The sequence below is a fragment of the Methanococcus maripaludis genome, from assembly GCF_013760955.1.
Taxonomy (GTDB): domain Archaea; phylum AGJL01; class Methanococci; order Methanococcales; family Methanococcaceae; genus Methanococcus; species Methanococcus maripaludis_A.
Genome location: NZ_JACDUL010000001.1, coordinates 139,824 through 197,494, shown reverse-complemented (window position 1 = coordinate 197,494; position 57,671 = coordinate 139,824). Strand labels below are relative to the sequence as shown.

Below are 57,671 nucleotides of genomic sequence, written 5' to 3'. Positions count from 1 at the left end.
GCCAGTAATGGTTAAATTCCCTGGAGCAAGGGGTGGCAGAGGATACTTCCCATGCTCAACTGTGGAAGAATTCTGGAGAAAAATAGACGAATTCAAAGCTAAAGGTATTCTTACAGAAGACGATGTTGCAAAAGCACACATCGAAGAATATGTTGTTGGTGCAAACTACTGTATTCACTACTTCTATTCACCATTAAAAGACCAGGTTGAATTAATGGGTATTGATAGAAGATATGAAAGCAGTATTGATGGACTTGTTAGGGTTCCTGCAAAAGACCAGCTTGAATTAAGCATTGACCCATCATACGTTATCACAGGAAACTTCCCTGTTGTAATCAGAGAAAGTCTCTTGCCTCAAGTATTTGACATGGGTGACAAATTAGCAACAAAAGCAAAAGAACTCGTAAAACCGGGAATGCTTGGACCGTTCTGTTTACAGTCATTATGTAACGAAAACCTAGAACTCGTTGTATTCGAAATGAGTGCAAGGGTAGATGGTGGAACAAACACGTTCATGAACGGAAGCCCGTATTCATGCCTTTACACAGGAGAACCATTAAGCATGGGCCAGAGAATTGCAAGAGAAATAAAATTAGCACTCGAACTCAAAATGATTGATAAAGTTATATCTTAATTAATCTTCAATTTTTTTTATTTTTTTAAAAAAGTAGTTTTAGGAAATTTTCAATTTTATTTAAAATTTAAGAATTTATTATATCTTTTATCTCTTTTAATTTATCATTCATTGTTTTTTCGTTCTCTGCTTCTAAATTTAACCTTAAAAGTGGTTCAGTATTTGATGATCTTACATTAAACCAGAAATCATCACAGTACAGTGAAATTCCATCTAATTTTTCGATTTTACAGATGTTTTCATATTTTTTTTCAATTGATTCAATCGATTTGTTTTGATCGACTACTTTAAAGTTTATCTCGCCACTGTGGAAATATTTTTTGTACATTTTTGAAATTTCTGAAAGTGGTTTTCCTTCTCTTTCAAGTGCTTTCAGGATATAATTCAATGCTAATAGCGGGCTTTCAAAGTACCCTACTGATTTAAAGTAGAAGTGATTGCTAAACTCCCCTGCAAATTCAGCATCTATTTCATGCATCAACTTTTTTATGAAATAGTGGCCAACTCTTGTTTTTACTGGGGTTCCACCATTTTTTGAAATTATCTCTGGAACGATTTTACTGCACCTTAAGTCGTATACAATTTTTCCCTTAACGTCATTTAAAATTTCATTTGAAATTATCGCAGTTAGTATATCTCCTGCTAAAATTTCTCCTTCTTCATCGACCATTCCGATTCTGTCGCCATCTCCATCAAAAATAAGGCCAAATTCACAGGAATTTTCTTTCACTGTATTTATGATATCGATTAAACATTCTTTTTTGAGAGTATCTGGTTCGTGTGCCGGGAAATTTCCATCCGGAAAATCATTAATAAATATTTTATTTTCTAAAATTTTTTCTAAGATTTCCTTTTCTGCATGGGTAGTCGCACCGTTTGCAAAATCCACTGCAATTTTTCTATTCGTTTTTTCGATATTTTCTGTTAAAAATTTCGAATATTCGCTTGAAATATCAACTTTTAAACTTTCTAAATCCAAGTTTTCAATTTCTTCTTTTTGGGTATCTGAAAGTTTAAACATTTCAAAATCTGGTTTTATTTCATCTACCGGAGATAGTGGAATTGCATTGATATCACACATTTTAAATCCAGTATATTCTTTTGGATTGTGTGACGCAGTTAGAATAACTCCAAGGTCAAATTTTTTGAGAGTTCCAAAGTACATCAAAGGAGTTGAAATTTCTCCAGCATAGTATACTTTAGAATTTTCAATTATTCCGTAAATAAATGGTTTTAAAAGTTTTTTTGAACCAATCCTGATATCATTTCCAACCATTATTCGTTCATATTTTTTTCCAACGAGTTTTCCTAAAGAGTAAGCAAAATTGTCGTCTAAATCTTTTTCATAAATTCCCCTGATATCATATGCTTTAAATACCAACCTAAACCACCATCAAAAGTTGAATAAAAAAATATATACGTTGTTTATGTAAATTGGGGTTAAATAACTTTTCAAAAAAATAAAAAATAGTATACCATAATTACTCTGAACAATGGTCGAAAATAAAAATACTCCTCACACACTCTGGAATGAGGTGTTATTTTCTATATCTATATTTTTATAAAAATGTTTTGATTTAATAATGCGAAAAAAAGAAGTTTTATTGCAATCCTCAACTCTCAGATTGCAATACGTCTGGCTTTTGCGATTTAAACGAATTAAAATTAGTTTCTCAATTCAATTTCAATTTGAACTGTGTCAGGAATTCTAACTTTCATGATGTGTTTCATGGTTCTTTCGTCAGCTTCAATGTCGATAACTCTTTTGTGAACTCTCATTGTCCATCTGTCGAATGATGAGGAACCTTCACCATCTGTTGATTTCCTTGTTGTAACTTTTAACGCTTTTGTTGGTAATGGAATTGGACCTGCCATGTCTACACCAGTTTTTTCAGCAATAGCTTTAATCTGGTCGCATACACCGTCTAATTCTGTGTGTTGTGTACTTGATAATTTAATTCTTGCTTTTTGCATAATATTCCTCTTTTTCCGTGTTTTAATAAGAAAAAAAAGTTAAGCTAATTATTTGTTTTTAGCTGTAACTTGGATTGCCATACCTGCAGCAACTGTCATACCCATATCTCTGATTGCAAATCTACCGAGTTGTGGGATTTCTTTAACGCTTTCTATAACTAATGGTTTTGTAGGCATTAATTTAACGATTGCAGCGTCACCAGCTTTTAAGAAGTCTGGGTTTTCTTCTAAAACTTCACCAGTTGCAGGGTTTAATTTTTTCTGTAATTCCATGAATGTACATGCAATTTGTGCTGTGTGTGCGTGGAATACAGGTGTGTAACCTACAGTCATAACTGATGGGTGTTGTAAAACAACGATTTGTGCTGTGAAATCTGCAGCAACTGTTGGAGGGTTTGTAGTGTGTCCTAAAACGTCTCCTCTTTTGATGTCTTTTTTACCAACACCTCTTACGTTGAAACCAATGTTATCTCCTGGTTCAGCGCTTGGTAATTGTTCGTGGTGCATTTCCACAGTTTTAATTTCTCCTACTGCTCCTGCAGGTTCGAAGATAACTTTGTCTCCTGGTCTGATGATACCTGTTTCAACTCTTCCTACTGGAACTGTACCTACACCAGTGATTGAGTAAACATCTTGGATAGGTAATCTCAGTGGTAAGGTTGTTGGTTTTTCAGGTGGTTGGAAAGCATCGATAACTTCTGCGAGTGTAGGTCCGTTGTACCATGGTGTTTTGTCGGATTTTTTGAATACGTTGTCACCGTGGAGTGAAGCAACTGGTACGAATGTGATGTTGTCTGGGTTGAATCCAACCATTTTTAACAATTGGTCGCCTAACATCTTTTTCATTTCGTTGTAGTCAGCTTCTGAGAAGTTTACTGTATCCATTTTGTTGATTGCAACAGCTAATTGTGAGATACCGAGTGTTCTTGATAAGAATACGTGTTCTCTTGTTTGGGGTTGAATACCGGATTTAGCATCGTCAACGTTTACAACTAAGATAGCTGCATCAGCTTGTGAAGCACCAGTGATCATGTTTTTAATGAAGTCTCTGTGGCCTGGGCAGTCTACGATTGTAACTTCGTATTTTGCGGTAGGGAATTTTTTGTGAGCTACGTCAATTGTAACCCCTCTTTCTCTCTCTTCCTTTAAACCGTCCATAACATAAGCAAATTCGAATCCAGCTTTACCTTTTTCTTCAGCTTCTTTTCTTAATCTTACGATTAACTGTGGGTCGATAGCTCCACCGTCTAATAATAATCTTCCTACTGTTGTTGATTTACCAGCATCTACGTGTCCGATAAATGCAACGTTAAGAATTGGTTTTTCTTTTGCCATAATCATTCCTCCATAAGAGCATGTTTTTAGTCGATTTTTGTAATATCATAGTGAAAAAGGGTATATATATTTTATGGTAATTGTTTATTCTGATTTTAACCCTTTTCTGTCCCTAATCTGTTTAGCAATCTTAGGTTGAAGCTCTGCTGGAACTCTTTCAAATCCTGAGAATTCAACGCTCCACAAACATCTACCTTGGGTAGCTCCCCTAATTGCACCAGCGAATCCGAACATTTCAGCAACAGGTACTGAGGATTTGATGATTGACATGTCTCCTTCTTGTTCCATGTCGAGGATCTGTCCTCTTCTGTTGTTGATTTCTTTCATACCATCTCCCATATAGTCTTGCGGGGTGTTGATGTAAACACTTTGCATAGGTTCGAGGAGAACTGGTTTTGCTTGAGCAACTGCATCTCTTACCCCGAATCTTACAGCAGGGATAATTTGAGCAGGACCTCTGTGGATTGCATCTTCGTGGAATGTTGCATCCACTAATCTGATTTTTACACCCTGAACTTTTTCAGCTGCGAGTGGACCGTTTCTTACACCTTCTTTGAAACCTTCGATAATTAATTCTCTAGCTTCATCGAGTTGTACGATACCTCTTGTCATGTTTACAATCATGTTTCCGTTGTAAATTGACATTACTTTTTTAGCTTGGTCTTTGTCAAGACCTGCTTCAACTAACCTTGCTTCACCATCAGCAGTGGTTTTCTTTTTGTAGTCTTCATCGTGGATTTTGCCTTCTACGTATGCAGCGTATACGGATTCATCCATAGGTTCTGCAATCATGTAGAGTTTGTTGTGTTTGTTTGGTGATTTTCCTTCGATTTCAGGTGAAGTTCCTGTGATTGTTTCTCTGTAAACAACGATTGGTTCACCGACATCTACTTCAATTCCACCATCTCTTCCGATTTTGGTGTTTGTGATAACTTCGATGTGGAGCTCACCCATGCCGCTGATTAAGTGTTCACCGGTTTCTTCGTTGATTTCTACTCTTACTGTGTTGTCTTCTCTTGCAATCTGTCTTAAGATTTCAATTAATTTTGGCAAATCTTTAGTGTTTTTAGCTTCGATTGCAACAGTGATAACTGGTTCAGAGGTGTGAGTTAATGATTCAAATCCAGGTTCTAAGATTTCTGAAGGGCTGCATACTGTTTCACCAGCGGTAGCTTCTCTTAATCCTGTTAAAGCACAGATGTTACCTGCTGAAATGCTTGGTACCTGAACTCTTTCAGCACCCATGAAAATTGAAACTTGCTGAGCTCTTGCTTTTTGTTTGGAACCAACGAGGTAGAGGTCGTCTCCTTGTTTGATTCTTCCTGAAAACAATCTGCATGCGGAAATTGCACCAGCGTGTTTATCAACGATAATTTTTGTAACAACACCTGCGAGTGGTCCGTTAGGGTCACAAGCAACCATTGATTTACCGATTTCTGATTCCGCATCTCCTTTCCAGATGTTTGGAATTCTGTATTTTTGAGCTTGGAGCGGGTTTGGTAAGTGTTTGATTGCCATGTCGAGAATAACTTCGTGGAGTGGAGCTTTGTCAGCTAATTCTCCTTGTTTTTCTTGTTCACAGTAGTCAATAATGTCTTTGAATGAAATGCCTGATCTTTGCATGTATGGAACTGAAATAGCCCAGTTGTTGTATGCTGAACCGAAAGCAACTTTTCCAGTTACAACATCACATAACCATTCTTTTTTGAATTCTTCAGGAGCCATTTTTTCGATTAACTTGTTAACTTCTGCAATGATTTTCATGAATCTTCCCTGTAATTCTTCAGGGGTTAATTTCAATTCATTGATTAATCTGTCAACTTTGTTAATGAATAAAACAGGTTTAACTTTTTCTTTTAATGCCTGTCTTAAAACAGTTTCCGTTTGTGGCATAACACCTTCAACTGCACAACATACAACAACAGCACCATCGATTGCTCTCATTGCTCTTGTAACGTCACCACCAAAGTCAACGTGACCTGGGGTATCGATTAAGTTGATTAAGTATTCTTTTCCGCCGTATTCGTGTACCATTGAAACGTTTGCAGCGTAGATGGTAATACCTCTTGCAGCTTCTTCTTCATCGAAGTCGAGTGCAAGCTGGTCTCCAGCTAATTCTTTTGAGATCATACCTGCTCCTGCAAGCAAGTTGTCTGATAATGTGGTTTTACCGTGGTCGATGTGAGCACAAATACCCATATTTCTAATTTGGTCGTGCTTTTCCATTAAGGTTTTAACCTTTTCAACCATTTTTGCTCTTCTTCCCATAATCTCACTCTTTTAGTTTTTGAGCAGTTCATAATATGTAAACAATAGTTACCAAATTATGATACTTGGTTAATTATAAAGAAATATAAAAAGTATTTAGAATTATCTTGCAGATTGTGCAACTCTTTCTTTTTCTTCTTTTTTCCTAACAGCAAAGCTTTTTTGCATGTCAGCTTTTGAAGCAAAGATGATTTCGTCTGCTAAGCATTGAGCAACGGTTTTTTTGTTTTTGTGTGCGCTTTGTGAAGCACCGAGAGCGATGTTTCTGAAAGCTGTATCTAATCTTCTTGAAGGTGAAACGTCAACGGATTGTAAGAATGCGATTCCCCCGTAAGAGATTCTTGTTGTTTCTTCTCTAGGTCCTGAGTTTTCTAAAGCATCAACTAAAACTTGAACAGGGTTTTCTTTTGTCCTGTTTTCGATTATTGTTAAAGCTTCTTCAACAATTGCTAAAGTTTCGTGTTTTTTACCCGTATTTTCTTGGTTAGCCATTAATTTGTTAGCTAATCTTTCTACAATGTTCATTTTTGATTTATCAAAACTTTTCTTTGAGTTTCTTCCTGCAGTATGTGGAACTAAAACTGGAGCTACACTAACGTAGGATTTTAAACTTGGGTCTTTAACTGTGACAGTTTCGCTGTCCCATTTACCAAATAATTTGATTTCCAATTTTTCACCCTTTTTTCTTTTTTAGATCTTAATTTATCTTTTAACTTTTTCCTGTCTTCCTCTGACAAGCTCTCTGATTGAGTTTTTACCAACCATAACAACTTTGTACCTAACTCCAGGGATATCCCCTTTAGCCTGTCCTGATGGACCACCGATACCTTCGATAACAACTTCGTCGTGTTCATCAATGAAGTTGATAGCGTGGTTTCCAGGTGCAAATGCGGTAACTTGTCTACCGTTTTTGATTAACTGAACTCTAACACATTTTCTGATAGCAGAGTTTGGTTGTTTTGCTTCGAGACCTACTTTCTCAACAACAATTCCTCTTCCCATTGGAGCACCTTCTAATGGGTCAGCTTTTAATTTTAAGCTTAATGCTTTGTTCACGTATTTGTAGTGGTGCCATCTGCTTGCTCTTCTTTTCAAAAGTAATTTTCTTCCTGCGAATTCTCCTTTTGGAGATTTACTTCCTGCCATAAAATCACCTTATTGGTTTTCTTCAGCTTCAACATTTGTAGATGATTCTGCTGCTTTTTCAGGTATTTCGTCCTGTTTTGGTTTTTTATCGTTATCTTTTCTTAAACCAGCAACGACTTTGATATTTTTAACACCAGCAAGTCTTCCTGCAATGTCAACTGCCCTATCAATGTTTTTTCCTTTGTCTCCGATAACAGCTCTCCTTAATCTTGGGTGAACTCTAACGTAAACTACTAAATCGTCACTAAATTTTTTAGTCCAGACATCTTCCAACTCAACTGGTGCAAAAATGTTTTTAATGAACTGTTTTACATCTTCTGAGTATTCGATTAAGTCTATTTTTTTACCGAATTTTTCGGTTGCACTTTTCACATTTTCGCCGCCTTTTCCTATTGCAGCTCCAATGTCGCCTTCCTTAACAACGAAAACAATTTTTTCGTCATCAGAAGTACTATCAATCACGTTTGCACCAGTCATCTTTTCGAAGAGGCTGATTCTCATGATATCTTCTGTATTAAGTTTAATTTTCATCAACCATCACCCACGGTTATTCTTCATTGTTAACGTTTAAAATAGCCGAGTTACCAGGTTCTAAAACCAACAATGCTGAAACAGGGAATGGTTTTCCACAAATAGCTCCAAGTTCGATTGAAGTTGCCTGGTGTGTGTAAACCGGGGTTTCTGAAAGTTGTGTGTAGTAAAAAATGTCTTCTCTAACGTCTTTAGCGCAGTTGTCTGCAATAATAACTAACTGGCCTTCGCCGTGTTTTATGTTCTTAATAGCCTGTTTTGTACCTAAGACTACGTTTCCAGTGTCCACTGCTACTCTTATAGCTCTGTTTATGTCCATACTAGACCTCCTTCTCATTATATTCTCCAGAGGGTTTTCCTATGCAATTTGGAAATTAATGTCCCTATGAATATACGAACTAGTTAATAGTTACATGTTATTTTTATACCTTTGCATCATCCAAGAACTCTCTAATTATAATTAAAGAATCTAAGTGAGTATTAAAAACGATATAAAAAACGATTATCTTAAAAATAATTAAAAAAGTATTAAGTATTAAATTATAATTCTTTTCCTTCTTCGTATTTCTTGTCGATACATACGTCGATACAGCCGGTACCCATGGCAATTGGTTTTCCAACAATAATGTTTTCAACAACTCCACCGAGTTCATCAACATATCCTCTCATGGATGCAGAGTAGAGGTGTTTTACAGTTTCTTCGAATGCTGCTCTTGCAAGAACTGATGCTTTTTCACCACCAATACCGTGTCTACCGATTGGTTTTACAACTCCATCAGTACACATAAGGTCTGCTACCATCATCAAGTGTCTTTTGTCTACTGTAAGACCCTGGTTTCCAAGGGTTGCATCCATTTCATAAATGATTGCATTTCTTGCAGCTTCGATACCTAAAACATCTTGAATTTCAACAATGTTGTTTGTTGTGGTTTTTGTTGTATCCACACCTTCGATATCAAAGACTTCTTTGATGTTTGAACCTTCACTGTAAAGGATGTATTCATCAACTTCTTTTCTGATGATAACCCTTTTGATGTTTTGCACACCTTTCAAGTGGATTGCTCTAACTTTTGGAAGTCTTTTTCTTAATGCTTTTAATGAAGGTGTTTTAATTTTTAAATTGAGAACATTTTCATGGTCTTCAATTTTAAGTTTCATTTTGGATTTGATAGATTCAATTACGTCAGCAACAGTCAAACCTCTGCTTTCAAGCTGGTGCATATTTAATACGATTGTTATACATTCGTTTATCAAATCTACACTGATGTCTTCTGAAACAGATTCAACATCGGTACTTTCAATGTTTTTTGCAACCATTGACGCTTTTTCTCTATCGCCCTTAAATTCATCATTTAAGTAAATCGTCATTGTTGGGGTAGATGGCTCTTTCCTAGCATCTACAATTTCAATCATTCTTGGAAGACCAAGGGTAACGTTTAACTCCGCTACCCCCGCATAGTGGAACGTTCTCATTGTCATCTGCGTACCAGGTTCACCAATTGATTGTGCTGCAACAACACCAACTGCTTCTCCAGGTTCTACAAGGGTTCTTTCGTAAGCTCTTATAGTTTCGCTTATGATTTCATCAACGAGGTATTCTTCACTTATTTCTTCCTTTAAGATTTTTTCTGAAAGTTCTCTTTTTAACAATGGTGGCAGGACAGAATTTTCCAATTTCTTTTCTAAATCAGCCATTTGCATGTGTTTCACCTAGAAATAGTTTTAATTTAAGAAATTGAAAATAATTAATTTTCATATTTTGAATTAACTTTTGTGAATATTTTATCTAAATCTACACCTTTTCCGTGGTCTGCTTTTGCAGGGTCTACCAAGTCTTCCCCGTATTCAAACTGAACAACAAGTCCTCTTGAATCTCTTACGGTTCCATCGTATTCCGCCCTAATGTCCTGTAAAGCGTTTACGAGTCTTCTCTGCATGTAACCAGATTGTGCAGTCCTGACCGCCTGGTCCACAAGACCTTCTCTACCACCCATCGCGTGGAAGAAGTATTCTGTTGGTGCTAATCCTTTTTTATAACAGCTTCTAACAAATCCGTGTGATTTTGCATCTAAACTTCCTTTTCCAAAGTGAGGAAGGGTTCTTTCTCTGTAACCTCTAAAGACCCTACCACCCCTAACGGATTGCTGACCAACACTTGCAGCCATCATCGTAATGTTAAGGAGTGAACCTCTTGCACCGGTTCTTGCCATCAGAGCAGCGTGGTTTTCTTTACTTAAGTATTTTTCAGCAACGTTACCAGCTTGGTCCCTCGCTTTACCTAAAATCTGCATGATGTATGCTTCTCTGGATTCTTCAACACCCCTTCCTGGGAGGGATTCTAAAGTTCCGTTTTCATATTTTTCAACGATATCTTCAACATCCTGTTCAGCTTTGTTTAACAAATCCTGAATTTCTTGAATTGCTTCTTCAGGGATATCTTCGTCGTCAATACCTGTTGTAAATCCTTTCAAAACCATTGCTTTTATTGACATTTTGGTTGCAGAGTCGAGGAATACTCTCGCATCTTCTGAACCGAAGTCTTTTACAAGGGTGTTTAATATGATTCCTGCTTCTGAACCAAATCCGTTTTTATCGATTACTCCTTGTAAGAGTTTACCGTTTCTAATTACAACGTAAGCGTCGTGTTCACATTCTTCTTTGGTACAGGTGTCACATTTTTTACAGATTTTTGCCCTATACTGTAAGCTTAATCCTTCTGGAAGAGTTTTACTGAATAATGATTTTCCGCTGTAGTATTCAACTTTATTTTCAACAACATCTGCTTCTCCAAGTTCATTATCTAGTCCGGAGCTTTTCAATAATGTTAAAGCTTCGTCTTTTGTAAATAATGAACTTGTAAGGACGTATGCTCCTGAAATAAAGTCGTGAATTGCACCGATGATTGGACCACCAAATCTTGGGGAAACAATGTGTTTTTCAACGAGCATTAATGTTTCAGCTTCAGCTCTAGCTTCTTCGGATTGTGGGACGTGAACGTTCATTTCGTCACCATCGAAATCCGCGTTGTAAGGTGGACATACACACAGGTTGTGTCTGAATGTTCTGTATGGAAGAACTTTTACTTTGTGTGCCATAATTGACATTCTGTGCAAGGATGGCTGCCTGTTGTACAACACGACGTCCCCATCTGAAAGGTGTCTTTCAATAACCATTCCATCGGTTATATTTTCTACCCACATGTCTTTGTTGGCATCTGTAATTTTTATCTTGTATTCTTCTTCTTTTCCATCTTTAGTTTTAACTTTCTTAATAACGTAGTTTACACCTGGGTGGGTGTCAGCTCCGTTTCTTAAAAGTGCCCTTACTCTTTCAATGTTGTAGGGGGTAACTTTTTCAGGAACAGTCAATTCTTTTGCGATTAATTTAGGAATACCAACTTCGTTAATACTGAGTCTTGGATCAGGTGAGATAACAGTCCTTGCAGAGAAGTTTACCCTTTTACCTGCTAAGTTGTGTCTGAACCTTCCTTCTTTACCTTTTAACCTTTGAGCAAGTGTTCTAAGTGGTCTTCCACTTCTGTGTCTTGCTGGAGGAATCCCTGGCGCTTCGTTATCGAAGTACGTGTTTATGTGGTACTGTAATAAGTCCCATAAATCTTCAATAATCAAGTTTGGAGCTCCACCGTTGATATTTTCTTCTAACCTCTGGTTAATTCTGATAATATCAACTAATTTGTGTGTCAAGTCATCTTCACTTCTTTCTCCACTTTCAAGTGTGATTGAAGGTCTAACGGTTACTGGAGGAACTGGTAAAACTGTTAAAACCATGTATTCGGGTCTTGCAACTTTTGCATTAATTCCAAGAAGTTTACAGTCTTCACCAGGGATTTTTTCTAAAATTTCTCTAACTTCTGATGAAGTTAACTGTTTTTGAGCTTTTCCATCTAACTGGTGGTATGCAGTAGGTTTATCGTATTTTACATCCGCTTTTACTTCACCACATGAAGGGCAGACGCTACCTTTTGCAGCTTCTTTTAATAAGTCGTCACAGAGTGTCCAAGGGTCTCCACCATCCTCTTCGAGTTTGGCCATTTTTTCTAAGTATTCGTCCCTTTTTATCTCTGTAATCGTAACTTTTCCACAGTGTGGGCACACTGCTTTTAAAATTTTGTAAATATCTTTCGCAAATCCGATATGAATTACTGGTTTTGAAAGTTCAATATGTCCGAAGTGTCCGGGACAAGTTCCAACTCTTCCGCTGCAGCTTTTACATACTAATCCCGGGTCGATAACACCGAGTCTAGTATCCATCAATCCACCATCAATTGGGTATCCATCGTCATCGTAAGTGTCTGCAGTAACGATTTTAGCAACTGACATGGTTCTTATCTGTTCAGGGGAGAGCAATCCAAATGTAATATCTCCGATTTCCTTTGGAACATCAAATCTATCCATATGTTTCACCGTGGTTTAGACCTTTTTAATAAAAAATAAAATAATTTAAATTATGCTCTGTCTTTTAATTCTAATTTAGGATCAATTCCCATACTCTTAAGCTCATCCAACAATAATTTGAATGCATAAGCAATTTTTACAGGTGGGATTTTTCTGTTATCCTGAATGTCTTCTGATTCACCACAAACTGGACAGAATTTCATGCCTCTTTTGTAATCGAAGATTGCAATTTCACCACATTTTGCACAAACGTAGTCTTCGTGAGGGTCTGATTCATCGAGAAGTCTTTCTTTAAGGAGCATTGCAGCACCGTGAGCTACAAGAACATCTCTTTCCATTTCCCCGAACCTAAGACCTCCTTCTCTTGCCCTACCTTCTGTAGGCTGTCTTGTAAGAACTTGGATTGGTCCTCTGCTTCTTGCGTGGATTTTTCCAGCAACTAGGTGGTGTAATTTCTGGTAGTATGCAACTCCAACGAAAATGTCGCACTCTAATTTTCTACCGGATTTTCCATCGTACATAGCTTCTTTTGCGTGGTGCTTAAAGCCGTATTTTTCAAGGCCTTCTCTTAATTTCCATTCGCTTTCGCCGCTGAAAATTGTTCCGTCGATTCTTCTGCATTCTAATGAACCAACTTTACCACCAATCATTTCAAGAACCTGTCCGATAGTCATCCTTGAAGGGATTGCGTGCGGGTTGATGATTAAATCTGGAATTACTCCATCTTCGGTGTAAGGTAGGTCTTCTTGTGGAACAATAAGTCCAATAACCCCTTTCTGACCGTGTCTGGATGCAAATTTGTCACCAAACTCAGGAATTCTTAAGTCTCTAACTCTAACTTTTCCAAGTCTGTTTCCTTCTTTTGTTTCACTCAAAATTACGAGGTCAACGATTCCTTCTTCACCGTGTCTGATTGTAACGGATGTATCTCTTCTCTGGGATTTTGTTTGAAGGGTAATTTCCTGTTCTTCTAAAAATCTTGGAGGTGACGTTTTTCCTAAAATTACATCTCCTGATCTTACTTCGGATTCAAGGTCGATTAAACCATCGTCTCCTAAATTTCTGTAAGCTTCTTCAGCCCGGTATCCTCTAACTCCTTTTTCAGGAACTTCGAATTTATCGAGCTGTCCTCCAGGGTATCTTTTTTCAAAGCTTTCGTAGCTTCTAAAAAAAGTACTTCTACCAAGACCTCTTTCAAGGGACGCTTTATTGATAATGAATGCATCCTCCATGTTGTAGCCTTCGTAACTCATAACTGCTACAACGAAGTTCTGTCCAGCAGGTCTTTTATCAAATCCTAAGATTTCCTGGTGTTTCGTTCTTACAAGTGGAACTTGCGGATAGTGGAGTAAGTGTCCTCTTGTATCCATTCTCCATTTTATGTTTGCCATAGGAATTCCAAGTGACTGTTTACTCATCGCAGCAGCCATCGTAATCCTTGGAGCTGAGTTATGTTCTGGATATGGGGCAACACCTGCACCGATTCCCAAAATAACAAGCGGGTCGATTTCAACGTGGGTGTTTTCCTCAGTTACTTCATCTGCATACATCGCAATTCTTGCGTTTTCTTCTTCTTCAGCATCTAAGTATTCAATAACACCAGATTCCACTAATTCATGAAAAGTTAATTCCTGAGCATCTACTTTTTCAAGTAATTCCTCGGTTAATTTTGAAGCACCGTTTTCAGCTACAACTAATGGCCTTACAGCCCTTCCACCATCAGTTGAAATGTGAACATCGTTACTTTCTTCATTGAATGAAATTGAAGTGCTTGGCGATAATTTTCCACTTCTTCTATTGTCCCTTAAGTTTTTAACAAGTGTTTCAGGGTCTTCTGTGGTATCGATCAATTTCCCGTTAACATATACATTTGTCTGCTTTTCCAAGGTATCCACCTTCTTAATTGACTAAATTCGATCAATATTAAATTTAGTTTTCCTTTGTGAGCCCGAGTTCTTTTAATAATTCTATTACGTTATCGTCGCTTTCGTCAGTAGTTACTTTGCACATTACAGCAAGGTTTTTTACCAGACCACAGTTTGGACCTTCTGGTGTTTCGGACGGACATATTTTACCCCATTGGGTTGCGTGCAAGTCCCTAGCTTCGAAGTGAGGTTGTGATCTTGAAAGTGGGGATACAACTCTTCTTAATTGGGATACTGTTGCAAGGTAACTGGTCCTATCGAGAAGTTGGGATACCCCAGTTCTTCCACCTACCCAGTTTCCAGTAGCCATCGCATGTCTCATTCTTTCAGTTAAAACATCACTTCTAACTGCAGCTTGAATTGAAGGTTCTTTGTTTCTTATTGCTTGTCTTTCGAGCTGATATTTGATATCTTTAATCAACTGGTTGAATGAATGTCTAAATAAATCTTCCATCAAGTCTCCAGCTAATTTTAACCTTTTGTTTGAATAGTGGTCCTTATCATCTTCAACCCTTAATCCTAAGTAGAGTTCGATTGAATTTTTAGCCATTCTTCCAAGGTATTTACATTTAGCACCTAATTTTGCAGATTCTACGCCCATGTGTGGCAATAAATAGTTGCAAAGAATAGTTTCTGCTCTTTTTAACTTGTACTCTTTAGGCTGTCCTGGAGCTACTCTTTTTCCGATATGTTCGAGTGCATCTTCAGTCGTGTTTATTGCATGCTCTTCTCTTGCTTCCTGTAAGTTTGCAATTAACTGCATGACAACTGTTGGTTCGTCTGAAATTAATTCGATAATCTCCCTATCTGATTCTGCACCAAGTGCTCTCATCAATATAACTAGTGGAATTGTGCTAGGCATTCCCGGGAATGAAACATTTAATAACCCATCTGGGTTTCTCTCAACAGTACATAATGCCCTAAATCCATGTCTGGTTGAAAATACTTTTGCGATATCTACGATTTTATTGTTTTTTTCTACCTTTTCACATATAATTCTGTTAGGAATAAGGTCTTCCTGAGCAACAACTGCTTTTTCAGAACCGTTAACAATAAAATAACCTAAAGGATCTTTTGTGTCTTCGCCGTATTTTATTAATTCTTCTTCTGATTTTCCGCACAAGTGGCAGATTTCTGAACCAAGCATTACCGGAAGTTCTCCAATGTAAACTTCAACAGGAGATAACACTTTTTCTTCTTCATCTTCGCCAACTGTCGGTATCATTTCAAGGTAAAGCGGTGCAGAGTATGCAAGGTTTCTAATTCTCGCTTCCATAGGTGTTATTTCTTTTACAGAACCGTCAGCTTCTTTATTTATTGGTTTTGTAACTCTCACTTTATCAAAGGATACTTTGTATCCTCCTTTAATTTCTGTTTCGACACCAGTTACCTCATCGATGATCTTTTGAATTTTATTTTTCACAAAATCATCGTAGGAATCGATGTGGTGTTTTACTAAACTGTTTTCTTTAAAAAATGCATCAACAACGACACGGGACTCCATGATTTTCCCCCATAGATTTTAGATAAAGGAATAATAGCTTATTTTAAATTTTAAAAAATATTTAGCAGGTATTAACCAGCAATTTAGAGTGAAGTTGCTATTACTAATCTGTAATAGGTGCTTTCGCCTGCAGTAGGACTCATTCTTGTTATTTTTAAAACGTCTCCAGGAGCTGCTTCAACTTCGAGCACAAGTGGATCGGTATCGAGCAATTTAGGCAATTGCTGCAATTTTATATTGTATTTTTCGAGTAAAAGGGGTATTTCTTCTCTTGGAATAATCTCATGTGTCGGAACCATTGCATGTGATGATACTTTCACAGTTTGGCCTCCATTTGTTTAAAATAGTTATAAAAATAAATTTATGCGTATAATATTAATATCATGAAAAATAGTGGTAACTCATATATATTATTTTCTATCTTTATATATATTTCTAAAATTATTTCAAGTTAGCAAAATAGTGATACGGTTATATATTATAGTGTATATATACTCTAGAGCTAACCCGATGGATTATTGTCCAGATATTATACATTCACTGCTTTAAATATATAAAATTAAGGTTGATATTTTGAAAACCGTTCACGAAATTAATGAGAAGATACGAAATGGCGATGCAGTTGTGGTTACTGCAGAAGAGATGATCGATATAGTCGACGAACTGGGTGCGGAAAAAGCGGCAGTTGAAATAGATGTAGTTACGACAGGTACATTTGGAGCGATGTGTTCAAGCGGAGCATTTTTAAATTTTGGACACTCCGATCCACCAATAAAAATGTACAAGACATATTTGAATGGTGTTGAGGCATATTCTGGACTTGCAGCAGTTGATGCGTATTTAGGGGCTGCTCAAACTAATAGCGATGATGATATCGATATTTCATACGGCGGTTCTCACGTACTTGAAGACCTTGTAGCAGGAAAAGAAATCGAGCTTGTTGCTGAAGGTTATACAACGGACTGTTACCCTAGAAAAAAAGTTTCAACAACAATAACCCTAGATGATTTAAATCAGGCAATTTTGGTAAATCCAAGAAATTGCTACCAGTCATACAACGGAGCTACGAACAGTACTGAAGAAAAAATATACACTTACATGGGGGCACTGCTTCCAGAATTTGGAAACTTAAATTATTCTGGTGCAGGCCAATTAAACCCACTACAAAATGATTTTAACACGGAAACAAAAACTTACAATACTATAGGAATGGGTACAAAAATATTTTTAGGCGGTGCACAAGGGTATATTACCGGTGCTGGAACCCAACACAGTCCAAATGGTGGATTTGGAACTTTAATGGTTCAAGGTGACTTAAAAGAAATGAGTACTAAATATTTAAGGGGCGCAACAATTCCTAAATATGGAAGCACGCTTTACATGGGAATTGGAATCCCGATTCCAGTATTAAACGCGGAAATTGCAAAAACATGTGCAATAAAAGACGAAGATATCTCAGTTCCGATTTTAGATTACGGAATTCCTAGAAGGGATAGGCCTGAACTGGGCGTTACTAATTACAAACAGGCAAGATCTGGAAAAGTAACGATTGAAGTTGAAGTTGAAGGTAAAAAAGTCGATAAATGCATGAAAACAGCTTCAGTTTCAAGCTATAAAGTTTCAAGAGAAATTTCAAAAGAACTTAAAAATTGGATTTCAAATAGCGAATTTACGTTAACTGAAAGATTGGAACCTTTAAAAAGTGCAGCTCCAAAACCGATGAAAGCAAAAATGAAACTTGTAAAGGATATATTAAGTAAACCTGCAGTTGTTGGAAGTTTAAAAATGTCAATTACAGAAGCTTCAAGAATTTTAATTGAAAATAATATCAACCATCTTCCAATTATCGATGAAAACGGCAAACTTTCCGGAATAATTACTTCGTGGGATATTGCAAAAGCAATGGCTCAAGATAAACATTCAATTTCTGAAATTATGACCACATATATAGTATCTGCAACACCAGATGAGACTATCGATATGGCAGCAAGAAAAATGAGCAGAAATAATATTTCGGGACTTCCTGTTGTGGATTCAAACAACAAGGTTTTAGGAGTAGTTTCGGCTGAAGATATCTCAAAACTTATCGGGAGAACAGGACTTCATAAAATTTAATCTGGTGATTTAAGTGAAAAAAAGAGTATTTTACTGGATATCTGGAAGCAACGTAAGGGAACCGGTAGTTTCAAACGTGGTTTTGGGAACTGGTGTAATGGTTAACATTTTAAAAGCAAAAATGGAACCAAGAGAAGGATTCTTAATTCTCGAATTAACTGGTGATGAAGGACAGATCGAAAAAGCACTCGAAATTTTGAGGAAATTTGGTGAAGCAGAAGATATACCAAAAATGATTCAAAAAGACGATGAAAAATGTATCGATTGTGGTGCATGCGTAGTTCACTGCCCAGTTGGTGCACTTTCCGTTGATAATGAGTTTAAAATATTGCTCGACGAAGAAGAATGTATTGGTTGTAAAAACTGTGCAAAAATATGCCCTGTAAACGCAATTAAAATATTTGAAATTTAATTTCAAGTGAATTTAATTTTTTACTGTTTTTTAAGGTGGTTTAATGGATTTAACAATAAAATTCTTTGCAAAATGCAGGGAAGATTTTGGCGAAGGTTTAAAAATATCAATAGATCTAGATGAAGTAACCGTTTTGGAATTGATTGAAATTTTGGAAAAAGACTACAATTTAAACTTAAAAGAAGATTTTGAAAACGGAAAAATAATTGTTTCAAAAGACTTTGAAATCGTTTCTTCAAACGATTTAATTAATAAAAGTGGTGAAATTGGAATATATCCTCCAGTTTCAGGCGGATAACCTAAAGTGATTACTATGAAATGCAAAAAATGTGGTGGCCCTTCAATATACTACCAAAAACACTCTGGAAATAATTATTGTAGGACATGTTTCATAAAAGAAACTAAAAGAAAAGTTAGAAAAACCCTTGGAAGGGATGTTCTTAAAAACAATATTAAAGTTGCAATGGGCCTAAGCGGTGGAAAAGACAGTCTTGTAATGGCCCATATATTAAATGAATTTTACAAACAGATTCCAAAGTCTAAAATCCTTGCAATAATTGTTAATGAAGGAATCGAAGGATATAGGACTGATGGAATAGATGCAGCAGTAAAATTCTGCGAAGAACATGGTATCGAATACAGAATTGTTCATTTTAAGGATTATCTTGGAACAAATCTTGACGAAATTGTAAAACTTGCAAAAGAAAAAAATTTAACAATGAATCCATGCTCATTTTGTGGAGTAATACGGAGAAAAATCTTAAACCGGGTATCTATTGAAGAAAAATGCGATTATCTTGCAATTGGCCACAACTTAGATGATGTTGCACAGGCAGTTATGATGAATTACATCGAAGGAGACGTTAAAAAACTGGCTTTTTTAGGAAAAAGTTTGAAAAATCCTAAATTTGTTAAACGAATAAAACCTTTAGAAAAAATTCCAGAAGAAGAAGTGCTTTTAATTGCAGATTTACTTGAATTAAAATACCACAAGTCACCATGCCCGTATTCATGTCTTTCTTTTAGATCAGAAGTCTGTGAAATTACAGATACGTTGGAAAAAAACCACCCTGGTGCAAAATATTCAATTGTAAGGGGTTATGAAAGACTTCTCGAACATATCGAACTTCCGGGTTACACTGGAGAGTGTAAAATCTGCGGGGATTTATCTGCAACCGAAGTCTGTAAGGTGTGCAGTTATTTAAAAAATCTTGGAATTTTGGAAAAATCGAAATTTGAAAAGATTTAATCAATCAAAATAAAAAATTATTCTTCACAAATCTTTTTTAATTCTTCAAAGTCATCGCTCATTAAAATCTTGATATTTGATTTAATTTTTTCAATTGGCCAGTCCCACCATTTTATTTTTAAAAGAAGTTCTATTTTTTCTTCAGAAAATCTTTTTTTAATTATTTTTGCAGGATTTCCGCCAACTATTGTATAGGGGGGAACTTCTTTTGTAACGACGCTTCCTGTTGCAATTACTGCACCGCTGCCAATTTTTACGCCCGGCATAATTGTTACATTTGCACCAATCCAGACGTCGTTTTCAATTACTGTATCTCCTTTTTTCAAATATCCTTTTCCATTTTCTGATTTTAAATCTTCTGGAGTTTCAGAAATCAAAGTTAATGGATAGGTTGAAATCCAGTCGTATCTATGGCCCTGATTTCCACCCATTACAAATTTAACGCCTGACGCAATGCTACAAAATTTACCAATAATCAATTTATCGACATCTTTTCTGTTGTCGATTTCGTCAAGGTACATTATACAGTCTTTAAACTCTTTTCTTTCGTAGTATCCCGAATAATAAGTGTATTCTCCGATTTCGACGTTTTCACTTTTTATTTTTTCCCGAACTATTCCGTCCCCTTTTACAAGGTATTTCGGGTTTTCGTTCATTATTCTAATATCTCTATAAGTTTCAAATGGATTTGAATTCAAGATTTTCCCCTAATTTAACAATTATTACATTCATCACAGTTTCTTAAATTTGAAAGCTGTTCTTCAATTTTTTCAATTTCTTCAGGTGTAGCATTTGTTATCGGATGTTTTGGAACTGCAAAACAGCTCACTTCTTTACTCGTCGAAATTTCAAAAGTTCCGATTTTCCTTGCAATATCCATAATTTCGACTTTATCAAGTCCAATCAAAGGTCTTAAAATCGGGTAATCAATTCCTTCACTAATTACACGCAAATTTTTAAGGGTTTGGGATGCAACCTGGCCCATATTATCTCCATTTATAATAGCATCACATTTATGCCATTTAGCATGTTTTTCAGCTAATTTTAACATGTATTTTTTACAGTAAATGCACGTGTATTTATCCCTATTAATTTCCGTAAGTTCGGCTTTAATTTTTGCAAGCTCTTCTTTAAAGTCAACGTATACAAATTTAGCTTCCGGGTCGAAGTCGCTTAAAACTTCAGCGAGTTTTTGGGTCTTTTCAAGCCCTTCATCTGAAGTTTTCATGTGTAAAAGTAAGAGTTTACATCCCCGTTTTGCCATCATGTATGCAGAAACCGGGCTATCGATTCCATCAGAAATTAGTACTAAAACGCGCCCTTGAGTTCCAACAGGAATTCCACCAATTCCTTCGATTCTTTCTGCAAATACGTAAGCGTATTCGTTGAAAACTTCTATATCCAGAGAAATTGTAGGATTCGTTAAATCTACTTTTATTCCGTATTTTTCAGAGATTGGCCCACCAACTGCCATATTTACTTCAAGTGACGTTAACGGGAATTTTTTCTGCGGTCTTTGAGTTTTTACTCTAAATGTAATATTTTCTTTGTTTTTGTAACGTTCAAGTTCTTTTTCAAAAAGTTCGGATGAAATTTCCTTTATTTGTTCAATATCTGGGTCGATGTAGTAGCATGGGCTAAAAGATACAATTCCCGGTACTTTTTTTAGGAGTTCCTTCATTTTTTCAAAATTTTCTTCAGCAACATCTACAATTAATCTTGTATGGATTATTTCAACTTCTGCCGAAATTCCGTGTTTTTTTGCAAGTTTTGAGATGTTTTTTGCAAGTAATTTTTCAAACCTGTGCATGGTCTGTCGTGATTTCGTTCCAATTTCTCCGTATCTCACAATGAATTTTTTCAATATCTCAACCTAAAACCGTTTTTAAACCAATAATAAATGAATTTAAATAAAATAGCTACATCCTAAATAAATACTTTCAAACATTATGCTTATATATTATGTTATATTTACGTGATGATTTCTGGTGACTTCATGATAGACTTGAAAGAGTTAAAAAAGTATTGTAATCCTTCCTATTTAACGATAAGGAATGATAAAATTATTGTGGGAAACAAGGGTTTGGCGAGACTTTCAAAGGAAAAAATGAGAAAAATTGAAGCCGATTTTGGAATTCCTATTGTTTATTCTCGAGTTTTTGAAGAAATTTCCGAGAGGATGGGAAGGTATGTTTCAAAAAATAGTATTATTTCTCCAAAAGATAAAATACTGGTGGGATTAAGTGGTGGAAAGGACAGCCTTGCACTTTTGCACCTTTTAGAGCCATACCGTCGAAAATATGGCGTTCAAATCTATGCGGTAACCGTTGATTTGAATATAAATGGAATACACCCATGGACAAAAAATAATGAAAACGTGAAGAAAATTTCAGAACACTGTAACAATCTGAATATTCCTCACGAAATAATTGCACATGATGGGAACGTTGTTGAAATGTCAAATACACTCTCACAAAACACGAAAGGAATTGAATATTCGCCATGTTTTTCATGTTCAATGGTTAGAAGGCACGTTTTAACTAATTATGCAGAAAATAACTTTGATAATGATTCAAACGTAAAAATCGCAATAGGTCACACGTTAGAGGATAATTCTGACACGATAATGGCAAATATATTTAAAGGAAATGTAATAAAAGCACTAGAGCCGATTAAAAATTTCAATGAGACAGATGTAGACTTTAAAGATTTTAAATTAAATCTTAAAAGCTGCTGTATGATTAGACCGATGCTCAATGTCTCAGAAGAAAAAATCGTAAAGGCATTAGTTGAATGTGACATCGAATACTACAAAGACAAGGACGAATGTCCCTACAGTAGGCATAATGGCGATGGAATAAGGAAAAAGTCCCACGAAGTTTTGAAGTCACTTGAAGAAGATGTTCCAAATATTCGGGAAATGGTTATTTCTTCAATATTAAATAGTATCGAACACTATAAACAAAAATGATTGATGTAACATATGATTTTGAAATTTCTAAATCAAAATCTGAAAAAATAAAAAAACTAACAATAAAAATTTAAAAAATTCAAAGAGTGAAAAAAATGGATGGAAAGCTCAGAGCAGACGAAGTAGCAGTAACAAAATCAATATTGAAGTCCACTTTCAACATGTGGATGGATATAATTGACGTTGACGTTGTAATTATTGGTGCAGGCCCAAGCGGACTTACAGCTGCAAAATATTTGGCTCAAAATGGAGTTAAAACCGTAGTTCTCGAAAGACACCTTTCATTTGGTGGTGGAACTTGGGGCGGAGGAATGGGCTTTCCAAACATCGTCGTGGAAAAACCTGCAGATGAGATATTAAGAGAAGCTGGAATTAAATTGGATGAAGTAGACGGTGAAGATGAATTATTCACCGCAGATTCAGTGGAAGTTCCTGCAAAACTCGGGGTTGCTGCAATTGACGCAGGTGCAAAAATATTAACAGGAATTGTTGTAGAAGACTTGATTTTAAAAGAAGATAAAATTGCAGGAGTAGTTATTCAGTCATATGCGATTGAAAAAGCAGGACTTCACATCGACCCACTCACAATCAGTGCAAAATATGTTATAGACTCAACAGGACACGACGCTTCAGCAGTTCACACACTTGCTAGAAAAAATAAGGACCTTGGAATCGAAGTTCCTGGCGAAAAATCCATGTGGGCAGAAAAAGGTGAAAATTCACTCACAAGAAACACGAGAGAAATATTCCCTGGACTTTACGTTTGTGGAATGGCTGCAAATGCGTACCACGCAGGTTACAGAATGGGTGCAATCTTTGGTGGAATGTATCTTTCTGGAAAAAAATGTGCGGAAATGATTTTGGAAAAATTGGAAAATAAATAATCATAAACTTTTTTTCAAATTTTTAAATTTAAATTCTCTTTGAAAATCTTTATTTTGCGTTAAATTTTAATAATTTATTTAATGATATATCATATCAAATCTAATTTCGGATTGAAACCGAATGGTGAACATATAATGATAGTAAATATACGAAAATTCCGGGAAAAAGACTTAAAAAGGGTAATGGAGATTGAAAAAGAATCTTTTGATAAAAATTATCCGGAATTTTTGATGATGCATATATATACTTCGTTTCCAGACGGTTTTTTGGTAGCAGAAAATGAAGAAGGAAAAATTGTTGGATATATAATTGCATTAATGGAGTGGGGAAATGGGCATGTTGTATCAATTGCAGTTGATTCAGCTTACCAAAATTACGGGATTGGAAATGCCCTTTTAAATGCTGTTGAAAACTTTTTATTTAACGAGTGCCATGCAAAACACTGCGTTTTAGAAGTTCGCTTCGATAATAAAAAAGCGAGAGAATTTTACTACAAGCGAAATTATGTTGATAGAAAAGTTCTTTACAATTATTACGATGACGGTGCGGATGCGATACTCATGATAAAAAGAAGATTCGATTTATATGGAAACTATCCTATTTTTGTAAACATGTGGTAGATATCATGAAAATTACAATTTATTCTAAAGATATATACACTTACGGTGCCATGTTGGTCGGCGGAATTTTAAAAGAAAAACATAAACACGACGTAAAGCTTACAAAGGACATAAAAAACAAGAAACTTTTTTTAAAATCGGATATAGTTATTTTTAGCCTTTATTCTACATTAAATATCATCGATCCAGTAATTAAAGAGACGATTGACTATTTAAAATCTAAAAACGTAAAAATTTACATTGCAGGGCCAGTTTCAGCATATCCTGAGATTATATTAAATGAATTAACTGTTGATGGGGTAATTTTGGGAGAAGGCGAACTTACAACTCCCGAAATAGTTAGTGGAAGCACTGAAGGATTGGCATATATTGAAAATGGCGAAATTATTGTAAACAATCCAAAAATAAAGCCTGATTTGGATTTTTCAAAGATATACGTTCCAAAAGATATTGAAGCTCAGAATGTACGTGGTGCAAATGTATATATTGAAACCCACAGGGGCTGTCTTGGGCACTGCACATTTTGCCAGGTTCCTGAATTTTTTGGACGGGATATTCGAAGTAAACCAATTGAATTAATAATTGAAGAAGTAATGGAACTTAAAAAAAATGGTGTTAAAAGAATTGCAATAAGTGGTGGTACTGGAAGCCTCTATAACTTTAAAAACACCGTAAACAAAAATAAATTTATAGAAATGATTGAAAGCGTTTCAAACATAATTGGAAGGGAGAATTTATCAGTTCCAGACATGAGGGTTGACTACGTTGACGAAGAGGTTTTGAATGCCATTAAAACTTATTCAATTGGATGGGTATTCTACGGAATTGAAAGTGGAAGTGACAAACTTCTAAATTCAATGAAAAAAGGAACTAACACAAAGAAAAATTTAAAAGCAATCGAGCTTGCAAAAGATTGTGGAGTAAAAGTTGCTGGAAGTTTTATCGTTGGGCATCCAAAAGAAAAAGAAGTTGACTTTTTGATGACAAAAGACTTTATCGTTGATGCAGAACTCGATGACGTTTTTGTAAGTGCTGCTGAGCCGATTCCAAGAACTGAGCTATGTACTGAAGTATTGAATACCGAAATGGATAAAAATCCAACATTTATTACACATAATGGGCCTTATCGAAAATATGGGCTAAAAGAAAACGAAGCAAGGGCATATGATTTAATGCTTCATTCAGAAATGTGGAAATCAACTCCGAGAATGATTACAAATAATTTATCGAAGGTATATCTTGATGAAGCAAAAATGCAAGGTTCAGATATACGAAAAGCAACCGAGTTAATATTTAAGTACGGGGATTTCTTAATTTAATTAAGAGGTATTATCATGATAAGAACAAATGAACAGTTGGACGAACTTGCAAACAATATATGTGATTTTATACGGGAACAGGTAGAAAATGCAGATGCAAAAGGCGTTGTAGTGGGACTCAGTGGCGGAATAGACAGCGCCCTTGTAGCATATCTTTCAGTAAAAGCTCTTGGCAAAGAAAATGTCTTTGGAGTAATAATGCCTGAAAAAAATTCAAATCCTGATGATGAAAAGTATGGAAAACTCGTTGCAGAATCTCTTGGAATTGATTACACAATATTTGATATAACTCCTGTTTTAGTTGCATTTGGTGCAGGGGGATACGTTGAAGGAAAAGAGTTTGATAAACGTGTCGATGCAAATTTAAAGCCTAGAATTAGGATGACTGAAGTATATTACCATGCAAACAAGAAAAATTACCTTGTTGCAGGAACATCCAATAAATCAGAAATATACATGGGATACGGTACAAAATACGGGGACCTTGGAAGCGACTTTTTAACTATTGGAAATCTTTTCAAAACTGAAGTAAGGCAGCTTGCAGGTTATGTTGGCGTTCCAAAAGAGATAATTGATAAAGCACCTTCTGCAGGACTTTGGGATGGTCAAACTGACGAAGGCGAACTTGGAATTTCTTACGAAACTCTCGACAAACTTTTAAATTTAATGGAAAAGGGAAAGGAAATTGATGATATATGTGAATTTTTAGGCATTTCTCTAGAAAAAATGGAAGAATTAATGATTAGGATTACAACAAACAAACATAAGTCCTTGCCATTACCAATGCCTTAAATTTAACTATTTTTATTTTGTGAAAAGATGGATAAGCAGGAATATTTAGAAAAACTCCTTTTGATAATCGATGATCTAAAATTACTGGCTGAAAAAGGAATTCCAATATTGGTGGAAGGGCCAAATGACATATTATCATTGAAAAATTTAAAAATAAAGGCTAATTTTATAACTGTGTCAAATACTCCTGTATTTCAGATAGCAGATGATTTAATTGCAAAAAATATCCCTGAAGTTATACTTTTAACAGATTTTGACCGAGCTGGCAGAGTTTATGCTAAAAATATAATGGAAGAATTTCAAAGCAGGGGAATTAAAGTAAATAATCTAATCAGAAAAGAGATAATTAAGTATTCTCACGGTGATTTAAAGGATATTGAAAGCCTATATCCATATATTTCGAGAAGAATTACAATTAATGGCGATTTAAGTGATATCATGGTTCCATATGTTATATCAAATGTTGGAATGACTTTAGATGGGAAACTGGCAACAATAGAAAATGATTCGAGAATTTCTGGTGAAAACGATTTAAAAAGGGTTCACGAGATACGAAAGGATGTAGATGCAATACTTGTGGGAATTGGAACTGTTTTAAAAGACGATCCAAGGCTTACTGTTCATAAAATCAATGCATCTCCAAAGGACAATCCGTTAAGAATTGTGGTTGACAGCAGCTTAAAAATTTCATTAAATGCAAGGGTATTAAATAAGGATGCAAAAACTGTGATTGCAACAACAACTCCGATTTCAGATGAAAAAGAAGAAAAAATCAGAAAATTAAAAGAAATGGGAATCACGGTATTACGAGCAGGGGTTCAAAAAGTTGATTTAAGAAAAATTATGAATGAAATTTACAAAATGGGAATAAATAAAATTCTTCTTGAAGGTGGCGGGACTTTAAACTGGGGAATGTTTAAAGAAAACTTGATAAACGAAGTTAGGGTTTATATCGCTCCAAAAGTGTTCGGAGGGGCAAATTCTCCAACATATGTTGATGGAGAAGGGTTTAAAAACGTTGAAGAATGTACAAAATTAGAATTAAAAAATTATTATCCATTAGATGACGGAATTGTCTTAGAATATAGGGTAATTGGTTCATCTAAGTAATTTACTTCTTTTTTTTAAATTTATTATTACTTGGATATTTGAATAAATAAATTTAAATGAATCATCCAGATATTTTGAATTACAAACTGATTAACTCTTGTAATTGAAAAAAGAATACGATTTTTTACGAAAATTATAAATACTGGAAGAATACCATTTTAAATTGTAATAAGAAAAGAAGGTGATTCTATGGCAGAACTTCCAGTTGCACCAATGGAGAGAATCCTAAAATCCGCAGGTGCTGAAAGAGTAAGTAGAGATGCAGCAGTAATGCTCGCTGAAGCATTAGAAGAAATTGCAGTTGACGTAGCTAAAGAAGCAGTTGGTTTAGCTAAGCACGCAGGCAGAAAAACTGTTAAAGCTGACGATTTGAAATTAGCAATGAAATAATTACCTTAACAATTTTTTACTTTTCTTCACTACTGCATGTTTTTGTATGTAATTGAATCGATATATAGTTGGTTATTATATTTTGTGAAAGATTATTTTTTTAATATTATTAAGTATGGTGGACACCATGTATGCTATCGGTATCGGTAAAAATCGAGATGAAGTGCTAATTGCAGTTGAAAACTTGAAAAAAGAAGGAATAGACGTTGAATTAGTAGATAGTCCTAATGTTTTGATTGATGGTTTAATTAATAAACGATATTGTGGTGCAGTTAGGGGTTCGCTTTCTTCTAGTGATTTAATTCCAATTTTAAGAAAAAAAATCGGGAAATTTTACCGGGCATCTATTTTAAAAAACCCATTTAACAATGAAATTTTCATACTGGCTCCAGTTGGGATCGACGAGATTTCTGAAGATCCTAAAATGAGTTTGGACGAAAAATTAGAAATAATCAAATATTCCTTAGAATTTTTAAAATCAAGAGAAATAACTCCAAAGGTAGGGATATTATCTGCAGGAAGGCTTTCGGATGTTGGAAGAAGTAAAAAAATAGACGATTCTATAATTGAAGCGGAAAATCTTTTAAAACGTGTTAAATCTTTAGAATTTTTTGAAAATCCAGAAATTGATCACAAGGGAATATTAATTGAAGAATATCTAAAAGAAGGATACAATATAATTATTTCAGATGATGGAATTTCAGGAAATCTTTTATTCAGGGCATTTGCGCTTGTCTGTAATTTAGAAGGATTTGGTGCTATTATTTTAAATAGTGAAAATATTAAGTTTATAGATACAAGTAGAAGCGGATCTTGGAAAAGATATTACAATGCGGTTAAATTTTTAAAAGAAGGTTTTTAAAAACTCTGGTGATACTTTGCCGTTATTTAAATTTTATGAATATTTGAGCAAATTTGGGGCATTAAAACTCTACGAAAGAGAATTAGAATCAAAAATTTCTAAGTATCCTCTCCCAAAACACGTTGGAATAATTATGGATGGGAACAGGAGGCTTGCAAAAAAATTAGGTGAAAATCCAGAACTTGGCCATAATTTAGGAGCTTCAAAGGTTCACGAAGTTATAAATTGGTGTGTTTCTTTGGGAATTCATACTGTCACGCTCTATGCATTTTCTTTAGAAAATTTTAATCGTCCGGAAAATGAAGTAAAAGTTTTGATGGACCTTTTTGAAAAAGAATTCATTGAAATTGCAGATCACCCAGGTGTTCACAAGGATAAAATACGTGTTAGTGTTATTGGAAGAAGAGAAATGCTACCAGAATATGTTCAAAAAGCAATTATGTATGCAGAAGAAAAAACAAAGGATTATTCTGATCACTTTGTTAATTTTGCAATCGCATATGGTGGCCAGCAGGAAATAATTGATAGCGTCAAAAAAATTGCAGAAAAAGTAAAAGACAACGAAATAGAAATTGAAGACATAACTATTGAATTAATATCTAAAAATCTATACACAAGCAACCTTCCATCACCAAATCCTGATTTAATTATTCGAACATCGGGAGAAGAGCGTATAAGTAATTTTTTAACCTGGCAGTCATGTTATTCAGAACTATATTTTTGTGAAACATACTGGCCGACATTTAGAAAAGTTGATTTATTGAGGTCTATTCGGGAGTATCAAAAACGTGAAAGGAGATATGGGAAGTGAGTACATGAAATACTCGTTTATTTTTTTAATTTCGGCAATCCTTATTTTTAGTGGATGTATCGAAGACAATATTACAACTGAATCAAATGGAACTTCACTGTTAAACAATACTTCATCCGAAAATCCGAATATTGAAGTAGAAGCGGATGATAGTTCAGAATCAAAAAATAGTTCTGAAATTGGGTCAATACCTTTTAAAGTTTTAGAATTTGGAATTTATGGGGATTCTTACAAACATTATGAAAGCAATGTTAAGGATGATAAGACCGTTATCGAAGTTTATATGGGCAAAAAATTAGGTTCTGATAATATCATAGAAATTAATTCGATAAAATTAGAAAATGGTGTATTAATCGTTAATGTTGAAGAAATAACGCCTGAAACCATTTCTGATCGGGTAATTGTCTACCCTTACGAAATAGTTGAAGTGAATGGCATTTACAATAACGTTGAATTTAAAGTAATCGAGTAGTGTGATCAAATTTGTTAGAGATAGTATTTTTAGGGGGTGGCGGAGGTCGATGGGAAAGTATAACGCAAGTTAAGGGAACTGGCGGGTTTAGAATCCATTCTGAAGATATAACTATGCACGTTGATCCTGGAGCTGGAGCACTGGTTAGAATGAATCAGTTACAGATCAATCCTTGGAAAACAGATGCAATAATTTCTACGCACTGCCATCCTGATCACTACACCGATGCAGAAAACCTTGTTGAAGCAATGACCAAAGGAATGACCAAAAAACAAGGAGTTTTAATTGGTAACAACTCAGTTTTAAATGGAAACAGTAGGTTTGAAAAGGGAATTTCAACATACCATCAATCGAGAGTTGGAGAAAGGCATGTTTTGGGCCCTTATGATAAAATAAATATAAATAATTGGGAATTAGCTGCAACAAAAACAAAACACAACGATCCAGAAACAATTGGATTTAAATTGGAAACAGAAGATGGATTAATTGGTTACACTTCAGATTCAGAATATATCGATTCATTAATCGAAGATTTTGATTGCGTAGATTTTTTAATTGCAAATATAATTCGGGTTAAAGGTCAAAAAGTTCCAGGACACATGTGTTCAAATGATATAATCGAAATAGTAAATTCAATGAAAAAAAAACCGAAAATGCTTGCAATGTACCACATGGGAATGAAAATGACAGACCCTGATTCAGAAGCAAGATATATCTCAGAAAATATCGATATTCCCGTAGTTCCTGCTAAAATCGGTTTAAAAATAATTTTGGAAAATAAAAATTGTAGATTTGATTACATTAAATATTAAACTAATTTTTTACTTTTATTTTAAATAACCCTGAAGTTCAAAGTGATTGTGCTGTTTTACAAGAATTATCGGGGTTCCATTATCAATCAATTCTTTTTTTAGTTTTTTATCATTAGTACAGATTATTACATCTTTATTTTCTTTAGAATAGTTTATAATCATTTCATCAGCATATTTCCCGTCTGAATATTCGATAATTTCAAAATTTTTGGCATATTTTAAAGCCATATTTGCAGAAAGCTTTTCCTTTCCTTTAAATTCTGATTTTAATTTATCAAGTTCTTTTAAAACACAATCCATAATGTATATTTTGTAACCTCTATCGATAGCACTATTTAATTCGTATTCAAAATTAATGCCCTGTTTAAACGTATAAATTAAAAAATTGGTGTCTGGGATTATTCTGTACATTTTTTAACCTATTCTAAAGATATTTTTGAATTTTCGCCGATTTTTCTAACTTTTATTATGTTATCCGCAATCTGTTCAAGTTCTTGGTGGTGAGTGATTATTGCCATCTGATGTATTGTTTTTATGTTTTTGAAGATATTTAAAAGGTTTTTACGCCTATCCTCATCAAGATATGCAGTAGGCTCATCTAATATTATGCATTCAATATTATTACAAACCGCTTTAGAGATTCCAAGCCTCAATGCAAGAGATACTGCAATCTGCTCCCCTCCACTTAGGGTTTCAACTGGGAGGCCATCAACTATGAGGCTATAATCATCTTTTAATTGAATGTGTGAATATGGAAGTTCAAATTCCTGAAAAATATGGTTTGTATGTCTCTGAATCAAAGGAATATATTTTTCTCTTAAATATCTCTGAAATCCATCTTTTGAAAATATTTCCCTTTTTATTTTATCGAGATATTCTTTAAATTCTTCAATTTTTTTTCTTTCTTCTTTTTTATTCGCCAGATTTTGGATTTTTTCATTTAAATAATTTATATTTTCGCTTTTAAGTTTTAATTCAGAATTTATTCTCTCCAAAGTTCTTGAAATATCATTAAATTCATTAAATATATTTTCGTAAAGTCTTTTAGCGTTTTCATGCAATTCTGGATTGTAATTTGTAATCTGAATATTTTTTTCAATTTCTGCTCGTGTTTCAAGAAGTTTTCCACAAAGTTGCTGTTTTTCAGCAATTTTCTGGTTCAAAAACTCGTTTAAATTATTTATTTCAATAATATACGTTTTTGAATAGTTTTTAAGAACTGCATGACTTTTCATATATTTTTCATAACTTTCTTTACAGTTTGATATTTTGTTTTCAAAATCTGATTTTTGGGTTTCCCATCTAACGTAGCATTCAGCAATACCTATTTTTGAAGAAATATCGTTTTGAATATTTTTTAATTCTGTTTTTATGTTAATTTCTCTGTCTAAATTGTAAATAATATTTTTTAATTCATCTTTTAAATTTTCGAGGGATTTCTTTTCGTTTTCAATTTTTGAAAAATCGTAATTTCCAATAATTTTTGAAAGTTCCAACTTTTTCTTTAAACTTTCAGATTCGTCGTTTTTAGCTACAAACTGGGCAGAATAATTATAATTTTTATGGTCTTTTTCCAAATCTTTTAATTTAATTTCAATTAGATCCATTTCATCGTTTAATGAAGAATATTCATTAATTTTTTCATTTAATTCGTCTAATTTTTGGTTATTTTCAACTAAAGATTCTTCAATTTTCAAAAGATAGTTCTTTTTTTCTTTTAATTCACCATATTTTGATTTAAACGAATCGATTTCATTTAATTTAAGTTTAATCTGTTCTTTTTTAGTTAATATGATTTCAAGCTGTTTTTTAAGACTTTCAGTAGATAACTGTTCGTTTTGGATTTCATTGTTGTATTTTCTAAGCAGTTCCTGCTTTTTTTCTTCACTTATTTTGGACTGGCAAACATGACACGAATCATTGGTTTTTTCAAGTTCTGCCTTAGAATTTTTATATTCTGAAATTTTACTTTCTTTTTTTAAAACGATTTCATTTAATTTATCTATTTTTTCAGATAGTTCTTCGTATTTTTCCTTTAATTCATTTTCAAGATTAATTTTTTCTTCTATTTTTTCAAAAACTGTCAATTCAGAAATTAATTTAATTTTTTCATCATTTTCGGTTCGAAGTTTTTTTTCAACGTCAATTTTTTCTTTTAAAAGATTTTCATAACTATTTTTTTTGGTTTTCAGTTCTTCAAAAGTTTTAATCGAGTTTTCGTAAATTTTAACACTATTAAATAGGTTTTCTACCGTTTTTTTGTGGGTTTCTATTTCACAAATCTGTTTTTCAATAAATTCCAATTCTTTAATTTTTTCTTTTATTTTATCTAGACTCAGGATTTTTCCTTCGTTTTCCTTTAAATTTTTTTTCAATTCATCAGGATTTTTTTTATTATCTTTTAAAGATTCTTTTAAGCTATTTAATTCTTTTAGTAGGGATTCTTCTATAGTTTTTAACTTATTATATGATTCATAGTCTGATCTGTGACTAGTTAAATTAGTATTTAGATCTTTAATGTTTAATTCAAGTTCTAGATATTTTTTGTAATTTTCTTCGTTTTTAGATAGATTTTCAGATTCTTCAACAACCAGATTTAGCGAATTTTTAAAATTTTGAATTTCTAAATTTATATTTTTGATTTCTAAAATAATGTCCTTTAAATTTTCTTTTAACCTGTTATTCTCCGTAAATTTTTCTTCCATTTGGGTTAATTCTAAATTTTTTTCAAGTTTTACCGTTTCTAAATTCCCATATTTTTTTAAAACTTCTTCTTTTAAAACTTCAGATTCAGAAACTTCATTTTTCAATTTTTCAAGATTTTCCAAAATTTCAGGTTCTTGGGTTAGTTCTCCTTCAAGTTTAAAAAGCATTTCTTCGTAGCTTTTTTTTACAATATTCATTTTTTCAGCGGCTTTTTCATACTTTTCAATTCCTAAAAGCTTTCCGATAACTTCTTTTCTATCCCTTGGAGTCATCTGGATTAAATTTGCAATTTCGCCCTGTTTTATGTATATTGCATTTGAAAATACACTGTTATCTATTTCTAATATTTCTTCAATTTTTTTGTTGATTTCAGATGCGGATTCGGCATTTAATTTTCCGTTAACGTATAATTTATCATCAGTTTTATTTTGAAACCGTTTTCTTTTTACAAGATAGGTATTTCCCATCATTTCAAATTCTAATTCTACTGAAAAAGATGCAGCGCCCTGTTGCATTAAATTTTCAATTCTAAAATTGCTTCCACGCGGTGCAAAAAGTGCAAAATTCATTGCTTGAAAAATTGACGATTTTCCACTTCCATTCTGCCCAATAATTGAAGTTATTCCCTTGTTAAAATTTATTGATGTGTTTCTGTGGCTTCTGAAGTTTTCCATTTTGATAGTTTTGATAATCATCAAGTACGCCCCCTAGTAATTACCCTTAAAGTAGTCATTTACGTAAAGCAATGAATCTTCATCGTTCTCTAAAAGTTTTTTATAGAGTCCGTATACGAAATTTACATCCATTTCTTTGTTTTTAATATATTCTTGGAAGATTTCTTCAATACTACTTTCATTAATGATCAAAGATTCTTCTAGGTTTTCGTCAATCCTGTTTATCCTTTTATAAAGTGTTAACTCGGCAATTTCATCATTAAATGAATTAAATAAATTTTCAACTATATCACAGTATATAACCGGTTTCTTCTCACCTTGCAAGTTTTGGAGTTCTTTGATTATTTTTTCGTAATCATTTTCATTCTTAATTTTTTTATCGATTATGAAATTTCTGCATTCAACATCAATTTTTTGAATTGAATTGATATCAAAATCCCCACTTAAATCGCCTAAATAAAATCCTTTTCCATTTTTTTGGTAATCTCTAACTTCGCTAACAGACATGATATCGGTTGATCCAGCATACGAAAATACGGAATTTCCATCATTAACCGGTTTTAGTACTCTTTGATGGATGTGACCTCCTGCAATATAATTCAAATCTTTTGGAAAGTCTGTAAGTTGCATTTCAAAACTTTGTGGGATGAATGGATTCACGCTCTGGTGGAAAAGCAATATCTTTTTTTTATAATCTTTAGAGTCAGAATTAATTTTTTCTAAATCTTCATAAGTTTTTGGAATTTTATTATGGGATACGTACTCAATTCCGCCAATGAATATTTCATTGTTAAAAATGTGGGATTTATTTTTTCCAAATGTTAGTAAACTGTTTCCAAGTATTTTTTTCAAAAGTCCAAACGGTTTTCCCTTTTGCTGACTTTTTGGAATGTCGTGATTTCCGTGGATTAAGTAAATTGGTATATTTTTTTCCTTTAATTTCAAAAAACCTTCAATTGCACATCTTATTGCATTTACCGAAGGCTGTGGGCTTTCAAATAGGTCACCGCTATGAATTACAAAATCCGGCCTTATTTCAATAATTTTATCGATACATTCCAAAAATGATTCGTAAATATCGTTTTCCCGCTCATCAAGGTTGTACTGGCGGTATCCTAGATGATTATCCGCCATGTGAACAAATTGCATAATATCGCTCCAAAATTACTTAATCTAACTTTCAACGATATTTGTTAAATATTTTTTTATATTATTGTTTCATCAATCAATTTAAAATAAAAATGTGGAAAACTATGAAACCTGAACCCCTAGAACTCGGACTGAAAATTGAAGATGCAATTTTGGTAAATGAAAAACTGAAAGATTTTATTGTGTACAAATCGGGAAAACCAAGAATTGATTTTAAGAATAAAGAAGCAATGAAAGAATATAATATTGCAATATTAAGGCATATTTTTGGATTGGATATGGATTTTCATGAAGATGCACTCATTCCGACACCCATTAACAGGTATTTATTTATAAAAAATATATTTGATGAAAAAGATGACATTAAAGAGGTTCTTGAGATTGGAACCGGTTCAGGAATCATCTCAATATTGATTGCAAAATATTTTGAATGTAATGTCACTGCAACAGACACAGTTTTCGATTATTTAAAAATTGCAGAAGAAAACATCTCAAAAAATAATCTTGATTCAAAAATAATTCTTGTAGATTCAAAAGGAAAAATAATATTTGATATTCCCGAATTAAAAAACAAAAAATTCGATTTAATTATTTCATACCCTCCATACTATGCAGATAATTCAGTTGCATCAAAAAGAAGTTTTGGCGGGGCTTTTGCAAGCGAAGTTGAATTAATTGGTGGTGGAAAATATGGTGAAGTATTTTCACAGAAAATAATTGAAGAAGGAATGGATTATTTGAATGAGGGTGGAATTATTGCAATAATGTTTCCAGAAAAGCCGTTTGAAAGAAGAAAACTCGTTGAAGATAAAATACAAGAACTTGGATTAACTCTTAAAAAATCCGAAATAACAACTGGAAAAAGAATCAGGCACATTATAAAAGCTAAAAAGGAAAAATAAATCTAGATTAGTTAAATGATATTATAATCCAGTATTTCTATTTTTGAAAGGATTTCAAGGGTCTTATCTTGAAGTCTTGGTTTAACTGCACCATACTTTTTTAAAAGCAATTCTTTTGCTTCAAAAGGATTTTCAGCTTCAACAGTTTCTGTTTTTACAATATCCTCATCGCCCGAGAAAAAAAGCTTGATTTTGTAACTTTTCATAAATTCCCCCTCTAAAAAACTCCATAATAAATTTATTTTTTAAAGGGTTAAAATAATTTTTGATTGATCAAATATTGTTTTAAAAAAATATTTTTGGGTGTTCTTAAATTTATTAACTTATTTGATATGCTCAAGAACCAGGTCTACTGCACCATCAATAGCTGCCCTAACTTCATCTGTTAACCCAACTTCGATATCGGGCATTGAAACTCGTTTTGCCTGGCATCCGATAACTGTAACATCGATTCCGGATTCTTGTGCTTTTATAAGGTAGTCAGAAAGTGGCATGTCGTGTGCATCAAAAGTGTATTTATCTATTTTTGTGAGTTCTTCAGTTGAGAGTATTTTTAAGGTTCCAGGGGGTAGTTGAAAATCAATAATATCAACAATAATAATTTTTTTAGTAAGGCACTCTTCATCCATTATAGACATTAAATAATAAGGCGCTCCAGTTCCTGCATCGATTATTCCAACGTTTTTCGGAAGTTCCATAGTTTCGAGCTTTGAAATTACTTCGTAACCAAAACCATCGTCTGCAAATACTAAATTTCCGCAGCCAAAAACTAAAATTTCGTATTTTAAAGAATCGGGGATCATATCTATCACCAAAAAATCAGTTCAAAATTTATTTATCCTTTTATATCTAAGTGCATATATAATCTAGGTATATTATTTTAATAGGAATCGGTTATCAAGGTAGTAGAAAATGGACTTTAAAAATATCAACCTCGGAATTTTTGGACACATCGATCACGGAAAAACGACACTTTCTAAAGTTTTAACGGAAATTGCATCAACTTCGGCACACGATAAACTGCCTGAATCTCAAAAACGTGGAATTACAATCGATATCGGGTTTTCAGCATTTAAGCTTGAAAATTACCGTATAACTTTGGTTGATGCACCAGGACACGCTGATTTAATTAGGGCAGTTGTAAGTGCTGCAGATATAATCGATCTTGCATTAATTGTTGTTGATGCAAAAGAAGGGCCAAAGACCCAGACTGGGGAGCACATGTTAATTCTTGATCACTTCAATATTCCAACAATTGTTGTGATTACAAAATCAGACAATGCAGAAACCGAAGAGATCAAAAGAACTGAAATGTTTATGAAGTCCATTTTGCAATCTACTCAAAATTTAAAAAACAGTTCAATTATTCCAATTTCTGCAAAAACGGGATCTGGCATCACCGAAATTAAAAATTTGATTATAAATACTTTGAATAATACTGAAATAATTAGAAATACTGACAGTTATTTTAAAATGCCCCTAGATCACGCATTTCCTATAAAGGGTGCAGGAACGGTTGTAACCGGAACTATTAACAAAGGAATTGTGAAAGTCGGTGATGAATTAAAAGTTCTTCCAATAAACATGTCTACGAAAGTCAGGAGTATACAGTGCTTTAAAGAAAATGTTATGGAGGCAAAAGCTGGCGACAGAGTTGGAATGGCAATTCAGGGTGTTGAAGCAAAACAAATCTATCGGGGATGCATTTTAACTTCAAAAGATACTAATTTACAGGTAGTCGACAAAATAGTTGCCAAAATAAAAATTTCAGACATTTTCAAGTACAATTTAACTCCAAAAATGAAAGTTCACTTAAATGTGGGAATGTTGATAGTTCCGGCAGTTGCAGTACCGTTTAAAAAATTAACGGTTGGCAAATCGGAAGAAAATGTAATTTTAAACGAAGTAATTTCTGGAAATGAATGCTACTGTGTATTTGAACTTGAAGAAAAGGTTTTGGCGGAAGTTGGAGATAGGGTTTTAATTACAAGGCTTGATCTTCCCCCAACAACCCTTAGAATCTGTGGTCATGGTTTAATCGAGGAATTTAAACCAATAAAAGATCTGAATATTAAAAAAGAAGTACTTAGGGAAGGAAAGATTAAAATCGATAAATCAAGGACCGTGATTGAAGAACTCGCACAGTCAAAAGTTGCAGCCGAAAAATTAATCGGTGAAGAAATATCCATTGAAGGAAAAGATGTTGTTGGAAAAATAAAAGGAACTTTTGGAACAAAAGGACTGTTAACTGCGGAATTTAATGGAAATGTTGAAAACCGGGATAAAGTGCTGTTAAACAGGCTTAGAAGGTGGGGTTAAGGTGGAATATATGAACACGATAAAAACACCTTCTAAAATTATATTGTTCGGAGAACATGCAGTAGTTGACGGTTATCCTGCAATTTCAATGGCACTCGATTTAAAAACAACGGGTGAAATTGAAGAAAATTCCGACACAATTTCAATAGACCTTGTAGATTTAAATGAAATTTTTGAAATAACTCCCGAATTAATTAAAAATTTGGAAATTTCAAATTTCAGTCCTGCATTAAAGTACGTGTTATGCGCTGCAAAATCTACGATATATTATCTATCCGAATTTAAAAATTTAAAAGAGATAAAACCCTTTAAATTAAAAATATATTCTGAAATTCCCCTAAGTTGCGGTTTAGGCTCATCTGCATCTGTTGTTGTAACTGTTATTCGTTCAATTTTAAGTTTTTACAAAATTGAATTGGAAAATGATGAAGTAATAAATCTTGCATATTCTGTTGAAAAAGAGGTTCAGGGAAGGGCAAGTGTAACTGACACTGCAACGATTTCTTTGGGAGGAATGATTGAAATTGTAAATGGGGAATACAGGCCAATGCCTAACGATTTGGAAGAATTCATAAAAACTTGTAGATTTTTGGTTGTGAATGTTGAAGAGAGAACAAGGAAAACTGCAGAATTAGTACACGAGGTTTCAAAACACCCTGAAAAAGAGCAGATTTTTGAGGAAATTGGAAAAATAATAAGTACTGTAAGGTGGGTATCCGATAAATCAGAACTTGGAAAATTGATGAATGAAAACCACGAACTTCTTAAAAAATTTGGAATTTCTACTGAAAAGTTAGATTTAGTTGCAAAAGTAGGTCAAAAGTACGGTTACGGGGGAAAATTAACCGGTGCAGGGGGAGGGGGTTCTGCAATAATACTTTTAAAAGAAGATAGGGAAGAATTGTTAAAAGAATTGAAAAAAATTGGTGTAATTGGAATTTATGAATGTAAAATGGCCAATTAATCATTATATTGTGTTTTTAATTTTTTCGCCTACTCCAATGTAAATTCTATGTTTTCCAACCCTTCCGCCACCAAGTGAATATAATTCAATATCGCTCATTCTTGCAAGTTCTTCAACTTTTTTTCTGCCGGTATCTCTTGATTTTTCAGAAAACGAGATTATTACAAAAGCATCGTCTAATTCTTTCATCCCGATTACAGGTCTTGTATTCATTGTTCCAAGTTCATCTATATTTTCAAGATGGGATATAATCTGGTCGGCATCGTTGATAAATGGGAAGTTTTGCAGGTATTTTGTTATAAAATCAATATTTTTGGTTCTTTTCTGTTCGTATTTTTTTAAGTTCATCCTGTGGTAGTTCAATTTGCCGTTTTGGAATTCCCGGATTATACTTTTTGAAGTCCTGTCTATATCGATTTTGCCGTCTTTTGTAAGGAAATTTAATTTAGTTCCGATTTTTTCAAGAAGTTCTATATTTATTTCTTCTCCGATTTCAAAACCGTAGTATTCATTCAGAATCGTGTTATCAAACGTGTGAATACGTTGTAAAATTTTTAGTGCCGGGGATATGATGTCATCGGCCTTTTCGTACCTTAATGCGCCAGATATTACGAGTTCATCTTCATCTTTTGGTTCAATTATTCCTGGAGAATCGAGTAATTTGATATCTTTTGTTAATTTTACCCACTGTTCTCCAACAGTTAATCCCGCGGTAAGTCCACTTCTTGCACTTTTTTTACCTGTCAGTGCATTGATTATTGAGGATTTTCCAACATTTGGATATCCAACGATTCCAACTTGTCCGTATTTAATGTTGTTTGAATTTAAATAAGCCTTAATTTCATCCCTTAACATTTTTGTGCCCAATTTTTCTTTGGCACTTACAAAAACTACGGAAGAATTCGGGTTTTCAGATTTAAAGTTGTCTTTCCATTTTTCAAGAATTTTTTTAGGAACAAGATCTGATTTATTGATTACGTAAATTAATTTTTTATTTTTTTCAATGGTATATTCTTCAAGAGCCCTGTTTCGTGTAGTTTCGGGATCCCTTGCATCAACAACGAGAAGCACGATATTGCACTCATATATGATTTTGTGAACCATTCTTCTCATGGGAATTTTGTTTTCCATATTATCAATCTTTAGGTGTTTTACTGAGTTATTTAACATAATCCGACTTTGTATATAAGGTAGTCTGTCGGTTTAAAAAATATAAATTTGAAAAATATTTTTAGTTGCATAAATCTAATTTTGAATTGGTAAATAAATAATTGAATTTTAAAAGAGCATATTAACATAAATAATTGCCAAACTGACTATTAAATCCTTTAAATGCTATTTACTCTATTTTACAGCCTTTGTGAAGGTAATATCCCCCATTATTCACATCAAATATATATAGCAGAATATATAAAATTTATATTGCACTTGCTTGTGGATAACATACAGGTGCTATTATCGTTGGATTAATGGGGATTAATCGTTAGGATACCGGATTTTTTGGATTGAGTTCTGTATCCGCTTTTTTTATTATTTTTTTTAGAAAATTAAATTTTTTTGTTGGTTTTATATTCTGCATGGGTTAATATATCCACTCGAAATCATTAGATCAGCAACCGTTATTGCAGCCATCGATTCCAGTACTGGAATAACTCTTGGAACGATTATCGGGTCGTGTCTACCGCCAATTTCAATTTTTTCATCTTTATTCGATATCAAATTCATACTATCTTGAATTTTTGAAATTGAAGGTGTTGGTTTTATTGAAACCCTAAGAACAACTGGGGAGCCAGTGCTGATTCCACCGATAATTCCACCGGCATTATTTGTCATTTCTTTTATTGAATTTTCATATATATGGTATGCATCGTTCATTTCGCTTCCATATAATTCTGAAGCTTCAAAACCCCTGCCTATTTCAAATCCTTTCACCGCATTAATTCCAATGAATGCACTTCCAAGTTTTCCTTCTAATTTGTTAAATACTGGATTTCCAACGCCTTGCGGAATTCCTTTTATAATTATTTCAATTATTCCGCCGACACTGTCTTTTTTATCCATCGCATCAATAACGTAATCCTTCATTTCATCGCTATTTTTTGAAGGGCATCTTAATGGATTATTTTCTATTTTTTTCAATAATTTTTCAATATTTGAATCACTTTCAAAAAATTTTGGATTTTTGTAGTAATCAAAGTCCCCTTTTATTTTTCCAATTTTAGTAGAATACCCGATTATTTTGATATTGTGTGTAAATTCAATTAATTTTTTAGCAACTGCTCCACCAATCACATTTCCAATTGTGGTTCTTCCACTGCTTCGTCCACCGCCCCTGTAGTCGTAATTTCCGTATTTTAAAAAGTAGTTTAAGTCAGCGTGTCCGGGTCTTGGCGTATCCTTAATTTTACTGTAATCTTTTGATTTTTGTCCTTTGTTAAATACAAGTCCTGAAATTGGGGTTCCCGTAGTTTTTCCTTCAAAAATTCCTGAAAGAATTTCTACCTTATCTTCTTCTTTTCGCGGTGTTGAGAAGATGCTGTATCCAGGTCTTCTTCTATTGAGTTCATTTTGGATATCTTGTTCTGAAATGGGTAGATTTGCAGGACATCCGTCAATTACTGCACCTAATGCTTTTCCGTGGCTTTCTCCCCAGGTCGTTACTCTAAAATTATCCCCAAAAGTGTTCAAAGTATCACCGTGATTTCGTAAGATATAAACATAATACATTCAATACATTAGATACACTGGTTTAAAAAATGAGGGGATGGATTATGATTGCAGTTGTAGGTGGGGGGCCTGCAGGTCTTTCTTGTGCACACGCACTCGCTAGACGAGGACTTGAAGTTGAACTCTATGAGATGGACAAACTTGGTGGTACCTGCTTAAATTACGGTTGCAGGTATGTAAATGCTTTAAAAGAAGTTTCAGATGTAATTGATAATTTAAATGCGATAACTGGAAAAAAACATGTTTTAGAAGATATAATTTCACTTAACGAGTTACACGAAAAAGTTTATAAAATTCACAGATCTATGCGGGAAGGGGCTAAAAAAACGCTCGATGAACTGGGAATATTTGTAAAATTTGAAGAATTTAAGGAAGAATATGAAAAAAACTATGATTATGTGGTTTATGCGACAGGGCAAAATTATGCTAGAAATTACCTGGGGGTCGAATGTGCGATTCATAGTGAACTTCCGTATTTAAAAAAACTACCAAAAAAAATTCTCATAATTGGTGGTGGAACTGTTGCAGCAGAATATGCATCAATTTTTTCGACATTTGGAAGCGAAGTAACTGTTTATGTAAGGTCAAAGTTTTTAAAAAAAATCGAAGATGATGAACTTAGGGATTATATCATAAATGACCTGTCAAATTTTAAAATAACTCACAGCGAAGAAGAACTGAATAAAATGCTCCACGATGATGAGTATTTTAATATTTTGGCAATTGGTGGAACACCAAGATACAAAACAAATGAATATTTTCAAGTTGATGGAAAATCGAAAGTTTATGCTTGCGGGGACTCAGTAAGGGGCGGATATACCCCAATTTCTAACCGCGAGGGAAAAATTGTTGCAGAAAATATTTACAACGAGATAAAAAATCTTCCTCTAAAAAAAATGGAATATGGAATTGAGATTGCCACAATTAGAATGCCGATCAGCATTTTAGTCGTTGGAAAACAGACAAAAGATTTTAAAACATCGTACAACCGTCCTGGTAGGGGGTATTATTTCCGAAAAACCGAAAAGCGTGGAATGAACAGGATATACTATGAAAATGGAAAAGCAGTCGGTGCAGTTGTAATGACAACAGCTACTGAACTTGCACCTTACTTTGCACAGTACTTAAAAGGAATCGATGTTTACAAAGACTTTTTAGAAGTTTACCCAACAACAGACCCTTATTACTGGCAGGTTTAAATACAAATTAATCTATATTTTTTTAAAAATGGTATAATATGGATTTTGTTTCAATAGGGATGGATTTAGTTGCTTCATATGGACTTTTGGCTATTTTTTTGATTGGATTTTCAGAGCCAATTTTTCAACCAATTCCAACCGAAGTTTTCATGCTTGGAGGACTTGCTCTTGGGCTTGATTGGAGGTATGTAATACTGGTTTCAACAGTTGGGAGTACGTTAGGGGGAATTGTAACATATTTTATATCTTCAAGATATGGCGAGAATCTTTTTTTAAAGATATTTAAAAAAGAAAAATATTCAAGTGCGGAAGAATTTTTAAATAAATGGGGCGCTCTTGGAATAATTCTTATAAGTTTTACCCCAATTCCATTTGAGGTGATCTGCTGGATTTCAGGGATATTCAAGATGCCTTTTAAAATTTATGTTTCAGCATTGATCATAAGTAGAATTATAAAACACGGACTCGTAGTGCTGCCATTTGCGGCTTTAGCAAGTATACTTCCGTTTTAATGATCTTTTTTTAAAAATTTTATCGATATTTATAAATAGATTAATCACAGATTTAGAAATATTATTTTTATCTCTATTTATTTCAGGTGAAATCATATGTGTCTTGCAATTCCATCCGTAGTTATTGATATATTTGAAGAAGATGGCGAAAAATACGCGCTTGCTGAATACAAGGGTGTAAAACAAAAAGCAAAACTCGCACTTCTAGAAGGCGTTGAAATTGGAGATTATGTGCTGATCCACACAGGATACGCGCTTGAAAAAATGAGTGAAGACGAAGCAAAATTGAGTTTAGATGCATGGGAAGAATTGTTCGATGTACTCGATGAAATGGACGGAGTTAAAAAAGAAAATTCCGAATAATTTAAGTTAAAAAATAAATATTTAGTCTTCTTTTACAGTTATTGCATTAGTTGGGCATACATCAACGCATACCATGCACAGTGTGCAGTCTGATTCTCTTGCAACAACTACTTTGTTCCCTTGAATTTCAAAAACTTCTACAGGGCAGGTATTTACACATTCAGCGCATTCTGGGCCTTTACATTTATCGTAATCAATTACAACACTCATATTATCCCCTCATTTTTTTTACAGTATATTTTTTAAAAGTTAAAGTATTAAAATCTTGTAATATTGGGGCTGTTTAAAATCCTTTCAATGTTCCAGATTTCGTTTAATACTTTTGAGTTTATATTTGCACGTAAAAATGGAACTTTAAATCCAATTGCTAAGTGCGGGAATGAGGTGTTGTTTCCGGAAATCGTCGGAGTTAATCCTTTTTCAACCGTGTAATTGATATAATAATTCATTTCGGTAAGAGTTCCCATGGAATAAGGGTCTATTTTCGAAAAATCCGCTTCTTCATCGATATTTTCAGTACACAATATTCCATCGAATTCAATTATTTCAGAACTTTCTAAATAATCGAGTTCCTCAATTTCTTTTTTAAATTCGGAGATTTTTGCACCGGATAAAATTTCGATATCTTCATCTTCAGAAATGTTTGAAATAATTTCTTTGAATTTTCCAATATCTTTAAAAATATCTTTAGAAACGTACTCCCCGTAGTTATTTCTAAAATCGTATTCTTCAGAGAGTTCAGATAATATTTTATTGTAGATATAGATCATTTCGCCAATTGATTCTGCCATTGGAATAGTCAAAAGCTGGTTTATTCCGTCTGAAACTAAAGAACATCCTACAATTGGAAGGTTTGTAGATAATACTCCACCAATATGCTTAAATAATGGAATTTCAACGCTGTTTGCAGCGGCTCTTGCAACACTCAAAGAAGTGCCCATTGTAACCTTGGGACTGTCTACGGATGTATCACATATTATTGAATCAATAATATCTTGATCATAAGCAGGATAGCCAACAAGTTCTGGAGCAATTACATTTTCGACGTCAGAAATTACATAGTCTGGATTTTCCGCATCTATTACATCGTAACCAATACCTTTATTGGTCAATGTAGCGATCCTTACTTGAATTTTTGAGTCTTTAAAAACCTTCTTTGCAGTTATTCTTTTTATGGATGTACTGTTTTCCACGAAAATCCCCCAAAGAGTTTAAAATAGTTAATTAATTTTTTTTGACTTGTTTTTTAACACACAGTGGGAGTTTACCCTGCTTTATTTCATCTTCAGCTAAGTTTAATGACGAAGTTCTGTCTGATTCGATTGTGAGTGGAGCACCGTCAGAAATTTGGAGGGATCTTGCACCAACTAATCGTGCAGTTTCAAATTTAGTTAATTTCATAAAATCACCCAAGAGGACTTTATAGATTAATAAAAAGTGGGGCCGCCGAGATTCGAACTCGGGTTGCACGCCCCCCAGACGCACAGGATGGCCAGGCTACCCCACGGCCCCGTCTGAATAGATAGGTAATCAGTAAATAATAAATAATTATTTGTATTCGACGATATCGTCAAATAATTCTCTGTCGTTGTCCAATCTGTGGGATGCGAACATTCTTCTACAACAGTATTTTTTAACTTCTAAGTCGTTTAAAATTTCTTCCGGGTTTTCGCCATCTTTAAGTCTAGTTCTGTATTCTTCATAGACTTCCGAAATTACAGCTCCACAGGAAAAACATCTGATTGGAAATATCACTATTACCACCTAAAAAACGTAAAGGGAAAGAAAAATAATTATCTGTATGATTTTTGTCTTTTAGCTCTTGGACCTTTTGAAGACTTACTTGGTTTGTGTGGTTCAGTTCTTCTTGCATCACTGACAAGTAATGTTCTGTCGTAACTTAAGAATTTTTCTTTCAATTCCATTTTACCAGTAAATTCAACAATAGCCTTACCTAAAGCGGTTCTTGTAGCATCCATTTGGCTTACGATACCGCCACCTTTAACATCAATATCTACATCAATGTTGCTTAAAGCTTCGCCTGCTAAGATAACAGGTTCCATTAATTTCATTTTGATGTATTTAGGTTCCATTAATTCTAATGGTTTTTTGTTAATTCTGATTTTACCGCTACCTTCTTTTGCAGTAGCTCTTGCGATTGCGGTTCTTCTTTTACCTACTGTGTGGACTACTTTCACACTTTCACCTCAATTAGAATTTAGCGCCTAAGAATTGGCTCAATTCTCCAACGGTTACATATTTGATTGTGTTTGGTTCGCTACCTAAGTTAATGTCGATAGAAACTCCTTCAGGAACTCCAACTTCAATTTTAATGTTTTTGAAAGCTTCTACTCCTCTAGGTTTTTTGTATGGGAGCATTCCTCTGATAACTCTTCTTACGATGTCGTCAGGCCTTCTTGGATATTTTGGACCCATTTTTTTAGGGTTTGAAATACTTTTTCTAGTTCTGAGTTGTACATATTTTTGGAATATGTATTCTTTGTTTCCAGTCATAATTGCTTTTTCAGCGTTTACAACGGTTACTTCTTCACCGCTTAATGCAAGTTTAGCAACGTATGAAGCTAATCTTCCAACAACTGCATTTTCAGCGTTTACAACAACCATAATTCCACCTTCGTGTTTAATTACGCCATAATGGTTACTTTAGAACCTTTAGGGTTTTCTGCAATAAGTTCTTCGATTGTTAAGCATTTTCCGCCTACAGCTTCAATTGCTGATTTTGCAGTTTCTGAGAATGAAAATGCTGCAACAGTTACATTTATTTTTAATGACCCAGCACCGAGTACTTTGCCTGGAATTAAGATTACATCGCCTTCTGATGCGTATCTGCTGATTTTGCTTACGTTTACTTCAACTTTTTTTCTAGCTGGTTTAGCTAACTTTTTAGCAACATCTTTCCAGATTGGTGCACTGTTTTTGAATGATTCTTCTTTTAACTTCTGAATCAATTCAGGAGTTTTTGGGTTTGTTGACATGATTTTTTTCATAATTTCACCCTATTGATATTGATTCATAATTTCCAATAATTTGGAAGAAATAATAGGTAGTTAATTTTCGTCACTTAATTCTCTGCCTTCTAATTCCGATAAGAATTTTTCAGCTTTGTTTTTTAAAATTTCAAGTGAAGATCTTACAATGTCTTCAGCATCCATGTTTCCGAATGACTCAATTTTAAATTCCACTTCGTCATTTGATATCTGTTTGTAAACTGCATTACAAGGTTGCCATTTTGCATGAATTTTTCCTGTGCCTACAAGAGCTTCAGCTTCTAACTCAAGTTTCTGGCCTTCTGCTAATTTTACAATTGGAATATTTTCAAAAGCAGGCTCACCGGATTCAGATTTTAAATCTGATGAATATACCATACAAGGTCCTTCTTTGGAGATTGTAAGTACAATAACTTCATCTCCACTTACTGGAACTCCCTTTATTGGAATTAATCCAAGTCTGTGAGCTAGAACTTCATCGTACATTGAAGATGTGTTTTCATAAAAGTATACATTTTCAATAGCATATGTAGGGACTTCTGAAATCATTATTCTTCTTAATGCACTGGAAAAAGATAAAGGGGCTTTTAATTCCATTTTCATAATTTCCCCTGTTCTCTTTTCCTCTTTTTGGATGTTTTTTATCAAAAAAATCACCAATTATCTGTTCTTTCTTTTTGGTGTAGTACCATCGTGTGGAATTGGTGTAGCATCTTCAATTCTTCCGATTCTGATTCCTGCTCTTGATAATGCTCTGATAGCAGCTTGGGCACCAGGTCCTGGGTTTTTAGATTTCTGGCCACCTGTAGCTCTGACCTTTACGTGTACCTGATCAATTCCTTTATCTCTCATTAAATCTGCGATTTTGAATGCAGCTTGCATTGCAGCGTATGGAGATGATTCATCTCTCTGGTTTCTTACAATCATACCGCCTGAAACTTTAGCGATAGTTTCTGCTCCAGTTAAATCAGTAACGTGGAGAATTGTATTGTTGTACGATGCATAAATGTGTACTAATCCCCATTTTTGACTCATATAATCACCTTATTGATTTTCTTCGCTTACTGCGGCAGTTCTTTCAGGGTGGTTTTCTGAAGCCATTGGTGAGTTAGGCACGTATTCTATCGCATCATTTTCAGCTACTGAAACCAAGTATGATGGAGAAGTAACTCTTTTGCCGTTTACTGCAATGTGGCCGTGAACAATGAACTGTCTAGCTTGTTTTGCTGTTTTAGCGAGACCTTTTTTGTATACCATGGTCTGTAATCTTCTTTCTAAGATACTTTCAATGTTCAATGAAAGAACGTGGTCGAGTGTTGGTTCTTGTTCAACTAATATTGCGTATCTTTTTAAAACATTGAATAACTGAACAGCTTCTTTTCCACCTTGTGTTGTGGTGTCGCTGATTAATTTTCTTGCCTGTCTTCTGTAGTTCCTTAATTGGGTTTCCATTTTCCAAAGTTCTTTTTTGTTAACTAGACCGTATTTTTGGCTAATTTCTCTTTCGCTTTGGATTCTTTCCCCAATCCATGGATGGTTAGGCGTGTCGTATTTTTTACCCAATCGTCTTGGATCTCCCATTTTTTCACCTTTTTATCCGTTTATTTTTTCCTTTTAACTCCCATTGAAGTTCCTTTTCTGAATGAACCTCTGGTTCTCTGTCCTCTACAAGGTAATCTTAACTCGTGTCTGACTCCTCTGTAGCATCTTATCTTTTTCATGTTTGTGATGTCTTCTTGTACTGTGAGTACGAGATCTGTTTCGATAAGGTGTTTATCGAGTCCTGAGTAAACATCTTTTTTCCTGTTGAACATCCATGAAGGGATTCCATGTGTTGCAGGGTCTTCCAATACTGATTCTATTTTTAAAACATCTTCGTCAGCTAAGTAACCAGCTTGTTGTTTAGGGTCTAATTCAGTAACTCTAATTACTGCTCTAGCCATCGCTCTACCAATACCTTTCATTTCTTGTAGTGCGTATTCAAGTGGGTTTTTACCTTCAAGGTCTGTTTTTGAGATTCTAATTCTGTGTTTGAATTCTGTCTGAGTCACTCTTTGCACCTCCAGAGATCTTCGTGTTTGACTGATAAGTATAGTAATAAAAAAATAAATGGCGCAGAGAGGGGGATTTGAACCCCCGCGAGGCAAAGCCTCATACGGTTTCCAGCCGTACGCCTTCCCAGGCTAGACTATCTCTGCACACAGATAGCTACTGATAGATATGATATATATGGAGTTATCACACTTTTTATTTAGTGTCTTTTTAACCGTGTTTTAATTATGGTCTCGTGTTTTCTATCACACTATACCTTATAAAATTTCATTTATATAGATTTCGATTTAGTCTTTGATTCGCCAATTTTGACGTCGTGTTTTAATTTACCTTAATGATTTCCTTAATTACCAACGCATTTATTGTATATATTCCTTTGCATGGATTAACAATATCTTTTAATTAGATAATTAATATATGAAAATGGTGGATTAAGTAAGATTAACAAATAAACCAATAGGTTTATATATTTGAACCATAATTCTTATTCATGCGTCTAATCGTAGGAAATGTGCCAAGGTAGTCTAGTCCGGCGAGGCAGCGGACTGCAGATCCGCTTCAGAGGGGTTCAAATCCCTTCCTTGGCTTTTTTTATTTTGGAAGTATTAATTTATAGATATTGATTAATCGATATATTTTCATAAATTTTGTAACACATAATTATATAAAATGTTTCAGCTATAACCTAGAAAATCATGAATTTCTATTTAATTCAATTATTTTTTTGTTTTTAATTGTTTAAAATTTTAGGAGGAAACACAATGCACTGGGCTGATGCAACATCGGAAAAAATAATGAAAAAAAGAAATGCAAACGAATATGTGGTATCAAGCGGCATTACGCCATCAGGTCACATCCACATCGGAAATGCAAGGGAAACACTAACTGCCGATGCAGTTTACAAAGGAATTGCAAAATCAGGTGCAAACGCTAAATTAATTTTTGTTGCGGACGATTACGATCCATTAAGGAAATTATATCCATTTTTACCTCAGGAATTTGAAAAATATATTGGAATGCCATTAAGTGAAATCCCATGTCCAGAGGGATGTTGTAAAAGCTATGCAGATCACTTTTTAATGCCATTTTTAAACAGCCTTGATGATTTGGGCGTTGATATTACAACACACAGGGCAAACGAATGTTACAAGGCAGGAATGTACGACGATGTAATTATAACTGCTCTTGAAAACAGGTTGAAAATTAAAGAAATACTCGATTCATACAGAAAAGAGCCACTTGCGGATGACTGGTTTCCTTTAAACGTTGTATGTGAAAAATGCGGTAAAATGCACGAAACCAAAGTTACTGCATACAATTCTGAAGATAAAACAATAACTTACGTCTGTAAATGCGGATTTGAAAACACAGTTCAACCATTCAACGGTATTGGAAAACTTCCGTGGAGAGTTGATTGGCCTGCAAGATGGGGTATCTTTGGAGTTACTGCTGAACCGATGGGAAAAGACCACGCAGCGTCGGGCGGTTCATACGATACGGGAATTAAGATTGCAAGACAGATTTACAACTATCAAGCACCAGAAAAAATGGTTTATGAATGGATCCAGTTAAAAATTGGTGACAAGGCAATGCCGATGTCTTCATCATCTGGAGTTGTATTCGCAGTAAAAGACTGGAACGAAATCTGCCACCCTGAAGTTTTAAGATTCTTAATTTTAAAAGGAAAACCAACAAAACACATAGATTTCGATTTAAAAGCAATTTCAAATTTAGTTGACGATTACGATGAACTCGAGAGAAAATACTTCGAATTAATCGAAAAAAGAAAAACTGAAGAATTAAATGACAGTGAAGATGAAAAAATAAGTTTATACGAACTCGTAACTCCAAAAAAACCTGAAAAATTACCACTACAGGTTGCATACAGGTTCTGTTCAATTATTGCGCAAATTGCACTCGATAAAGAAACCCAAGAGATTGACATGGAAAGAGTTTTCGATATTTTGGGAAGAAATGGATACAATCCAGCAGAATTTTCAGAATACGACAAATCAAGGCTTGAAAAAAGGCTTTACATGTCTAAAAAATGGGCTTCAGACTACGGTGAAAATTTAGAAATAAATGATCTCGAGCAAGCAAAAGAGCAGTACGAAACACTCTCAGAAGAACAAAAAGCATGGTTAAAATTGTTTGCTGAGGAAGTAGAAAAAATCGAAATCGATGCGACTACCGTTCACGAATTGATGTATGAAACCGCAACAAAATTGGACCTCGCACCAAAAGAAGCATTTGTTGCATCATACAAAATACTTCTCGGTAAAAACTACGGACCAAAGTTAGGAAGCTTTTTAGCATCCCTTAAAAAAGAGTTCGTGATTGGAAGATTTTCACTAACTGAATAATTTAATAAAACTTTTTTTCATTTTTTAAGTAACTTAAAAGCAATTTATCAATTTTTACAAAAACGGTTTTAACTACTCAAATCTTATAAAGTTATAAAAATAGTAAGGCAATATACATAAGTCCTAACGAGTTTGAAGAGGATACTATGATTGAAACTATATCATACCAAGAATTAAAGGGAAATAACAAAGAAATTGTCGATGAACAGTTTGAAAAGTTGATAGCGGAATTAAAAGAAAAATACAACGCACAAGTTTTATCAAACGAGTCAGACGACGAAGGGGAACTTTATACAAGAATTACGGAATTAAAAATAAAATTTGAAACAGTTTTGGACTACATTAAGTACTGTTTAATGTATGGTGCAGATTTGGATGTAGTATCCCCTACAAAATTGAAGATTTCTGGAAACGAAATGGGAAACACTATTCTTTACATTATCGATTTTTTCAAAAAATTCGCTAAAAAATTTGGTGTTGCATTCAACGTCTATGTAAAAAATGAAGTTGACGCAGATATAAACGCTTTGAAAGAAGGGCTTTGCGATGAAGATGATATTTATTTAATGGAAAGCGAAGAAGGACTTTTAAGGGTAAAAGCAGTATTTGAAGGCGACGGAAAATCCGAAGAGATAATTATTAAAAAGATACTCGCATCATTAAATCCAGATATTGTTGTAAACAAGGTAATTACAAAATCAATGGATGAATCAAAAGGTATTTTTTCAGGACTCGTTGCAATTGAGATGTTTTGTAAACCGTTCGACATTGTAGAGGTTGCGTACAAATTTTTGCCTGTTGCAATTTCTTTTGAAAATTCAGATATTGAACTTGATATTTCAGAATTACAAGATATTGGAAACGACCTTGGTGGCGCAGTATTTGAGCTTACGCACGCCGCTGCAAACATGAATAAAAAATAAAGATAAACATTAAGAATAAATTAAATAAATTATATTTGGATTTTAATTATTTTTATTATTCGACGTATTAAACATGGCTTAATTTTAGGTGAGATAAATGCATCCTTCGCTAAAATACATGAGAAAGGACAGGTTACCGCACATATTTTGTTCAGGTTGCGGTAATGGTATTGTTTTAAACTGCTTTACGAATGCTCTTGATAAATTATCCCTCAAAAACGAGGATTACATCGCAATTTCTGGTATCGGATGTTCTTCAAGGGTTCCAGGATACCTTTTCTGTGATTCACTCCACACAACCCATGGAAGACCAATTGCTTTTGCTCTTGGAACTAAGGTAATTCAAAACGACAAAAAAGTTGTTGTATTTACTGGAGATGGTGACCTCTCAGCAATTGGTGGAAACCACTTCATTCACGGATGCAGGAGAAACATCGACATAACTGTAATTTGTATAAATAACAATATTTACGGGATGACCGGAGGACAGTGTTCGCCAACAACTCCTCACGAGAAAAAAGCAACAACTGCACCTTATGGAAACCCTGAAAACCCACTTGATTTGTGCGAACTTGCAAAAGCAGCAGGGGCAACTTACGTTGCAAGATGGACTACTGCAAACCCGATCCAGCTTGCAAATTCAATTAAAAAAGGGATGGATAAAAAAGGATTTTCATTTATAGAAGTAGTTTCACAGTGTCCCACCTACTACGGAAGATTCAATGTTTCAAGGAAACCTTCAGAAATGATGAAAAATTTAAAAGAAAGTGCAACAACTGTTCGAAAAGCAGAAACTATAGAAAAAGAAGAACTTTTAAACAAAATAATTGTTGGGGAGTTTTTAAATATCGAGAAACCAGAATATGTCGAACAGCTTAAAAAATTACAGGAATAATGTGATACCATGAGAAAAGAGATAAGATTTTCAGGTTTTGGCGGTCAGGGAATAATTTTAGCAGGAGTTATTTTAGGACGTGCTGCATCCCTTTACGCTGGAAAAGAGGCAGTTCAGACACAGAGCTACGGCCCTGAAGCAAGGGGTGGTGCGAGTAAGTCTGAAGTTGTAATTTCAGAAAGCGAAATAGATTTTCCAAAAGTAATTCAGCCGGATATCCTCATTTCAATGTCACAACCTGCCTTTGATAAATACGGTTACGATTTAAAAGAAAATGCAAAAGTAATCGTTGATAGGGATTTAGTTACTATTCCAAACGGTTACGAAGGAAAATATGAAGTATACAAAGTTCCATTTACGGAAATTGCAAACAAGGAAGTTGGGCTTGGAATCGTTGCAAATATCGTAATGCTTGGTGCACTAACAAAATTGGCAGAATTGGTTTCAAAAGAAGAAGTTGAAAAAGCACTTCTCGATAGTATCCCGAAAGGAACGGAAAAAAAGAATTTAATGGCTTTTGAAAAAGGATATGATTACCTTTAACTTAAATTACATTTGCTAATTTTTTATATTGTTTAATTTAAAAAATAATGCTTTAAAAGATTTAATTTTTTAAGATACTACATTTTAAACATCAAATTAGATATTATTGGACATAAATACATTTATTTTAAATTTAAAAAATAATTATTCTTTAAATATTTATTTAAAGTTTATAAAATGCTGAAAAATAGATAAAAACCCCAAAAATCTTTTTTTAATCCTGTAATTTTTTAATTAATTATTTATAATTAAATCAACATTCTTTTTTAAAGAACTTGATTAATTTTCATGATTTGGATATTTATCAATCTAATTTAAGAGGATACTATGATAGAAAACTGTAAAATATGTGGCGGAACTGGAAAGAAGGTAGTAAAATATTCAGAATGTCCGGAATGCGAAGGAAAAGGTTATTTAGAAGAATTTGAAACAAAAAGTCATTTTAAAAACGCTTCTAAAAATTCAAAATATGATTTTGACGATGAAGAAATTCCATGCCCCACATGCAATGGAACCGGAAAAATTCCGGAATATGAAGATTGCGAGTACTGCAACGGAACTGGAAAAGTTGTAAAATGCGACTCATGCGGTCGTGAAATTGGAAAATATCCTGAAGATAAAGACTTAAACACTTGTGAGAACTGTAGTGGTAAGGAAGAAGAACAAAAAGAGAACAAAAAGGTTGTTTATGTTTTAGACAACATGTTTACCATGAACGATCTTGAAGAAGGTAAATTTTACAAGGGAAAAATTAACCGAACCGAAAAATACGGAGTATTCGTTCAGTTGAATGAAAAAACAAGAGGTCTTTTAAGATTCAGGGAAGTTGTTGGAAAAAGGCCAAGCGATTTTAATATCGGGGACGAAATTATTGTCCAGGTATCCGAATTAAAACTCGAAAAAAGAGAACTTGATTTAAGATACGTTCCAATTGCAGGATACAAACTCGAAAAACTCGAAAAAGAACACGAATTAATCGATATCAAGGAAATATTTGATACGGGATTAATGAACATGAAAGATAAAGTTATTCGAGTTCAAGGAGAAGTTCTCCAGGCAGCTCAAACACCCGGTCCAACAGTATTTACTATTACAGATGGTTCAGAAGTTGCATGGGTTGCAGCATTTGAATCTGCCGGAGTTAGGACACACCCTGATGTAGTAATGGGTTCAATTATCGATGTAGTTGGTTCCGTTTCTGTAAGGGATGGAAAACTTCAGATCGAAAGAATGAAACTTGAAAAACTCGAAGGCGACGCTGAACAAAAAGTAAAAGATAAAATTGACATTGAACTTGATAAAAAAGCAGAGCCTGATAGCGACATCGAATTTTTAGTTGAAAGTGACATTTTGGAAAAATTAAGGCCAAAAATGGCGGATGTTGCAAAAAGAATCAGAAGAGCAGTTTTAGATGGAAGACCTGTAATTATAAGACACCACGCAGATACGGATGGATATTGCGGTGGAATTGCAATTGAAAAAGCAGTAATCCCTGTTTTGGAGAAATATTCAATGGATTCCGGTGCACAATGGCACTACTTTAGAAGAAGCCCTTCAAAAGCTCCATTTTATGAATTAGAAGATGTAACCAAAGATTTAGTATTTTCAATTGAAGATTACTTAAGATTTGGACAGAAAATGCCTTTAATTGTTCTTGTAGATAACGGAAGTACTGATGAAGATATTCCTGCAGTATCCCAAGTTAAAGCATACGATATCGAAGTTGTTGTAGTGGATCACCACTTCCCTGGCGAAGTAATCGATGGAAAAGTAGAAATTGATGAATTCGTTGAAGCACACGTAAATCCTTACCTCGTTGGAGGAGACAGCAACCTTACAGCAGGTGTTTTGGCAACAGAAGTTGCAAGAATGATAAATCCAGATGTTACCGAACTCGTTGAACACTTACCTGGTATCGCAGTTGTTGGCGACCACGCAAAAGGCGAAGCTGTAGAGAACTACATAAAAATAGCACTAGAAAGACTTACAAAATGCAGTGCTGAGTTTGGAACTGGAAAAGTATATTCCAGAGAAGATGTTGAAAAAATCGGTCAGTGCATGGATTTTGAAGCATTTTACTTAAAATTCATGAACGGAATGGGTATCGTAGAAGACATCTATGGAATGAACAAAAAAGACTTTGCAAGGCATGAAAAACTTATAAACATACTTTACGAAAGAGCAATGGCAATGGTTGACAGGCAGATGAAAGCCGTACGCCCTGCAATAAAAACAGAAATCTTACCAAATGGAATTGTATTCAACACGTTGGATGTTGAAAAATATGCACACAAGTTTACATTCCCTGCTCCTGGAAAAACCTGTGGATTTGCACACGATTCAATAGTTCAACAGTATGAACCTGGAACTCCAGTAATTACCCTTTCATATGGCCCTGATTTTGGAGTAGTTCGTGCAACTGATGCAGTAAGCGAAAAATTCAGCTTCAATTTAAATCACATCGTGACACAATTCATCGATGAAATTCCTGAAGCATCGCTTGATGGTGGTGGACACGAGTGTGCAGGAAGTTTGAAATTTGTTGAAGGATTGAGAGAAAAAGTAATAAATAGATTCTCAGAAGTAGTTTTAGAAATGAAAGAAAAAGATTAATTAAAATTAACTTTTTTATTTACAATTCGGTGTTAACATGGGAGTTCAATTTGGAGATTTGATACCCAAAACGGAAATCTCTTTAAAATTTTTAAAGAATAAAACTGTTGCAATAGATGCAATGAACGTAATTTACCAGTTTTTATCAAGCATTCGTTTAAGGGATGGAAGTCCTTTAAAGAATAAGAATGGGGAAATTACTTCAACTTACAACGGTATTTTTTATAAGACAATTTACATGCTAGAAAATGAAATGACCCCAATATGGGTTTTTGATGGCAAATCTCACGATTTAAAAGAAAAAACAAAAGAAGAAAGACGAAAATCCAGAAATGGTGCGCTTGACAGTTATTTGGAAGCAAAAGAGCAGAATAACTTGGAAGAAATGCAAAAATATGCTAAAAGAGCAAATTTTTTGGATAAAAAAACAATCGATAATTCCAAAAAACTCCTTGAATTGATGGGAATTCCATATATCAATGCTCCATCAGAAGGGGAGGCCCAATGTGCAGAACTTGTAAAATCAAACGATGCATTTTGTGTAATAAGTCAGGACTACGATTCAATTCTTTATGGTGCGGAAAACGTTGTAAAAAACATAACTTCATCAAATAAAGATATTGAATTGATAGAACTTCAAAAAACCTTATCTGAATTAAATGTTTCTCTTAACCAGTTGATTGATGTTGCAATACTGATTGGAACGGACTACAATCCTGGTGGATTGAAAGGATTCGGTCCAAAAAAAGCGATTGATACGGTTAAAAAAGGTCAAATGGAAAAGTATATTTCAGAAATTGAAAATTATTCTGAGATTAGAAAAATATTTGATGAACCTAATGTAACATCAGAATACGATACAAAATTGAAAACCCCTAAAAAAGAGGAACTGGCAGAATTTTTGATCGAAGAAAATGATTTTTCAAAAGATCGAATTTTACCAAACATTGAAAAAATTAGCAATCTTTTGGGCAATAAAAAATCCCAGAAAAATCTTGAAGCCTGGTTTTAGGTGCAAATATGATGAAAGTATACAGTTTAACCAAAATCTCCCCTATATTTTGGATATTTTTAATTCCTCTGATAATCCTTGGTTTAATTTTGATTATCCCAATAATATTTTTAGCAATCGTTTTGGGAGCAATTTATTTGGGTTATAAAAAAATTAAATCTGGAATTAATGGAATTATTAGAAAATTAAAAACTA

At 34.0% G+C, this 57,671-nt stretch carries 62 protein-coding genes and 3 tRNA genes (2 of these 65 cut by a window edge); 30 read left to right on the top strand and 35 right to left on the bottom strand.

Annotation, left to right across the window (positions count from 1 at the left end; translation table 11 throughout):
• A protein-coding gene (locus HNP90_RS01020) for a formate--phosphoribosylaminoimidazolecarboxamide ligase (protein WP_011977014.1) crosses the window boundary here: on the top strand, positions 1–634 show its 3' portion. It extends 452 nt beyond the left edge of the window; only the last 634 of its 1,086 coding nucleotides appear in the window; its start codon lies off the left edge, out of view; its stop codon occupies positions 632–634.
• A gap of 67 nt (positions 635–701) precedes the next feature.
• On the opposite strand, the gene HNP90_RS01015 is transcribed toward HNP90_RS01020, so the two are convergent.
• The 13 genes from HNP90_RS01015 to HNP90_RS00955 form a co-directional block, all read right to left on the bottom strand.
• Positions 702–2,015, bottom strand: a complete 1,314-nt coding sequence (locus HNP90_RS01015; protein WP_011977013.1) for a phosphomannomutase/phosphoglucomutase — start codon at positions 2,013–2,015, stop codon at positions 702–704.
• 284 nt (positions 2,016–2,299) lie between these two features.
• The gene (gene rpsJ, locus HNP90_RS01010) at positions 2,300–2,608 is read right to left on the bottom strand and encodes a 30S ribosomal protein S10 (RefSeq protein WP_011977012.1); all 309 of its coding nucleotides are present in this window, start codon (positions 2,606–2,608) and stop codon (positions 2,300–2,302) included.
• A gap of 48 nt (positions 2,609–2,656) precedes the next feature.
• A complete protein-coding gene (gene tuf, locus HNP90_RS01005; RefSeq protein WP_011977011.1) occupies positions 2,657–3,943 on the bottom strand; it encodes a translation elongation factor EF-1 subunit alpha in 1,287 nt (428 codons plus the stop codon).
• An 84-nt stretch (positions 3,944–4,027) separates the two neighbouring features.
• Positions 4,028–6,211, bottom strand: coding sequence for an elongation factor EF-2 (locus HNP90_RS01000; RefSeq protein WP_011977010.1), 2,184 nt, complete (start codon positions 6,209–6,211; stop codon positions 4,028–4,030).
• 102 nt (positions 6,212–6,313) lie between these two features.
• Complete coding sequence (locus HNP90_RS00995) at positions 6,314–6,880, bottom strand: 30S ribosomal protein S7 (RefSeq protein WP_011977009.1); 567 nt, start codon at positions 6,878–6,880, stop codon at positions 6,314–6,316.
• A gap of 33 nt (positions 6,881–6,913) precedes the next feature.
• Complete coding sequence (locus HNP90_RS00990; protein ID WP_011977008.1) at positions 6,914–7,357, bottom strand: 30S ribosomal protein S12; 444 nt, start codon at positions 7,355–7,357, stop codon at positions 6,914–6,916.
• Positions 7,358–7,366: 9 nt separating this feature from the next.
• Positions 7,367–7,888, bottom strand: a complete 522-nt coding sequence (locus tag HNP90_RS00985) for a NusA-like transcription termination signal-binding factor (protein WP_011977007.1) — start codon at positions 7,886–7,888, stop codon at positions 7,367–7,369.
• A 16-nt stretch (positions 7,889–7,904) separates the two neighbouring features.
• Entirely contained in the window at positions 7,905–8,225 is a 321-nt protein-coding gene (locus HNP90_RS00980) for a 50S ribosomal protein L30e (protein WP_011977006.1), read from the bottom strand.
• Between the two features lie 203 nt (positions 8,226–8,428).
• Positions 8,429–9,589 (bottom strand): DNA-directed RNA polymerase subunit A'', encoded by a 1,161-nt coding sequence (gene rpoA2 / locus HNP90_RS00975; RefSeq protein WP_011977005.1) that lies wholly within the window; start codon positions 9,587–9,589, stop codon positions 8,429–8,431.
• Positions 9,590–9,633: 44 nt separating this feature from the next.
• Positions 9,634–12,303 carry a DNA-directed RNA polymerase subunit A' gene (gene rpoA1, locus HNP90_RS00970; protein ID WP_011977004.1) on the bottom strand — a complete coding sequence of 890 codons (2,670 nt, stop codon included), beginning with the start codon at positions 12,301–12,303 and terminating at the stop codon, positions 9,634–9,636.
• Positions 12,304–12,353: 50 nt separating this feature from the next.
• Positions 12,354–14,189, bottom strand: coding sequence for a DNA-directed RNA polymerase subunit B (gene rpoB, locus HNP90_RS00965; RefSeq protein ID WP_011977003.1), 1,836 nt, complete (start codon positions 14,187–14,189; stop codon positions 12,354–12,356).
• Between the two features lie 43 nt (positions 14,190–14,232).
• Complete coding sequence (locus HNP90_RS00960; protein WP_011977002.1) at positions 14,233–15,732, bottom strand: DNA-directed RNA polymerase subunit B''; 1,500 nt, start codon at positions 15,730–15,732, stop codon at positions 14,233–14,235.
• An 83-nt stretch (positions 15,733–15,815) separates the two neighbouring features.
• On the bottom strand, positions 15,816–16,052 hold the full coding sequence (locus HNP90_RS00955; RefSeq protein WP_011977001.1) for a DNA-directed RNA polymerase subunit H: 237 nt from the start codon (positions 16,050–16,052) through the stop codon (positions 15,816–15,818).
• Between the two features lie 253 nt (positions 16,053–16,305).
• On the opposite strand from HNP90_RS00955, the gene HNP90_RS00950 reads away from it, so the two are divergent.
• Genes HNP90_RS00950 through HNP90_RS00935 form a run of 4 tightly spaced genes read left to right on the top strand, consistent with a single transcriptional unit; the run spans position 16,306 to position 19,508 of the window.
• Positions 16,306–17,847, top strand: a complete 1,542-nt coding sequence (locus HNP90_RS00950) for a homocysteine biosynthesis protein (RefSeq protein WP_011977000.1) — start codon at positions 16,306–16,308, stop codon at positions 17,845–17,847.
• A gap of 13 nt (positions 17,848–17,860) precedes the next feature.
• Positions 17,861–18,259: a 4Fe-4S binding protein gene (locus HNP90_RS00945; RefSeq protein WP_011976999.1), complete on the top strand. Its 399-nt coding sequence runs from the start codon at positions 17,861–17,863 to the stop codon at positions 18,257–18,259.
• 43 nt (positions 18,260–18,302) lie between these two features.
• Positions 18,303–18,557: a MoaD/ThiS family protein gene (locus tag HNP90_RS00940; protein WP_011976998.1), complete on the top strand. Its 255-nt coding sequence runs from the start codon at positions 18,303–18,305 to the stop codon at positions 18,555–18,557.
• Between the two features lie 15 nt (positions 18,558–18,572).
• Positions 18,573–19,508: a TIGR00269 family protein gene (locus HNP90_RS00935; RefSeq protein WP_011976997.1), complete on the top strand. Its 936-nt coding sequence runs from the start codon at positions 18,573–18,575 to the stop codon at positions 19,506–19,508.
• 17 nt (positions 19,509–19,525) lie between these two features.
• Here HNP90_RS00935 and HNP90_RS00930 read toward each other — a convergent pair whose 3' ends face one another.
• Positions 19,526–20,164 (bottom strand): CatB-related O-acetyltransferase, encoded by a 639-nt coding sequence (locus HNP90_RS00930; protein WP_220127112.1) that lies wholly within the window; start codon positions 20,162–20,164, stop codon positions 19,526–19,528.
• A 56-nt stretch (positions 20,165–20,220) separates the two neighbouring features.
• The gene (thiI, locus tag HNP90_RS00925) at positions 20,221–21,372 is read right to left on the bottom strand and encodes a tRNA uracil 4-sulfurtransferase ThiI (RefSeq protein ID WP_011976995.1); all 1,152 of its coding nucleotides are present in this window, start codon (positions 21,370–21,372) and stop codon (positions 20,221–20,223) included.
• Between the two features lie 132 nt (positions 21,373–21,504).
• On the opposite strand from thiI, the gene HNP90_RS00920 reads away from it, so the two are divergent.
• The 11 genes from HNP90_RS00920 (at position 21,505) to HNP90_RS00870 (ending at position 30,552) form a co-directional block, all read left to right on the top strand.
• Entirely contained in the window at positions 21,505–22,479 is a 975-nt protein-coding gene (locus HNP90_RS00920) for a tRNA lysidine(34) synthetase (RefSeq protein WP_181486628.1), read from the top strand.
• 95 nt (positions 22,480–22,574) lie between these two features.
• Positions 22,575–23,363, top strand: a complete 789-nt coding sequence (locus tag HNP90_RS00915) for a sulfide-dependent adenosine diphosphate thiazole synthase (RefSeq protein WP_011976994.1) — start codon at positions 22,575–22,577, stop codon at positions 23,361–23,363.
• Between the two features lie 135 nt (positions 23,364–23,498).
• Complete coding sequence (gene rimI / locus HNP90_RS00910) at positions 23,499–23,984, top strand: ribosomal protein S18-alanine N-acetyltransferase (protein ID WP_011976993.1); 486 nt, start codon at positions 23,499–23,501, stop codon at positions 23,982–23,984.
• Positions 23,985–23,989: 5 nt separating this feature from the next.
• Positions 23,990–25,303, top strand: a complete 1,314-nt coding sequence (locus tag HNP90_RS00905) for a methyl-coenzyme M reductase glutamine C-methyltransferase (RefSeq protein WP_011976992.1) — start codon at positions 23,990–23,992, stop codon at positions 25,301–25,303.
• 15 nt (positions 25,304–25,318) lie between these two features.
• The gene (locus HNP90_RS00900) at positions 25,319–26,095 is read left to right on the top strand and encodes an NAD+ synthase (RefSeq protein WP_011976991.1); all 777 of its coding nucleotides are present in this window, start codon (positions 25,319–25,321) and stop codon (positions 26,093–26,095) included.
• Positions 26,096–26,122: 27 nt separating this feature from the next.
• Positions 26,123–27,205 (top strand): 2,5-diamino-6-(ribosylamino)-4(3H)-pyrimidinone 5'-phosphate reductase, encoded by a 1,083-nt coding sequence (locus tag HNP90_RS00895; protein ID WP_011976990.1) that lies wholly within the window; start codon positions 26,123–26,125, stop codon positions 27,203–27,205.
• Between the two features lie 189 nt (positions 27,206–27,394).
• A complete protein-coding gene (locus tag HNP90_RS00890; protein ID WP_011976989.1) occupies positions 27,395–27,595 on the top strand; it encodes a histone family protein in 201 nt (66 codons plus the stop codon).
• A gap of 127 nt (positions 27,596–27,722) precedes the next feature.
• Positions 27,723–28,457 carry a methanogenesis marker protein Mmp4/MtxX gene (gene mtxX, locus HNP90_RS00885; protein ID WP_011976988.1) on the top strand — a complete coding sequence of 245 codons (735 nt, stop codon included), beginning with the start codon at positions 27,723–27,725 and terminating at the stop codon, positions 28,455–28,457.
• 16 nt (positions 28,458–28,473) lie between these two features.
• The gene (gene uppS / locus HNP90_RS00880) at positions 28,474–29,268 is read left to right on the top strand and encodes a polyprenyl diphosphate synthase (protein WP_011976987.1); all 795 of its coding nucleotides are present in this window, start codon (positions 28,474–28,476) and stop codon (positions 29,266–29,268) included.
• Between the two features lie 4 nt (positions 29,269–29,272).
• Positions 29,273–29,740, top strand: coding sequence for a protease complex subunit PrcB family protein (locus tag HNP90_RS00875; RefSeq protein WP_258558893.1), 468 nt, complete (start codon positions 29,273–29,275; stop codon positions 29,738–29,740).
• An 11-nt stretch (positions 29,741–29,751) separates the two neighbouring features.
• Positions 29,752–30,552, top strand: a complete 801-nt coding sequence (locus HNP90_RS00870; protein ID WP_011976985.1) for an MBL fold metallo-hydrolase — start codon at positions 29,752–29,754, stop codon at positions 30,550–30,552.
• Positions 30,553–30,567: 15 nt separating this feature from the next.
• Here HNP90_RS00870 and HNP90_RS00865 read toward each other — a convergent pair whose 3' ends face one another.
• The 3 genes from HNP90_RS00865 to HNP90_RS00855 are packed head-to-tail and all read right to left on the bottom strand — an operon-like array spanning position 30,568 to position 35,081.
• Entirely contained in the window at positions 30,568–30,963 is a 396-nt protein-coding gene (locus HNP90_RS00865) for a type II toxin-antitoxin system VapC family toxin (RefSeq protein WP_011976984.1), read from the bottom strand.
• Between the two features lie 8 nt (positions 30,964–30,971).
• Positions 30,972–33,953 carry an AAA family ATPase gene (locus HNP90_RS00860; protein ID WP_011976983.1) on the bottom strand — a complete coding sequence of 994 codons (2,982 nt, stop codon included), beginning with the start codon at positions 33,951–33,953 and terminating at the stop codon, positions 30,972–30,974.
• A 12-nt stretch (positions 33,954–33,965) separates the two neighbouring features.
• Positions 33,966–35,081: a DNA repair exonuclease gene (locus HNP90_RS00855; RefSeq protein ID WP_011976982.1), complete on the bottom strand. Its 1,116-nt coding sequence runs from the start codon at positions 35,079–35,081 to the stop codon at positions 33,966–33,968.
• Positions 35,082–35,185: 104 nt separating this feature from the next.
• Here HNP90_RS00855 and HNP90_RS00850 point away from each other — a divergent pair, with 104 nt between their 5' ends.
• Entirely contained in the window at positions 35,186–35,983 is a 798-nt protein-coding gene (locus HNP90_RS00850; RefSeq protein WP_048060415.1) for an RlmF-related methyltransferase, read from the top strand.
• 11 nt (positions 35,984–35,994) lie between these two features.
• Here HNP90_RS00850 and HNP90_RS00845 read toward each other — a convergent pair whose 3' ends face one another.
• Both HNP90_RS00845 and frhD read right to left on the bottom strand, forming a co-directional pair.
• Positions 35,995–36,189, bottom strand: a complete 195-nt coding sequence (locus tag HNP90_RS00845) for a hypothetical protein (RefSeq protein WP_011976980.1) — start codon at positions 36,187–36,189, stop codon at positions 35,995–35,997.
• A 117-nt stretch (positions 36,190–36,306) separates the two neighbouring features.
• On the bottom strand, positions 36,307–36,786 hold the full coding sequence (gene frhD, locus HNP90_RS00840; protein ID WP_011976979.1) for a coenzyme F420-reducing hydrogenase, FrhD protein: 480 nt from the start codon (positions 36,784–36,786) through the stop codon (positions 36,307–36,309).
• 109 nt (positions 36,787–36,895) lie between these two features.
• On the opposite strand from frhD, the gene selB reads away from it, so the two are divergent.
• Positions 36,896–38,302, top strand: coding sequence for a selenocysteine-specific translation elongation factor (gene selB, locus HNP90_RS00835; protein ID WP_011976978.1), 1,407 nt, complete (start codon positions 36,896–36,898; stop codon positions 38,300–38,302).
• Positions 38,303–38,312: 10 nt separating this feature from the next.
• Positions 38,313–39,266 carry a mevalonate kinase gene (mvk, locus tag HNP90_RS00830; RefSeq protein WP_011976977.1) on the top strand — a complete coding sequence of 318 codons (954 nt, stop codon included), beginning with the start codon at positions 38,313–38,315 and terminating at the stop codon, positions 39,264–39,266.
• A 3-nt stretch (positions 39,267–39,269) separates the two neighbouring features.
• Here mvk and HNP90_RS00825 read toward each other — a convergent pair whose 3' ends face one another.
• Both HNP90_RS00825 and aroC read right to left on the bottom strand, forming a co-directional pair.
• Positions 39,270–40,436, bottom strand: a complete 1,167-nt coding sequence (locus HNP90_RS00825) for a GTPase (RefSeq protein ID WP_011976976.1) — start codon at positions 40,434–40,436, stop codon at positions 39,270–39,272.
• A gap of 396 nt (positions 40,437–40,832) precedes the next feature.
• Positions 40,833–41,954: a chorismate synthase gene (gene aroC, locus HNP90_RS00820; protein WP_011976975.1), complete on the bottom strand. Its 1,122-nt coding sequence runs from the start codon at positions 41,952–41,954 to the stop codon at positions 40,833–40,835.
• An 83-nt stretch (positions 41,955–42,037) separates the two neighbouring features.
• On the opposite strand from aroC, the gene HNP90_RS00815 reads away from it, so the two are divergent.
• The 3 genes from HNP90_RS00815 (at position 42,038) to HNP90_RS00805 (ending at position 44,067) form a co-directional block, all read left to right on the top strand.
• Positions 42,038–43,192, top strand: coding sequence for an NAD(P)/FAD-dependent oxidoreductase (locus HNP90_RS00815; RefSeq protein WP_011976974.1), 1,155 nt, complete (start codon positions 42,038–42,040; stop codon positions 43,190–43,192).
• 38 nt (positions 43,193–43,230) lie between these two features.
• Entirely contained in the window at positions 43,231–43,704 is a 474-nt protein-coding gene (locus HNP90_RS00810) for a YqaA family protein (RefSeq protein WP_011976973.1), read from the top strand.
• Between the two features lie 96 nt (positions 43,705–43,800).
• The gene (locus HNP90_RS00805; protein ID WP_011976972.1) at positions 43,801–44,067 is read left to right on the top strand and encodes a HypC/HybG/HupF family hydrogenase formation chaperone; all 267 of its coding nucleotides are present in this window, start codon (positions 43,801–43,803) and stop codon (positions 44,065–44,067) included.
• A gap of 21 nt (positions 44,068–44,088) precedes the next feature.
• Here the strand turns inward: HNP90_RS00805 and HNP90_RS00800 are convergent, their stop codons facing one another.
• The 13 genes from HNP90_RS00800 to HNP90_RS00740 form a co-directional block, all read right to left on the bottom strand.
• The gene (locus HNP90_RS00800; RefSeq protein ID WP_011976971.1) at positions 44,089–44,277 is read right to left on the bottom strand and encodes a 4Fe-4S dicluster domain-containing protein; all 189 of its coding nucleotides are present in this window, start codon (positions 44,275–44,277) and stop codon (positions 44,089–44,091) included.
• A gap of 47 nt (positions 44,278–44,324) precedes the next feature.
• Positions 44,325–45,260, bottom strand: a complete 936-nt coding sequence (locus tag HNP90_RS00795) for a phosphopyruvate hydratase family protein (RefSeq protein ID WP_011976970.1) — start codon at positions 45,258–45,260, stop codon at positions 44,325–44,327.
• Between the two features lie 31 nt (positions 45,261–45,291).
• On the bottom strand, positions 45,292–45,468 hold the full coding sequence (locus HNP90_RS00790; RefSeq protein ID WP_011976969.1) for a DNA-directed RNA polymerase subunit K: 177 nt from the start codon (positions 45,466–45,468) through the stop codon (positions 45,292–45,294).
• Between the two features lie 37 nt (positions 45,469–45,505).
• Positions 45,506–45,579: transfer RNA gene (locus HNP90_RS00785), tRNA-Pro, on the bottom strand.
• 36 nt (positions 45,580–45,615) lie between these two features.
• Positions 45,616–45,822 carry a DNA-directed RNA polymerase subunit N gene (locus HNP90_RS00780; protein ID WP_011976968.1) on the bottom strand — a complete coding sequence of 69 codons (207 nt, stop codon included), beginning with the start codon at positions 45,820–45,822 and terminating at the stop codon, positions 45,616–45,618.
• 38 nt (positions 45,823–45,860) lie between these two features.
• On the bottom strand, positions 45,861–46,265 hold the full coding sequence (locus HNP90_RS00775; RefSeq protein ID WP_011976967.1) for a 30S ribosomal protein S9: 405 nt from the start codon (positions 46,263–46,265) through the stop codon (positions 45,861–45,863).
• A 13-nt stretch (positions 46,266–46,278) separates the two neighbouring features.
• Positions 46,279–46,692, bottom strand: a complete 414-nt coding sequence (locus HNP90_RS00770; protein ID WP_011976966.1) for a 50S ribosomal protein L13 — start codon at positions 46,690–46,692, stop codon at positions 46,279–46,281.
• Positions 46,693–46,712: 20 nt separating this feature from the next.
• The gene (locus HNP90_RS00765) at positions 46,713–47,075 is read right to left on the bottom strand and encodes a 50S ribosomal protein L18e (RefSeq protein WP_011868042.1); all 363 of its coding nucleotides are present in this window, start codon (positions 47,073–47,075) and stop codon (positions 46,713–46,715) included.
• A 60-nt stretch (positions 47,076–47,135) separates the two neighbouring features.
• Positions 47,136–47,723 carry a DNA-directed RNA polymerase subunit D gene (locus HNP90_RS00760; protein WP_081430733.1) on the bottom strand — a complete coding sequence of 196 codons (588 nt, stop codon included), beginning with the start codon at positions 47,721–47,723 and terminating at the stop codon, positions 47,136–47,138.
• A gap of 12 nt (positions 47,724–47,735) precedes the next feature.
• Positions 47,736–48,110 carry a 30S ribosomal protein S11 gene (locus HNP90_RS00755; RefSeq protein ID WP_011171265.1) on the bottom strand — a complete coding sequence of 125 codons (375 nt, stop codon included), beginning with the start codon at positions 48,108–48,110 and terminating at the stop codon, positions 47,736–47,738.
• Positions 48,111–48,119: 9 nt separating this feature from the next.
• Positions 48,120–48,656 (bottom strand): 30S ribosomal protein S4, encoded by a 537-nt coding sequence (locus HNP90_RS00750; RefSeq protein WP_011976964.1) that lies wholly within the window; start codon positions 48,654–48,656, stop codon positions 48,120–48,122.
• Positions 48,657–48,676: 20 nt separating this feature from the next.
• On the bottom strand, positions 48,677–49,126 hold the full coding sequence (locus HNP90_RS00745) for a 30S ribosomal protein S13 (RefSeq protein ID WP_011976963.1): 450 nt from the start codon (positions 49,124–49,126) through the stop codon (positions 48,677–48,679).
• A gap of 59 nt (positions 49,127–49,185) precedes the next feature.
• A tRNA-Ser gene (locus HNP90_RS00740) sits at positions 49,186–49,273 on the bottom strand.
• A 367-nt stretch (positions 49,274–49,640) separates the two neighbouring features.
• Between HNP90_RS00740 and HNP90_RS00735 the strand changes: the two genes are divergently transcribed.
• From HNP90_RS00735 to HNP90_RS00700, 8 genes are all read left to right on the top strand, one after another.
• Positions 49,641–49,714 (top strand) — tRNA-Cys (locus HNP90_RS00735).
• Between the two features lie 174 nt (positions 49,715–49,888).
• Positions 49,889–51,490 carry a lysine--tRNA ligase gene (gene lysS / locus HNP90_RS00730; protein ID WP_011976962.1) on the top strand — a complete coding sequence of 534 codons (1,602 nt, stop codon included), beginning with the start codon at positions 49,889–49,891 and terminating at the stop codon, positions 51,488–51,490.
• Positions 51,491–51,636: 146 nt separating this feature from the next.
• Complete coding sequence (locus HNP90_RS00725; protein ID WP_011976961.1) at positions 51,637–52,413, top strand: hypothetical protein; 777 nt, start codon at positions 51,637–51,639, stop codon at positions 52,411–52,413.
• 97 nt (positions 52,414–52,510) lie between these two features.
• Positions 52,511–53,308 (top strand): 2-oxoacid:ferredoxin oxidoreductase subunit beta, encoded by a 798-nt coding sequence (locus HNP90_RS00720; RefSeq protein ID WP_011976960.1) that lies wholly within the window; start codon positions 52,511–52,513, stop codon positions 53,306–53,308.
• A gap of 9 nt (positions 53,309–53,317) precedes the next feature.
• Positions 53,318–53,851: a 2-oxoacid:ferredoxin oxidoreductase subunit gamma gene (locus HNP90_RS00715; protein WP_011976959.1), complete on the top strand. Its 534-nt coding sequence runs from the start codon at positions 53,318–53,320 to the stop codon at positions 53,849–53,851.
• A gap of 327 nt (positions 53,852–54,178) precedes the next feature.
• Positions 54,179–56,464, top strand: a complete 2,286-nt coding sequence (locus tag HNP90_RS00710; protein ID WP_011976958.1) for a DHH family phosphoesterase — start codon at positions 54,179–54,181, stop codon at positions 56,462–56,464.
• A gap of 37 nt (positions 56,465–56,501) precedes the next feature.
• On the top strand, positions 56,502–57,476 hold the full coding sequence (gene fen / locus HNP90_RS00705) for a flap endonuclease-1 (RefSeq protein WP_011976957.1): 975 nt from the start codon (positions 56,502–56,504) through the stop codon (positions 57,474–57,476).
• 8 nt (positions 57,477–57,484) lie between these two features.
• Positions 57,485–57,671 carry the 5' end (the start) of a hypothetical protein gene (locus HNP90_RS00700; RefSeq protein WP_011976956.1) on the top strand. The gene runs 440 nt beyond the window's last position, so 187 of the gene's 627 nt are visible here — the first part of the coding sequence; the start codon lies at positions 57,485–57,487; the stop codon falls past the right edge of the window.

Coding starts and splice junctions, on each gene's coding strand:
- rpsJ (WP_011977012.1), bottom strand. CDS start 2,608: ATGCAAAAAGCAAGAATTAAATTATCAAGTACACAACACACAGAATTA.
- tuf (WP_011977011.1), bottom strand. CDS start 3,943: ATGGCAAAAGAAAAACCAATTCTTAACGTTGCATTTATCGGACACGTA.
- HNP90_RS01000 (WP_011977010.1), bottom strand. CDS start 6,211: ATGGGAAGAAGAGCAAAAATGGTTGAAAAGGTTAAAACCTTAATGGAA.
- HNP90_RS00990 (WP_011977008.1), bottom strand. CDS start 7,357: ATGGCAGGAAGTAAATCTCCAAAAGGAGAATTCGCAGGAAGAAAATTA.
- HNP90_RS00985 (WP_011977007.1), bottom strand. CDS start 7,888: ATGAAAATTAAACTTAATACAGAAGATATCATGAGAATCAGCCTCTTC.
- HNP90_RS00980 (WP_011977006.1), bottom strand. CDS start 8,225: ATGAGAAGGAGGTCTAGTATGGACATAAACAGAGCTATAAGAGTAGCA.
- rpoA2 (WP_011977005.1), bottom strand. CDS start 9,589: ATGCAAATGGCTGATTTAGAAAAGAAATTGGAAAATTCTGTCCTGCCA.
- rpoA1 (WP_011977004.1), bottom strand. CDS start 12,303: ATGGATAGATTTGATGTTCCAAAGGAAATCGGAGATATTACATTTGGA.
- HNP90_RS00960 (WP_011977002.1), bottom strand. CDS start 15,732: ATGGAGTCCCGTGTCGTTGTTGATGCATTTTTTAAAGAAAACAGTTTA.
- HNP90_RS00940 (WP_011976998.1), top strand. CDS start 18,303: ATGGATTTAACAATAAAATTCTTTGCAAAATGCAGGGAAGATTTTGGC.
- HNP90_RS00935 (WP_011976997.1), top strand. CDS start 18,573: ATGAAATGCAAAAAATGTGGTGGCCCTTCAATATACTACCAAAAACAC.
- HNP90_RS00930 (WP_220127112.1), bottom strand. CDS start 20,164: ATGAACGAAAACCCGAAATACCTTGTAAAAGGGGACGGAATAGTTCGG.
- HNP90_RS00920 (WP_181486628.1), top strand. CDS start 21,505: ATGATAGACTTGAAAGAGTTAAAAAAGTATTGTAATCCTTCCTATTTA.
- HNP90_RS00915 (WP_011976994.1), top strand. CDS start 22,575: ATGGATGGAAAGCTCAGAGCAGACGAAGTAGCAGTAACAAAATCAATA.
- rimI (WP_011976993.1), top strand. CDS start 23,499: ATGATAGTAAATATACGAAAATTCCGGGAAAAAGACTTAAAAAGGGTA.
- HNP90_RS00905 (WP_011976992.1), top strand. CDS start 23,990: ATGAAAATTACAATTTATTCTAAAGATATATACACTTACGGTGCCATG.
- HNP90_RS00900 (WP_011976991.1), top strand. CDS start 25,319: ATGATAAGAACAAATGAACAGTTGGACGAACTTGCAAACAATATATGT.
- HNP90_RS00895 (WP_011976990.1), top strand. CDS start 26,123: ATGGATAAGCAGGAATATTTAGAAAAACTCCTTTTGATAATCGATGAT.
- HNP90_RS00890 (WP_011976989.1), top strand. CDS start 27,395: ATGGCAGAACTTCCAGTTGCACCAATGGAGAGAATCCTAAAATCCGCA.
- mtxX (WP_011976988.1), top strand. CDS start 27,723: ATGTATGCTATCGGTATCGGTAAAAATCGAGATGAAGTGCTAATTGCA.
- HNP90_RS00875 (WP_258558893.1), top strand. CDS start 29,273: ATGAAATACTCGTTTATTTTTTTAATTTCGGCAATCCTTATTTTTAGT.
- HNP90_RS00865 (WP_011976984.1), bottom strand. CDS start 30,963: ATGTACAGAATAATCCCAGACACCAATTTTTTAATTTATACGTTTAAA.
- HNP90_RS00860 (WP_011976983.1), bottom strand. CDS start 33,953: ATGATTATCAAAACTATCAAAATGGAAAACTTCAGAAGCCACAGAAAC.
- HNP90_RS00855 (WP_011976982.1), bottom strand. CDS start 35,081: ATGCAATTTGTTCACATGGCGGATAATCATCTAGGATACCGCCAGTAC.
- HNP90_RS00850 (WP_048060415.1), top strand. CDS start 35,186: ATGAAACCTGAACCCCTAGAACTCGGACTGAAAATTGAAGATGCAATT.
- HNP90_RS00845 (WP_011976980.1), bottom strand. CDS start 36,189: ATGAAAAGTTACAAAATCAAGCTTTTTTTCTCGGGCGATGAGGATATT.
- frhD (WP_011976979.1), bottom strand. CDS start 36,786: ATGATCCCCGATTCTTTAAAATACGAAATTTTAGTTTTTGGCTGCGGA.
- selB (WP_011976978.1), top strand. CDS start 36,896: ATGGACTTTAAAAATATCAACCTCGGAATTTTTGGACACATCGATCAC.
- mvk (WP_011976977.1), top strand. CDS start 38,313: ATGAACACGATAAAAACACCTTCTAAAATTATATTGTTCGGAGAACAT.
- HNP90_RS00825 (WP_011976976.1), bottom strand. CDS start 40,436: ATGTTAAATAACTCAGTAAAACACCTAAAGATTGATAATATGGAAAAC.
- HNP90_RS00815 (WP_011976974.1), top strand. CDS start 42,038: ATGATTGCAGTTGTAGGTGGGGGGCCTGCAGGTCTTTCTTGTGCACAC.
- HNP90_RS00810 (WP_011976973.1), top strand. CDS start 43,231: ATGGATTTTGTTTCAATAGGGATGGATTTAGTTGCTTCATATGGACTT.
- HNP90_RS00805 (WP_011976972.1), top strand. CDS start 43,801: ATGTGTCTTGCAATTCCATCCGTAGTTATTGATATATTTGAAGAAGAT.
- HNP90_RS00800 (WP_011976971.1), bottom strand. CDS start 44,277: ATGAGTGTTGTAATTGATTACGATAAATGTAAAGGCCCAGAATGCGCT.
- HNP90_RS00790 (WP_011976969.1), bottom strand. CDS start 45,468: ATGAAATTAACTAAATTTGAAACTGCACGATTAGTTGGTGCAAGATCC.
- HNP90_RS00770 (WP_011976966.1), bottom strand. CDS start 46,692: ATGGTTGTTGTAAACGCTGAAAATGCAGTTGTTGGAAGATTAGCTTCA.
- HNP90_RS00765 (WP_011868042.1), bottom strand. CDS start 47,075: ATGAAAAAAATCATGTCAACAAACCCAAAAACTCCTGAATTGATTCAG.
- HNP90_RS00755 (WP_011171265.1), bottom strand. CDS start 48,110: ATGAGTCAAAAATGGGGATTAGTACACATTTATGCATCGTACAACAAT.
- HNP90_RS00750 (WP_011976964.1), bottom strand. CDS start 48,656: ATGGGAGATCCAAGACGATTGGGTAAAAAATACGACACGCCTAACCAT.
- lysS (WP_011976962.1), top strand. CDS start 49,889: ATGCACTGGGCTGATGCAACATCGGAAAAAATAATGAAAAAAAGAAAT.
- HNP90_RS00725 (WP_011976961.1), top strand. CDS start 51,637: ATGATTGAAACTATATCATACCAAGAATTAAAGGGAAATAACAAAGAA.
- HNP90_RS00720 (WP_011976960.1), top strand. CDS start 52,511: ATGCATCCTTCGCTAAAATACATGAGAAAGGACAGGTTACCGCACATA.
- HNP90_RS00715 (WP_011976959.1), top strand. CDS start 53,318: ATGAGAAAAGAGATAAGATTTTCAGGTTTTGGCGGTCAGGGAATAATT.
- HNP90_RS00710 (WP_011976958.1), top strand. CDS start 54,179: ATGATAGAAAACTGTAAAATATGTGGCGGAACTGGAAAGAAGGTAGTA.
- fen (WP_011976957.1), top strand. CDS start 56,502: ATGGGAGTTCAATTTGGAGATTTGATACCCAAAACGGAAATCTCTTTA.